47 protein-coding genes (1 of these 47 running past the window's edge) are annotated in these 57,671 nt (G+C 58.0%); 13 read left to right on the top strand and 34 right to left on the bottom strand.

Features of this window, described 5'->3' with window-relative positions:
• Window positions 1–2,916 carry the 3' portion of an efflux RND transporter permease subunit gene (locus NH398_RS00235; RefSeq protein WP_253015688.1) on the top strand. 153 nt of this gene lie to the left of the window's left edge, so 2,916 of the gene's 3,069 nt are visible here — the last part of the coding sequence; the start codon falls outside the window, past its left edge; its stop codon occupies window positions 2,914–2,916.
• A 60-nt stretch (window positions 2,917–2,976) separates the two neighbouring features.
• Here the strand turns inward: NH398_RS00235 and rsd are convergent, their stop codons facing one another.
• From rsd to yrfG, 9 genes are all read right to left on the bottom strand, one after another.
• The gene (gene rsd, locus NH398_RS00230) at window positions 2,977–3,465 is read right to left on the bottom strand and encodes a sigma D regulator (RefSeq protein WP_159342697.1); all 489 of its coding nucleotides are present in this window, start codon (window positions 3,463–3,465) and stop codon (window positions 2,977–2,979) included.
• A gap of 167 nt (window positions 3,466–3,632) precedes the next feature.
• Entirely contained in the window at window positions 3,633–4,133 is a 501-nt protein-coding gene (locus NH398_RS00225) for a disulfide bond formation protein B (RefSeq protein ID WP_253015686.1), read from the bottom strand.
• Window positions 4,130–5,770 (bottom strand): glutamate--cysteine ligase, encoded by a 1,641-nt coding sequence (gene gshA, locus NH398_RS00220; RefSeq protein ID WP_253015684.1) that lies wholly within the window; start codon window positions 5,768–5,770, stop codon window positions 4,130–4,132. The genes NH398_RS00225 and gshA overlap by 4 nt, the downstream gene beginning before the upstream one ends.
• A 142-nt stretch (window positions 5,771–5,912) precedes the next feature.
• Window positions 5,913–8,267: a Tex family protein gene (locus tag NH398_RS00215; RefSeq protein ID WP_253015682.1), complete on the bottom strand. Its 2,355-nt coding sequence runs from the start codon at window positions 8,265–8,267 to the stop codon at window positions 5,913–5,915.
• Between the two features lie 108 nt (window positions 8,268–8,375).
• Window positions 8,376–8,873: a peptide-methionine (R)-S-oxide reductase MsrB gene (msrB, locus tag NH398_RS00210; protein WP_159342701.1), complete on the bottom strand. Its 498-nt coding sequence runs from the start codon at window positions 8,871–8,873 to the stop codon at window positions 8,376–8,378.
• A gap of 138 nt (window positions 8,874–9,011) precedes the next feature.
• Window positions 9,012–10,568 carry a phosphoenolpyruvate carboxykinase gene (locus NH398_RS00205; protein WP_253015680.1) on the bottom strand — a complete coding sequence of 519 codons (1,557 nt, stop codon included), beginning with the start codon at window positions 10,566–10,568 and terminating at the stop codon, window positions 9,012–9,014.
• A 309-nt stretch (window positions 10,569–10,877) separates the two neighbouring features.
• A complete protein-coding gene (hslO, locus tag NH398_RS00200) occupies window positions 10,878–11,753 on the bottom strand; it encodes an Hsp33 family molecular chaperone HslO (protein WP_253015678.1) in 876 nt (291 codons plus the stop codon).
• Between the two features lie 53 nt (window positions 11,754–11,806).
• Window positions 11,807–12,196, bottom strand: coding sequence for a ribosome-associated heat shock protein Hsp15 (hslR, locus tag NH398_RS00195; RefSeq protein WP_159342704.1), 390 nt, complete (start codon window positions 12,194–12,196; stop codon window positions 11,807–11,809).
• A 9-nt stretch (window positions 12,197–12,205) separates the two neighbouring features.
• The gene (yrfG, locus tag NH398_RS00190; RefSeq protein WP_159342705.1) at window positions 12,206–12,883 is read right to left on the bottom strand and encodes a GMP/IMP nucleotidase; all 678 of its coding nucleotides are present in this window, start codon (window positions 12,881–12,883) and stop codon (window positions 12,206–12,208) included.
• A 70-nt stretch (window positions 12,884–12,953) separates the two neighbouring features.
• Here yrfG and nudE point away from each other — a divergent pair, with 70 nt between their 5' ends.
• Window positions 12,954–13,568 (top strand): ADP compounds hydrolase NudE, encoded by a 615-nt coding sequence (gene nudE, locus NH398_RS00185; RefSeq protein WP_159342706.1) that lies wholly within the window; start codon window positions 12,954–12,956, stop codon window positions 13,566–13,568.
• Window positions 13,569–13,631: 63 nt separating this feature from the next.
• Here nudE and NH398_RS00180 read toward each other — a convergent pair whose 3' ends face one another.
• The 13 genes from NH398_RS00180 to nrdR all read right to left on the bottom strand — a co-directional run bounded on the left by NH398_RS00180 (window position 13,632) and on the right by nrdR (window position 30,741).
• Entirely contained in the window at window positions 13,632–14,687 is a 1,056-nt protein-coding gene (locus NH398_RS00180) for an oxidoreductase (RefSeq protein WP_253015677.1), read from the bottom strand.
• A 72-nt stretch (window positions 14,688–14,759) separates the two neighbouring features.
• Window positions 14,760–16,604: a dihydroxy-acid dehydratase gene (gene ilvD / locus NH398_RS00175; protein WP_159343787.1), complete on the bottom strand. Its 1,845-nt coding sequence runs from the start codon at window positions 16,602–16,604 to the stop codon at window positions 14,760–14,762.
• A 140-nt stretch (window positions 16,605–16,744) separates the two neighbouring features.
• Entirely contained in the window at window positions 16,745–18,916 is a 2,172-nt protein-coding gene (locus NH398_RS00170; protein WP_253015675.1) for a PAS domain-containing methyl-accepting chemotaxis protein, read from the bottom strand.
• A 219-nt stretch (window positions 18,917–19,135) separates the two neighbouring features.
• On the bottom strand, window positions 19,136–21,319 hold the full coding sequence (locus NH398_RS00165) for a PAS domain-containing methyl-accepting chemotaxis protein (RefSeq protein ID WP_253015673.1): 2,184 nt from the start codon (window positions 21,317–21,319) through the stop codon (window positions 19,136–19,138).
• A 148-nt stretch (window positions 21,320–21,467) separates the two neighbouring features.
• The gene (gene lon / locus NH398_RS00160; protein WP_253015671.1) at window positions 21,468–23,942 is read right to left on the bottom strand and encodes an endopeptidase La; all 2,475 of its coding nucleotides are present in this window, start codon (window positions 23,940–23,942) and stop codon (window positions 21,468–21,470) included.
• Window positions 23,943–24,071: 129 nt separating this feature from the next.
• Entirely contained in the window at window positions 24,072–25,328 is a 1,257-nt protein-coding gene (locus tag NH398_RS00155; protein WP_253015669.1) for a DUF945 family protein, read from the bottom strand.
• A 53-nt stretch (window positions 25,329–25,381) separates the two neighbouring features.
• A complete protein-coding gene (locus NH398_RS00150; protein ID WP_159342712.1) occupies window positions 25,382–25,855 on the bottom strand; it encodes a phosphatidylglycerophosphatase A in 474 nt (157 codons plus the stop codon).
• Window positions 25,852–26,829 (bottom strand): thiamine-phosphate kinase, encoded by a 978-nt coding sequence (gene thiL, locus NH398_RS00145; RefSeq protein WP_253015667.1) that lies wholly within the window; start codon window positions 26,827–26,829, stop codon window positions 25,852–25,854. The genes NH398_RS00150 and thiL overlap by 4 nt, the downstream gene beginning before the upstream one ends.
• A 34-nt stretch (window positions 26,830–26,863) precedes the next feature.
• Window positions 26,864–27,367 carry a transcription antitermination factor NusB gene (nusB, locus tag NH398_RS00140; protein ID WP_159342714.1) on the bottom strand — a complete coding sequence of 168 codons (504 nt, stop codon included), beginning with the start codon at window positions 27,365–27,367 and terminating at the stop codon, window positions 26,864–26,866.
• Window positions 27,364–27,852 carry a 6,7-dimethyl-8-ribityllumazine synthase gene (gene ribE / locus NH398_RS00135; RefSeq protein WP_139526976.1) on the bottom strand — a complete coding sequence of 163 codons (489 nt, stop codon included), beginning with the start codon at window positions 27,850–27,852 and terminating at the stop codon, window positions 27,364–27,366. The genes nusB and ribE overlap by 4 nt, the downstream gene beginning before the upstream one ends.
• A gap of 4 nt (window positions 27,853–27,856) precedes the next feature.
• Window positions 27,857–29,023 carry a bifunctional 3,4-dihydroxy-2-butanone-4-phosphate synthase/GTP cyclohydrolase II gene (gene ribBA, locus NH398_RS00130; RefSeq protein WP_253015665.1) on the bottom strand — a complete coding sequence of 389 codons (1,167 nt, stop codon included), beginning with the start codon at window positions 29,021–29,023 and terminating at the stop codon, window positions 27,857–27,859.
• A gap of 72 nt (window positions 29,024–29,095) precedes the next feature.
• Window positions 29,096–30,244, bottom strand: a complete 1,149-nt coding sequence (ribD, locus tag NH398_RS00125; RefSeq protein WP_253016530.1) for a bifunctional diaminohydroxyphosphoribosylaminopyrimidine deaminase/5-amino-6-(5-phosphoribosylamino)uracil reductase RibD — start codon at window positions 30,242–30,244, stop codon at window positions 29,096–29,098.
• Between the two features lie 17 nt (window positions 30,245–30,261).
• Complete coding sequence (gene nrdR / locus NH398_RS00120) at window positions 30,262–30,741, bottom strand: transcriptional regulator NrdR (RefSeq protein ID WP_253015663.1); 480 nt, start codon at window positions 30,739–30,741, stop codon at window positions 30,262–30,264.
• A gap of 255 nt (window positions 30,742–30,996) precedes the next feature.
• Between nrdR and NH398_RS00115 the strand changes: the two genes are divergently transcribed.
• On the top strand, window positions 30,997–32,757 hold the full coding sequence (locus NH398_RS00115; RefSeq protein ID WP_253015661.1) for a sugar phosphorylase: 1,761 nt from the start codon (window positions 30,997–30,999) through the stop codon (window positions 32,755–32,757).
• Between the two features lie 126 nt (window positions 32,758–32,883).
• Window positions 32,884–33,666, top strand: a complete 783-nt coding sequence (dsbG, locus tag NH398_RS00110; protein WP_253015659.1) for a thiol:disulfide interchange protein DsbG — start codon at window positions 32,884–32,886, stop codon at window positions 33,664–33,666.
• Between the two features lie 187 nt (window positions 33,667–33,853).
• Here dsbG and NH398_RS00105 read toward each other — a convergent pair whose 3' ends face one another.
• Genes NH398_RS00105 through NH398_RS00095 form a run of 3 tightly spaced genes read right to left on the bottom strand, consistent with a single transcriptional unit; the run spans window position 33,854 to window position 35,645 of the window.
• Window positions 33,854–34,276: a DUF6691 family protein gene (locus NH398_RS00105; RefSeq protein ID WP_253015657.1), complete on the bottom strand. Its 423-nt coding sequence runs from the start codon at window positions 34,274–34,276 to the stop codon at window positions 33,854–33,856.
• Window positions 34,273–34,734, bottom strand: coding sequence for a YeeE/YedE family protein (locus tag NH398_RS00100; RefSeq protein WP_253016528.1), 462 nt, complete (start codon window positions 34,732–34,734; stop codon window positions 34,273–34,275). The genes NH398_RS00105 and NH398_RS00100 overlap by 4 nt, the downstream gene beginning before the upstream one ends.
• 44 nt (window positions 34,735–34,778) lie before the next feature.
• The gene (locus tag NH398_RS00095; protein ID WP_253015655.1) at window positions 34,779–35,645 is read right to left on the bottom strand and encodes an MBL fold metallo-hydrolase; all 867 of its coding nucleotides are present in this window, start codon (window positions 35,643–35,645) and stop codon (window positions 34,779–34,781) included.
• A gap of 202 nt (window positions 35,646–35,847) precedes the next feature.
• Here NH398_RS00095 and NH398_RS00090 point away from each other — a divergent pair, with 202 nt between their 5' ends.
• The gene (locus tag NH398_RS00090; protein ID WP_290441353.1) at window positions 35,848–37,449 is read left to right on the top strand and encodes a methyl-accepting chemotaxis protein; all 1,602 of its coding nucleotides are present in this window, start codon (window positions 35,848–35,850) and stop codon (window positions 37,447–37,449) included.
• A gap of 52 nt (window positions 37,450–37,501) precedes the next feature.
• Here NH398_RS00090 and NH398_RS00085 read toward each other — a convergent pair whose 3' ends face one another.
• From NH398_RS00085 to NH398_RS00075, 3 genes are all read right to left on the bottom strand, one after another.
• A complete protein-coding gene (locus NH398_RS00085; protein WP_159342722.1) occupies window positions 37,502–38,722 on the bottom strand; it encodes a glycosyl transferase in 1,221 nt (406 codons plus the stop codon).
• Between the two features lie 18 nt (window positions 38,723–38,740).
• Window positions 38,741–39,691, bottom strand: coding sequence for an HAD-IIB family hydrolase (locus NH398_RS00080; RefSeq protein WP_253015653.1), 951 nt, complete (start codon window positions 39,689–39,691; stop codon window positions 38,741–38,743).
• Window positions 39,692–40,071: 380 nt separating this feature from the next.
• Window positions 40,072–41,103 carry an OmpA family protein gene (locus tag NH398_RS00075; RefSeq protein WP_366069829.1) on the bottom strand — a complete coding sequence of 344 codons (1,032 nt, stop codon included), beginning with the start codon at window positions 41,101–41,103 and terminating at the stop codon, window positions 40,072–40,074.
• A 161-nt stretch (window positions 41,104–41,264) separates the two neighbouring features.
• Between NH398_RS00075 and NH398_RS00070 the strand changes: the two genes are divergently transcribed.
• The 3 genes from NH398_RS00070 to NH398_RS00060 all read left to right on the top strand — a co-directional run bounded on the left by NH398_RS00070 (window position 41,265) and on the right by NH398_RS00060 (window position 43,473).
• Entirely contained in the window at window positions 41,265–41,990 is a 726-nt protein-coding gene (locus NH398_RS00070; RefSeq protein WP_253015649.1) for a hypothetical protein, read from the top strand.
• Between the two features lie 5 nt (window positions 41,991–41,995).
• Window positions 41,996–42,580 carry a FlgO family outer membrane protein gene (locus NH398_RS00065; RefSeq protein WP_253015647.1) on the top strand — a complete coding sequence of 195 codons (585 nt, stop codon included), beginning with the start codon at window positions 41,996–41,998 and terminating at the stop codon, window positions 42,578–42,580.
• A gap of 80 nt (window positions 42,581–42,660) precedes the next feature.
• Window positions 42,661–43,473, top strand: a complete 813-nt coding sequence (locus NH398_RS00060) for a glycosyltransferase (protein ID WP_253015645.1) — start codon at window positions 42,661–42,663, stop codon at window positions 43,471–43,473.
• Between the two features lie 71 nt (window positions 43,474–43,544).
• Here the strand turns inward: NH398_RS00060 and glyA are convergent, their stop codons facing one another.
• Window positions 43,545–44,810, bottom strand: a complete 1,266-nt coding sequence (gene glyA / locus NH398_RS00055) for a serine hydroxymethyltransferase (RefSeq protein WP_159342727.1) — start codon at window positions 44,808–44,810, stop codon at window positions 43,545–43,547.
• A gap of 156 nt (window positions 44,811–44,966) precedes the next feature.
• Window positions 44,967–46,370, bottom strand: coding sequence for a hypothetical protein (locus NH398_RS00050; RefSeq protein ID WP_253015643.1), 1,404 nt, complete (start codon window positions 46,368–46,370; stop codon window positions 44,967–44,969).
• Window positions 46,371–46,530: 160 nt separating this feature from the next.
• Here NH398_RS00050 and NH398_RS00045 point away from each other — a divergent pair, with 160 nt between their 5' ends.
• Both NH398_RS00045 and NH398_RS00040 read left to right on the top strand, forming a co-directional pair.
• Window positions 46,531–46,791, top strand: coding sequence for a DUF4258 domain-containing protein (locus NH398_RS00045; protein ID WP_290441352.1), 261 nt, complete (start codon window positions 46,531–46,533; stop codon window positions 46,789–46,791).
• Complete coding sequence (locus NH398_RS00040) at window positions 46,788–46,979, top strand: DUF2283 domain-containing protein (RefSeq protein WP_058577243.1); 192 nt, start codon at window positions 46,788–46,790, stop codon at window positions 46,977–46,979. Before NH398_RS00045 ends, NH398_RS00040 begins: the two co-directional genes overlap by 4 nt.
• Window positions 46,980–47,046: 67 nt before the next feature.
• On the opposite strand, the gene NH398_RS00035 is transcribed toward NH398_RS00040, so the two are convergent.
• Complete coding sequence (locus tag NH398_RS00035) at window positions 47,047–49,611, bottom strand: FtsX-like permease family protein (RefSeq protein ID WP_253015641.1); 2,565 nt, start codon at window positions 49,609–49,611, stop codon at window positions 47,047–47,049.
• Window positions 49,604–50,419: an ABC transporter ATP-binding protein gene (locus NH398_RS00030; RefSeq protein ID WP_253015640.1), complete on the bottom strand. Its 816-nt coding sequence runs from the start codon at window positions 50,417–50,419 to the stop codon at window positions 49,604–49,606. The genes NH398_RS00035 and NH398_RS00030 overlap by 8 nt, the downstream gene beginning before the upstream one ends.
• A 100-nt stretch (window positions 50,420–50,519) precedes the next feature.
• Here NH398_RS00030 and NH398_RS00025 point away from each other — a divergent pair, with 100 nt between their 5' ends.
• The 3 genes from NH398_RS00025 (at window position 50,520) to NH398_RS00015 (ending at window position 53,870) form a co-directional block, all read left to right on the top strand.
• Window positions 50,520–51,140 carry an arylesterase gene (locus tag NH398_RS00025; protein WP_253016526.1) on the top strand — a complete coding sequence of 207 codons (621 nt, stop codon included), beginning with the start codon at window positions 50,520–50,522 and terminating at the stop codon, window positions 51,138–51,140.
• 104 nt (window positions 51,141–51,244) lie between these two features.
• Window positions 51,245–51,949, top strand: a complete 705-nt coding sequence (locus tag NH398_RS00020; protein WP_159342733.1) for a transglutaminase-like cysteine peptidase — start codon at window positions 51,245–51,247, stop codon at window positions 51,947–51,949.
• A gap of 13 nt (window positions 51,950–51,962) precedes the next feature.
• Complete coding sequence (locus NH398_RS00015; RefSeq protein WP_253015639.1) at window positions 51,963–53,870, top strand: EAL domain-containing protein; 1,908 nt, start codon at window positions 51,963–51,965, stop codon at window positions 53,868–53,870.
• Window positions 53,871–53,930: 60 nt separating this feature from the next.
• Here the strand turns inward: NH398_RS00015 and NH398_RS00010 are convergent, their stop codons facing one another.
• Together NH398_RS00010 and NH398_RS00005 are read right to left on the bottom strand one after the other, a co-directional pair.
• A complete protein-coding gene (locus NH398_RS00010) occupies window positions 53,931–54,254 on the bottom strand; it encodes a hypothetical protein (RefSeq protein WP_044630740.1) in 324 nt (107 codons plus the stop codon).
• Between the two features lie 103 nt (window positions 54,255–54,357).
• Window positions 54,358–57,671 (bottom strand): immunoglobulin-like domain-containing protein (locus NH398_RS00005; RefSeq protein WP_253015638.1); only part of this gene is annotated, 3,314 nt, incomplete at its 5' end.

The following is a 57,671-nucleotide window of genomic DNA, read 5'->3' as shown; positions in this document are numbered from 1 at the left end:
CTGGAAGGTGTCAGCCCCGAAGATGGCGAGCGGCTGCTGGTCCGCCCCATGGAGCAAGAACTGCGCGGCATCGAAGGGCTGCGTAAATTTACTGCGCAATCCAGCGAAGGGCATGGCTCGGTGACACTGGAGTTCGACCCCGGTTTTGACCCAGACACCGCGCTGGCCGATGTGCGCGAGCGCGTGGATATTGCCCGCAGCAGCCTGCCCGATGAAGCTGAAGAGCCTCGGGTGATGGAGGTGAATGTCTCGGAGTTCCCCGTTCTGAGTATCGGCCTCTCCGGCGACCTGGATACCCGCGAGCGTATGACCATCGCTCGGCGACTGAAAGAGGAAATCGAAGGCATCGCCGACGTGCTGGAAGTGGACATCGCGGGGGAGCGTGAGGACCTTTTAGAAATCGTCGTCGACCCACTGGTGCTAGAGAGCTACGGCGTCGATTTCGATACCCTCTTCAACCAAGTTTCCCGCAATAACCGTTTGGTGGCAGCCGGTAGCCTGGATACCGGAGCGGGGCGGCTGGCACTCAAAGTGCCCGGCATTATCGAGTCGCTGAACGATGTGATGAACATGCCAGTGAAGGTCGAGGGTGATCAAGTCGTCACCTTTGGCGATGTGGCTTGGATTCACCCTACCTACAAAGAGGCCGAAGGGTTCGCCCGCATTGATGGTCAGCCCGCCGTGGTGCTGGAAATTTCCAAACGCGCGGGGGCCAATATCATCGCCACCATCGAGGCGGTGCGCGCGACCTTTGCCCAAGCCGAGGACTTACTGCCCGAGCAGCTGCGCGTCACGACCATCTTGGACGAGTCTGTCACCGTCCAGAGCATGCTGTCTGAGCTGCTCAATAACGTGTTGACCGCCGTGGTGCTGGTGCTGATCGTGGTGGTAGCGGTAATGGGCTGGCGGATGGCGCTGCTGGTGGGGCTGACGATTCCGGGGGCATTTCTCACCGGTATTCTGCTGGTGTGGGCGTTTGGTTTTACGCTCAATATCGTGGTGCTGTTTGCGCTGATTCTCGTGGCGGGCATGCTGGTGGATGGGGCCATCGTGGTCAGCGAATTGGCGGACCGCTACCTGCACGAAGGCCAAGCGCCGCATCAAGCATGGCTCAACGCGGCCTCGCGCATGAGCTGGCCGGTGATTGCTTCCACGGCAACGACACTCGCCGTATTCATCCCGCTACTGTTCTGGCCCGGCGTGGTGGGCCAATTCATGAAGTACCTACCCGCCACGGTGATCTTGTGTTTGCTGGCCTCGCTGGCCATGGCGTTAGTGTTTCTGCCCACCCTTGGCCGCCTGTTCACCCGCACCTCCCACGCGAGTGGTACCGGGCCGATAGACGAAAGCACGGCGCTGGGGCGTGGGTATCGTCGGATCTTGAACCGCCTGCTGCAGCACCCTGCCTGGGTATTGCTGTTTGCGGTACTGCTGATTGCCCTACTCTACACCGGCTATGCGCGCTTCAATCATGGCGTGGATTTCTTCCCTAACGTCGAGCCGGACAGCGCTCAGGTACTGGTGCGCGCCCGCGGCGATTTTTCGGCGGAGGAAACCGATGCCATTTTGCAGCGCGTGGAGCAGCGGCTGGGCGGACTGAGCGAAGTGGAAGCGCTCTATGCGCGCTCTTATGCCGTGCCCGATCAACAGATGGGCAGCGATGTGATTGGCATGCTGCAGTTTCAGTTCATCGACTGGCACCAGCGCCGCCCCGCGCGCACTATTCTGGCGGATATGGCCGAACGTACGCAGGATATCCCGGGTATTACCTTGGAGTTCCAAGAGCAGGAGATGGGCCCCGGCGGTGGTAAACCCATCGTACTGGAGGTCAGTGCGACCGACCCAGAGGTTGCCGATGCGGGGGTCGACCAACTGACGGCCATGATGCGCCAACTGGGCGGTTTCACCGATATTCAGGATAACCGCAGCTTGCCGGGGGTCGAGTGGCAGGTGAACGTGGATCGTGAAGCCGCCGCCCGCATGGGAACCGACATCACCACGATTGGTAGCGCCGTGCAGCTACTCACGACCGGTCTGCAAGTAGCGTCTTACCGCCCGCCCACGGTAAACGACGAGGTGGATATTCGGGTGCGACTGCCGGAGAACTGGCGCACGCTGAACCAGCTCGAGCGTTTGACGATTAATACCCCGCGCGGTCAGGTACCGATTTCACACTTTGTAGAGATCACCCCTGCGCCGAAAGTGGGCACGCTCAACCGTATCGATGGCCGCCGTGCCATTACGGTAGAGGCTGACTTAGCGCCAGGGTTCTTAGCCGATGAGCGGCTGCGCGCTCTATTAGACGCAGGCCAAGGCCAACTGCCCGACGGCTTGATGGTCAACGTCGCCGGTGAACAGGAGGATCAGCAGGAGTCGATGCAGTTTCTGGTCGGTGCTTTCTTGATTGCAATTGGCTTGATGGCACTGATTCTGGTGACGCAGTTCAATAGCTACTACCAAGCAGCGCTGGTGCTCTCGGCGATTGTGTTTTCCACCGCCGGAGTGTTGATGGGCTTGCTCATTACCGGGCAGGCTTTTGGCATCGTCATGGTGGGTATGGGGGTCATCGCGCTGGCAGGCATCGTGGTGAACAACAATATCGTGCTGATCGATACCTATAACGAGCTACGCGCCGATGGCATGCCACCTGCGCAGGCGGCGCTGGAAGCGGGTTGCTTACGCCTGCGGCCCGTGTTGCTCACGGCCATTACCACGGTGCTAGGTTTGATGCCGATGGTATTAGGGGTGAACGTGAACCTCTTCGCCCCGGCGCTTGGGTTCAACGCCCCTTCCGCCCAGTGGTGGACACAGATGTCCAGCGCGATCGCTGGCGGCCTCACCTTTGCCACCGCCCTTACCCTGCTGCTCACTCCCTGCATGCTGGTGATTGGCGGGACGTTGAGGCGTAACAAGTAAAGGCTGGGCGGTGAACCGTTGTGATTCAGGCAGCGACGTGCGCTGCCTGAGGAGGAGGTGTCAAGCGGGAGACTTGGCCTGCTGAGGGCTGTGGGCAGCGTGTAGCCGGGCGATGAGCTGGTCTTCCAATGCAAAGCGCTCGGTCAGCCCTTTGGCGAGGCGGTCGATCCAAGCGGGAAGCCGCGCCAGGTTCTGCTGGCAACGCACCGGAGAGGCGAAATCCTCGTCGAACTCCAGCACCATGGCCGTGGACATCTCCAGCCGTTCGAGCAGTTTAGCGGCGATCTGGAGTGCGCTGTCGTCGTCGAACGCTTTGGCTTCTTCCGCTAGCTGCGGATACACCTCGAAGTGTCCGGCGCTGATGTAATCCATCAGCAGTTCGCTAAAGGTATCGATGCGGGCCTTGCTAACGGCCTCTAGCTCTACGTCGCAGGCATCTTTTAGCTCAATGAAGCTCACCAGCAGCGCACGGCGTTGGTCCAGCCAGCGGTCGATCAGGCTGTGCACGCCCCCCCAGCGCTCCAGGGCATTTTTGCAATCTTCGAGCATGGGGCTTTCTCCTTGCAGATAGCCGCCTTTAACAGGGCTAGACTCGCCTTTCCTTCTACCTCTGTCAATCGTGGCGGAGATGATTTCCTTGATACTGGATAGTGTGCCTTCGATAGTCAACGATTACGTCAGGCAGCCGCGACTAACTCGACCGCCTGACGCCTATCCTAGCGCTTAATGGCCAGCCATAGAATACGCAGTGGCACCAGCGCGAGCACTAAAAAGCCAATCAGCGTCCAGGCGGGCAACGAGAGGCCTAACAGCATGAAGTCGATCTCGGCGCACTCGCCTGACCCTGTCAGCACCATCGCCACGACCTCCTGCATGGGCAGAATGTCCATCATGTAATCGAGCCCCGGGCCGCAGCTCGGCACTTCATCGGCAGGCAGACCTTGTAGCCATACGTGGCGACCGGCAATGAACGCGCCAGTGCCCACGGCCGCAAGCACTAATACGCCGTAGATGCCTTTGCCTACACCGCCTTTGGGGTTATGAATGGCCGCTACCGCCAACACCAACCCTGCCGCAATGACCGCAACACGCTGAAAGATACACAGCGGGCAAGGTTCCAAACCGACGATGTGTTCGAGGCTCAAGGCGACGGCCATCATCAGTACGCAAAAGGCAACACCGGCGAGCGCTGCCGGACGAATGGCGGGTGTCATCATTGAGCGTCCTCGGAGGGGAGTGCAGACAGCGCCCGTGACTCACGCGCTTTGGCAAAATAGCTTTCAAGAAACGCGCTAAAGCTCTCTTGATCGGCCTCTTCGATATCCCGCTGCTGCTGATGCGAGGTATCGATCAACTGCGCCAACAGCGCTTCGCGTGAGCGCAGCATCGGCGTAGCTTTCAGCTTATCCGCCTGTGCCTGGGCCATCTCAAGCAGCGTGTCGCTAAGCGAGCCATTACCTTCCTGTAAACGCGCCAGCATCTTTCCTGACGGCGTTAGCGATGGGTCTTCGAGACGCGGTGCCAGGTCGTCGAGCGCAGCGGCATGAGGCGCCCCCTCTTCGACCGCATCGAGCAATCGCGCCACTTCCCTCATTTCAGCAAAGACTTGCTCACTCCACTCAGGCAGCGTGACCGACTCACCATCCCGCATTAGGCGCAGGTCCGGGTCGCGCCCCCGCTCCACCACCAAACGGCGGTTATCGTCTAAACGATCACACTCTTCGTCGGAGATCCAAGGGCTGTCGCTGAGCAAACACCACATCAAGAACGTATCGACAAAGCGCATCTGGGTTTCGGTCACGCCCAGCGGGTCGAACGGGTTGAGGTCCAGGCAGCGCACTTCGATGTACTCGACGCCCCGAGCTTCCAGCGCTTGGCTTGGCGTTTCGTTGTGCTTGGCGACGCGCTTGGGCCGAATGTCGCTGTAGTACTCGTTTTCGATCTGCAGGATATTGGCGTTGAGCTGCTGCCACTCATCGCCGTTTCTCACGCCCAGCGCCTCGTAATCGGGCCAGGGCGTGGAGATGGCGTGACGCAGCGTATTGACGTAATTCGACAGCGAGTTGAAGCAAATTTTGAGCTGCGACTGCACCTTGTTTTGGTAGCCGAGATCCGACATGCGTAGCGTCGTGGCATAAGGCGCGTAGTAGGTGTCGTCACTCAGCGGCTGGAGCTTATCCGGCACTTGGCCATGGGGCAGGAAGCTCTTGTCGATGGCCGGAGAGGCACCAAACAAATAGAGCAACAGCCAGCTATGGCGGCGGAAGTGACGAATCATTCCGAAATAACGAGTCGAGCGGTAGTCGTTGAAGGGAATATTGGTGGCTTTTTCCATTTCCCGCAGGGCGTGCCACATATCCTCCGGCAACGATACGTTGTAATGCACGCCGGCGATGGCCTGCATGATACGCCCGTAGCGCACATCCAGTCCCTTGCGATAGACATGCTTCATGGTGCCCACGTTGGAGCTGCCGTAATCCGCAATGGGAACGCTATCGTTACCTGACAGCCTTGAGGGCATGCTACCCGGCCAAATCCACTCGTTTTCCAAGTGGTGATAGGTAAAGGTGTGCAGGTCGGATAAAAAGGCCAGCGCCTCTTTCGGCTCGGAGTACACCGGGGTGATGTACTCTAGTAGCGCCTCGGAGTAATCGGTGGTGATATGCGGGTGAGTCAGCTTCGACCCGAGCGCATGGGGATGCGCCGTTTGCGCAATATGGCCGTTGGCATCGACACGCAGCCCCTCTTTCTCTAGCCCGCGACGCAAGCGCCCTAAACGCCCTAGCCGTGCACTCGGCAGCAGCCGCTCTACCTGGGCGGTGAGCGAAGGTGGCACAGTGAGTGGTTCAGACAAGGTGAACACTCCTTGTTAGTAAGGCCTGCATCGAGCAGGCCTTGTTGACGTCAGCTGGCATTGCCATAACCATTACCCTGCTTTCTAATCGAGAATAGACAGCAGGATATGGCGGCAATGGTTAAATATTCAAGACACGCGACTATTTGCCCCGCTTGGCCTTGAGTAACGCAGCCCCCAGCGCGCCCATGGCGGCTGGGGCTTCATTGACTTGACCTCCCTGACGCTGACCACCTTGGCGCTGGCTGCGAGCAGGTTTACGCGGCGCTGCCGAGGCCGTGGTGCCCGGCGCATCGGGCTGTTCCGGTTCGTCATCCAGGCACATGGATAGCCCTACCCGTTTCCGCGGAATGTCCACGCTCATCACTTTGACCGTGACGATATCGCCCGCTTTGACGACGCTGCGCGGGTCATCGATGAAGCGGTCGGACAGCGCCGAGATATGCACCAAGCCGTCTTGATGAACGCCAATATCCACAAACGCCCCGAAGTGGGTCACGTTGGTGACGGTGCCTTCCAGCACCATGCCCAGCTTGAGGTCTTTGAGGGTTTCGACGCCCTCACGGAATTCGGCAGCTTTGAATTCGGGCCGCGGGTCGCGACCGGGCTTGTCCAGCTCTTTGAGAATGTCGCTAACCGTAGGCACACCAAAACGCTCGTCGGCGAAGTCGGCGGGCCTGAGCGCTTTCAGAGTGGCGCTGTCGCCAATCAGGCCTTTCACATCACGACTATTCTGCTTGGCGATACGCTCCACCAGCGTATAGGCCTCGGGGTGAACGGCACTGGCATCCAGCGGGTTATCGGCATTGCTAATGCGTAGAAAGCCTGCGCACTGCTCGAAGGTTTTCGGGCCTAGACGGCTCACTTCCAGCAGCTCTTTACGGCTCTTGAATGCCCCCTGCACGTTACGCTGGGCCACGATATTTTCGGCGATGGCGGCGCTTAGCCCTGCGACACGAGACAGCAGCGCGCTGGAGGCGGTGTTGAGATCCACGCCCACGGCGTTCACACAGTCTTCGATGACCGCTTCCAAGCTACGCGAGAGCTGCACTTGGGAAACATCGTGCTGATATTGGCCAACGCCGATGGATTTGGGTTCGATCTTCACCAGCTCGGCCAAGGGGTCTTGCAAACGCCGGGCAATCGAGACGGCACCGCGAATGGTCACGTCGAGATCCGGCAGTTCGCGCGCAGCGTACTCGGATGCCGAGTACACCGATGCGCCCGCCTCGGACACCATCACCTTGCTCAGCCGGTGGGCAGGCGCCAGCGCTTTTACCAGCTCACCCGCTAGTTTGTCGGTTTCTCGGCTGGCGGTGCCGTTACCCACGGCAATCAACTCAACGCCATGCTGCTTGACCAGCTTAGCGAGCACGTTGAGCGACTCGTCCCAACGGTTTTGCGGCGCATGGGGATAAATGGTGGCTTGGTCGACGAACTGGCCGGTGGCATCGATCACCGCCACTTTACAGCCGGTACGCAGGCCGGGGTCGAGTGCCAGAGTCACTTTCTGCCCGGCAGGCGCTGCCAGGAGCAGGTCTTTGAGGTTGGCGGCAAACACGTCGATGGCAGTCTGTTCGGCCTGCTCACGCAGGCGGCCCAGCAGCTCGGTTTCCAGCGCAGTGTAAAGTTTCACACGCCAGGTCCAGCGCACCACTTCGCTCAGCCACTTATCCGCCGCGCGCCCCTCATCGCTAATGCCCACCTGCTTGGCAATCGCCACTTGCGCGGGATGAATCGGCGCGTCGTCTTCACCCGGCAAGCGGATTGCCAAGCTCAGGATACCTTCGTTGCGACCACGGAACATGGCCAGCGCCCGGTGCGAGGGCACTTTCGCCAGCTTTTCATCGTGCTCGAAGTAGTCGGAGAACTTCGCGCCGTCCTGCTGTTTGCCCTCCAGCACACGGGCACTGAGTTCGCCCTCTTGCCATAGCCGCTCGCGCAGTTGACCAATCAGCTCGGGGTCTTCTGCAAAGCGCTCCATCAGAATCTGCTTGGCACCATCCAGCGCCGCTTTGGCATCGTCGATGGCGGGGATATCCCCCTCAGCTTCCCGCAGGTAGTGGGCGGCTTCGATTTCGGGCTCAAGCGTTGGATTTGCCAACAGTGCATCCGCCAGCGGCTCCAGCCCCGCTTCACGGGCAATTTGCGCTTTAGTGCGGCGCTTTTTCTTGAAGGGGAGGTATAAATCTTCCAAACGCTGCTTGGTATCGGCGGCTTGAATGGTCGCTCTGAGGGTCGAATCCAGCTTGCCCTGTTCATCGATGGCGGCTAGCACCGCCTCACGACGCTCTTCCAGCTCGCGCAGGTAGCGCAGGCGTTCGTCCAACTGGCGAAGCTGCGTATCATCCAGCGCGCCGGTGACTTCTTTACGGTAACGGGCAATAAAAGGCACGGTAGCGCCCCCATCCAGAAGCTCTACCGTGGCGGCGACCTGTTCAGGCCGGACGCTTAGCTCTTCAGCCAAGCGTGCAGTAATGCGTTGTTTGACATCCATAACGTGCAACTAACTCATGCAGCATTCGAGGTGCCGACAAGGTACCACAAACCACCTGGGGTGGCATGGCTTGGGTCGCATGGACTGAGTGGCCGACACCCCATACCGCTAGGCGGGCACGAAACGCAGCGCTACGCCGTTGTTGCACCAGCGCAGGCCGGTAGGCTCGGGACCATCTTCGAAGACGTGGCCTTGGTGCCCACCGCAGCGTGCGCAGTGGTACTCGGTGCGCGGCCAAACCAGTTTGAAGTCCAGCTTGGTCAGCAAGTGACCTTCGACATGTTCGAAGAAACTCGGCCAACCCGTGCCCGAGTCGTACTTCATAGCACTGGTGAACAGCAGCAAATCACAGCCTGCACAACGGTACTCGCCCTCACCGTACTGTTTATCCAAAGGGCTCGAGAACGCCGCTTCGGTGCCCTCTTCACGCAGTACGTAAAAGGCGTCGTCCGAGAGGCGCTCCCGCCACGCCTCTTCACTCAGTTCCAGTTTTTCCAACCCAGGCGCGGCTTCGAGATCGAGACGAGGAAAACCGAACGAGACCCCTGGCAGCACACCGGCTAAACCGGTCAACCCTGCCAAGCCTAAAAAGTGGCGACGTTTCATTGGCGTGACTCCCATCGACAACGGTCGAATAGCAAAGAGAAACAAGCAGATATGAAAAAGGGACAGTGCCGTGGCACCGCCCCTTTCTGACTACTTAGTTGTCCGTACGTTCGACAACTTACAGCGAGGCGTAAAAAATTACGTCAACTGCGGGCCCGCTTGAATGATCGCTTCGTTAACGCCCTCAAACTTCTTGAAGTTATCGACGAATTTCGTGGCCAGCTCTTGCAAGTGGCGGTCGTAGGCGTCGCGGTCTGCCCATGTTTCACGCGGGTCGAGCAGGCTGGAATCGACACCCGGTACGGCGACCGGCACATCCAAGTTCAGGCCATCGATGTGCTTGGTGTCCACATCACGAAGAATGCCCGACTGGATGGCGCTAATGATCGCGCGGGTGGTAGGAATGGAGAAACGCGAGCCGCCTTCACCGTACGCACCGCCGGTCCAGCCAGTATTGACCAAGTAAACCTGAGCGTCTTTTTTCTCGACGCGCTTGATGAGCAGGTCCGCGTACTCACGGGCCGGGCGCGGGAAGAATGGTGCCCCGAAGCAGGTGGAGAACGTCGCCGCCAAGCCTTCGGACGAACCCATTTCGGTGGAGCCGACTTTGGCCGTGTAGCCTGACAGGAAGTGGTAAGCCGCTGCTTCTTTGGACAGCACGGAAACCGGCGGCAGCACACCGGACATATCGCAGGTCAGGAAGACGATGGCGTTCGGCTCGCCTGCCAGATTTTCCGCGACACGCTTTTCGACGTGCTCCAGTGGGTAAGCCGCGCGGGAGTTCTGAGTCAGGCTGTCGTCGGCGTAATCCGGCTCGCGGCGGTCGTCGAGTACGACGTTTTCCAGCACGGTGCCGAACTTGATCGCGTTCCAGATGACCGGCTCGTTCTTCTCAGACAGGTCGATGCACTTGGCGTAGCAGCCGCCTTCCATGTTGAAGACGATACCGTCGCCCCAGGCGTGTTCGTCATCACCAATCAAGAAGCGCGCCTGGTCGGCAGACAGCGTGGTTTTACCGGTGCCAGAGAGACCGAAGAACAGGCAGGTCTCACCATCTTCGCCCACGTTGGCCGAGCAGTGCATCGGCAGCACGTCGGAAGCGGGCAGCAGGAAGTTTTGAACGGAGAACATGGCTTTCTTCATTTCACCTGCGTAGCGCATGCCAGCGATCAGCACTTTACGCTCGGCGAAATTGATGATGACGCAGCCATCGGAATTGGTGCCGTCGCGGTTCGGGTCACACTCGAAGCCAGCGGCGTTAAGAATCGTCCACTCCTCTTTGGCCGCCTGGTTGTAGGCCTGCGGGCGGACGAACATGGTGCGACCAAACAGGTTCTGCCAGGCGGTTTCCGTGGTCACGCGTACCGGCAGGTAGTGAGTGGCATCGCTGCCGACATGCAGTTCAGAGACGAAATGCTCGACGCCGCCCAGGTGCTCTTCCACGCGCGCCCACAGGGCTGAAAACTTTTCCGCGTCGAAGGGGCGGTTGACACTACCCCAGTCGATGCTGTCGCGGGTCGTGGGTTCATCGACAATATAACGATCTTTCGGCGAACGCCCAGTGCGCAGGCCGGTGTTTACTACCAGAGCACCATTGGCGGACAGGCGGCCTTCACCACGGGCCACGGCGCGCTCGATCAGTTCGGCGCTGCTGAGATTGACGTGGGCTTGGGGAGCGGCTTGAGTCGTGGTCATGTCGATTCCTGGGTCTCTATGTTTACCGGGCGTCGCCGACGCCTTGAGAAATCATCCTAGCCGCTGGCATGGCGGTCACAGCCGGCTAGGTGCGCTGAAGTCCGGCGCATTATGGCAAAAAGAAAACCCCCGGGAAACGGGGGCTTTGACCAAATATCTTGTAGTTAAACTACTACAATGACACTACATTTTGTGTTGCAGCGCAGTATGTTTTCAAACACTCGTTTGCCATTCGGCCGCTAGGCGTGGCGACATGGGGGATGCAGCCCAGGGGCCAAACAGCCTGCGTGCTAAGGGCCGACTACACAATTAGTGAATCACCGGCGGCGGCGCGCCCGGGTCTTCCAATAAAATTTCAATATCGGCGGCGGTGTAGTGATATTTCGTGTGACAAAAGTGGCATTGCGTATCAATAGCCCCTTGTTCACGCAGAATATCGCGGAGTTCCTCTTTGCCCAGCGTGTAAAGGGCGTGGCTCATACGCTCCCGAGAGCAGGTGCAGCCAAAACGCAGTGCTTTCGGTTCGAAGACCCGCACGGTCTCTTCATGGTAGAGACGATAGAGCACCTCTCGCTGCTCCAACCCCAACAGTTCCTCGGGCTTGATGGTATCCGCCAGATGTACGCTGCGCTCCCAGGCATCGACATCCTGGTTCTGCGAGGCATCCGGCAATCGCTGAAGCAGCAAACCGCCAGCTCGCTCGCCATCGGCCGCCAGCCATAACCGAGTCGGCAACTGCTCGGATTGGCCGAAATAGGCTTCCAAACACCCGCCCAGAGTATCGTGGTCCAGCGCGACGATCCCTTGGTAGCGGTGCCCTTCGCGCGGGTCGAGGGTAATCACGATTTGGCCCTCGCCTACCAGCTCGCGGAAGCTGGCGTGCTCGCTGGGCAACGCGGCGTCTTCGGCAATACGGGCAATGGCTCGCAGCTCGCCACCGGGGTTGGATTCGGCCATGAGCAGGGCGAGCGCCCCTTGGCCGCGGACCTCGATGCTCAGCGTGCCATCGAGCTTTACGGTATCGGTCAGTAGCGCCACCGCCGCCAGCAGCTCACCTAGCAGCTGGTTGACCGCAGGTGGGTAGGCGTGACGGTCGAGCACCTCATGGTAAGCGGTGCCGAGCGTGACGATTTCGCCCCGCACGTTGGTTTGGTCGAACAGAAAACGTTGGATTTGATCGGACATAACGAGACCATAAGAAGAAGGAGTCATGGGAGAGCGTAGGGGTAAGCGACGGCTTACTCCCCTTGCTGACGCTGAAAACGCTGGATATCGCGCCGCTGCTTTTTATCGGGACGCTTGAGAGGATGCTGCATGGCTTCATTGGTCAAACGGCGCGCCTCGGCTTCTTTGGCACGGCGTTTCGCACTCTCTTCGGTTTCTGTATAGAGCTTACGCGCTTCTGGGGCGCCACGACGCTGATCCGAAAGCGCCGTGACCTCCACCTCGAAAATATCCCAGCCTTGAGGTACGCGAATCAAGGCACCCAGCTCGACGTTCTTGCTGGTTTTGACACGGGCACCGTCGTAGTGGACCTTTCCGCCCTCAATGGCTTTTTTGGCTAGGGCACGGGTTTTGAAAAACCGCGCTGCCCATAGCCACTTATCCAAGCGAACGCTGTCACTCATACGCTCTCCTCAGCTAGGTGAGTGCTGCCCCGGCAGGTCAGCGGGCAGCAGTTGGGCAAATCGGTCAAGGGCAATGAATTCCTGTAGCTCTTTTTCAGGGCGCTGGCTATCAGGCTGCTTGATACCCAGCAGATGTCGGATGCCAAACTCGCGGGCGCTCTCCAACACGCGGGGGTTATCATCGATGAAGAGCGTGCGGGCAGGGTCGAACGGCTCGCGTTCTTGAAGTGCAAACCAGAAGGCTTGCTCCTCTTTGGCCGCGCCCACGTCTTCTGATGAGATGATGGCGTCTAGGTAGTTTTCCAACCCCGTGAGCGGGAGTTTTAATGCGAGGCTTGCACGGTCGGCATTCGTAGCAAGCACCACTCTGGGGTGAGCTTGCTTGAGCCATGTGAGGAAATCCAAAGCATCGCTGCGTAGCCCAATCAAGTGCTGCACTTCGCGCTTGAGGGCAACGATATCCACGTTCAGCTCGCGGCTCCAGTAGGCGAGGCTGTACCAGTTCAGCGTGCCCTGCTCACCCATAATGCGTGCTTTGAGTGCATCCTGACTGGCTTGGTCGAGCTGATGCAGCTCTACGTAGCGACGTGGCAGATGTTCGAGCCAAAAGTGGCTGTCGAAGTGAAGGTCTAGCAGCGTGCCGTCCATGTCGAGCAGGACGGTATCGATCTCGCGCCAATCAATCATTGCCGCTCCAGTCTGAAAGAGTAAGCGTGCTATTGTAGCGTAACCCGTTTTTTGCAGCCACGGAGGCAGAATGTCACGCGACGATACAGCCAACGACCATACGCCGAGCGGCTATCCACGCAAGCCGCAAATACTGGGGCGACAGCGCGTTGCCCAAAGCCGCCTGTTCCAAATCGAGTCGTTGGATTTACGTTTCTCCAACGGCGAGGAGCGACAGTTCGAGCGACTCACGGGCGCTGACCGCGGCGCGGTGATGATTATTGCCATGCCCGACCCGGACCATGTACTGCTCATTCGGGAGTATGCTGCGGGGTTCGAAGATTATGTGCTGACGCTTCCCAAAGGTTTGGTCGACCCCGGCGAAGACATCATCACCGCCGCCAATCGCGAGCTGATGGAGGAGTGCGGCTTCGGTGCACACCGCATTGAGCCGTTGGTGGAGCTGTCACTAGCACCCAACTATATGCGCCACCGCATGCAGGTGTTAATGGCAACGGACCTCTACCCCAAGCGCTTACCGGGTGACGAGCCAGAGCCGCTGATTGTGGAGACCCATGCCATCGAAGAGCTGCCTGCACTACTCATGCGCGAGGACTTCCACGAAGCGCGCGCCATCGCGGCGCTCTATATTGCGCGAGATAAGTTGCGCGAAGAGCGGCGCAGTAGCGACATGGATTTGCTGTAATGGATTTGCTTTAACTGTTTGGCTTCACAGTCAGAACGCGCTAGGCGTTCTGACTGCGGTATATTACAGATGATGCTTGAGCGAGATCCAGCGACGCTGGCGGTGGCTATCTAGGCCAGCTTCCAGCAGGGCCATGCTACGCAGGGCGTCATCGATATCCACGGGCAGCGGCGCTTTATCACGAATCGCCGCACTCACGCCTTGGTAATACGCTAGGTAATCACCCGGTAGCGTGGGGTGCTCGTGACGGACGAGCGGTGCGTCTTCGCCGTCTCCCTCGCGCAGGGTAAGCGTTCCAGGGCTATCCTCTCCCCAGAATGGGGACGGCACCTCTCCGGCTTTCAAGCGATCTTCCTGCGGATCTAGGCCATATTTGATATAGCTACCTTTCGTGCCGTGGAGACGGTAACGCGGCGTCGGCTCGGCAACCAGCGTGCCCGCACTCAAGCTGACGCGTCGACCGTCGTACTCTAGCAGGGCGAGAAAGTCATCATCGGCTTTGGCGCCATCACGCCGTACGCCCAGCTCTAGGAATATGGCATGGGGCAGACCGAACAGTTCGCACGCTTGATCCAGCAGGTGAGGCCCCAAGTCGTACCAGATCCCGCCCCCTGGCGTGGCCTTTTCTCGCCAGCGATCCCGTACTTCTGGGCGGAAACGGTCAAAGCGCGATTCGAATCCCGTTATCCGCCCCAGCGTCCCTGCTTCCAAGAGCGCTTTCAGTGTCAGGAAATCGCTATCCCAACGGCGATTATGAAAGACCGATATCAGCCGCTCTTTATCAACCGCCAGGGCTTTAAGCTGCTTGGCCTCGGAGAGCGTAACGGTAAACGGCTTATCGACCACCACGTGTTTCCCTGCCGTGAGGGCCGCTTTGGCCAACGGGAAGTGCGTGTCGTTCGGCGTGGGAATGACGATGAGATCGATATCCGGTCGCTTACACAGCGCCAGCGCTTGGCTTTCTACCTCGACATTGGGCAGATCCGCTTTCACCTTGGCCGCATCGCTCGACGAGACGGCCACTAAATCCAGCCCTTCGGTCGCTTGAATCAAAGGGGCGTGAAACGTCTTGCTCGCAAACCCATAGCCAACGAGGCCAACGTTGATGATCGCCTTCATTACAATCCTTAGTCGATGTGACGGTTCAGGTTGGCAAAAAAACAGCCCGCACGAGACGGGCTGTGATGTCGCTTAATCCAGCTTGGAGAGGTCGCGTACCGCGCCTTTGTCAGCGGAGGTAGCGAGTAGCGCATAGGCCTTGAGCGCTGGAGTGACCTTACGCGGACGCTGCTCGACTGGTTTCCAGGCGTCTTTGCCTTTGGCGTCCATCGCTTCACGGCGTTTGGCCAGCTCGGCGTCGCTTAGCTGCACGTTGATCGAGCGGTTGGGAATGTCGATCAGGATGGTATCCCCTTGCTCGACCAAACCAATGGCGCCCCCTGCTGCCGCTTCCGGAGAGACATGACCGATCGACAGGCCCGAGGTACCGCCAGAGAAACGGCCATCGGTGAGCAGTGCACAAGCCTTGCCCAGCCCTTTCGATTTCAAATACGAGGTCGGATACAGCATCTCCTGCATACCGGGGCCACCTTTGGGGCCTTCGTAGCGGATGACGACCACATCGCCCTCTTTCACTTTGCCTTCCAACACGTTGGCCACCGCTTGGTCTTGAGACTCCACCACGTGGGCTTTGCCTTCAAACACTAGAATGGAGTCGTCGACGCCGGCGGTTTTCACCACACAGCCATCGAGCGCGATGTTGCCGTACAGCACGGCCAAACCGCCCTCGCGGGAAAACGCATGTTCCAAATCACGGATACAGCCGGTGGCGCGGTCGCCATCCAGGCTTGGCCAGCGGGCGCTTTGGGAGAAAGCGGTTTGTGTCGGGACACCGCCCGGGCCTGCTTTGAAGAACTCCACCACGTCAGGGCTTGGCGAGCGCATGATGTCCCACTCGTCCAACGCTGCTTTTAGGCTGTCGCCGTAGACGGTCGGCACCGAGGTATCGAGCACGCCTGCCCGGTCCAGCTCACCGAGAATGGCCATGATCCCACCGGCACGGTGGACGTCTTCGATGTGGTACTTCTGGGTATTGGGGGCCACCTTGCACAGCTGCGGCACTTCCCGAGATAGACGGTCGATATCCGCCATGGTGAAGTCAACTTCCGCTTCTTGGGCGGCGGCCAGCAGGTGAAGAATGGTGTTGGTCGAGCCGCCCATGGCGATATCCAGCGTCATGGCGTTCTTGAAGGCGGCTTTGCTACCAATCGCGCGGGGGAGCAGGTGCGCCTCTTCGCCCTCGTAATAGCGTTTGGCCAGCTCGACGATGCGATGACCGGCGGTCTCGAACAGACGGCGACGATCGGCGTGGGTCGCCAGGACGGTGCCGTTACCCGGCAAGGCCAACCCCAATGCTTCGGTGAGACAGTTCATGGAGTTGGCGGTGAACATACCCGAGCAGCTTCCGCAGGTAGGGCACGCACTGCGCTCGACTTCGGCCAGGGTTTCGTCATCGACACTGTCGTCGGCCGCCATGACCATGGCATCGACGAGGTCGAGGCCGTGATCCAGGAGTTTGGTCTTACCGGCTTCCATCGGGCCGCCGGAGACGAAAATGACAGGAATATTGAGGCGCATCGCGGCCATCAGCATGCCAGGGGTGATCTTGTCGCAGTTGGAGATACACACCAGCGCATCGGCACAGTGGGCGTTGCACATGTACTCGACGCTATCGGCAATGATGTCGCGACTCGGCAGCGAATAGAGCATACCGTCGTGGCCCATGGCGATCCCATCGTCCACAGCGATGGTGTTGAACTCCTTGGCCACGCCACCCGCTTTTTCGATTTCACGCGCCACCAGTTGGCCCATGTCCTTTAGGTGGACATGGCCCGGGACGAACTGGGTAAACGAGTTGGCGACCGCAATGATCGGTTTATGAAAGTCGTCGTCTTTCATACCGGTGGCACGCCAAAGGGCACGAGCGCCAGCCATATTGCGGCCAGCGGTGGTGGTACGGGAGCGGTACTCGGGCATGGTGTCCTCTACATCTTTATCGTGGCCTGCCGCATACGTGGCGGCAGGCAATTGAATCCAGCGGCCTTAGATTGTGGCATGAGCGCACCGCAGAGACTAGATGTAGAGGGCAACCAAACGCGTGTGATGCCCATGGACGGTTAAAAGGTCTCCCATTCCTCTTCGGCGGGGGCGGTTTCAGGCCGGTTGAGCGCCGGACGGGATGGCGCTTCTGCCTGCGCCTCGTCTTGGCGCTGCGACGGCAGGCTGGAAGTAGGGGCATCACGCCGAGACAGTCGCATCCGCGCGGCTTCGCTGCTCTCCTCCTCTGCGCCTTCTAAACGGAAGGCGGCAATCACGTTCGCTAGATCGAGCGCTTCGTTGGTCAACCGCTGGGCGGCGCCGGAGATCGATTGTACTTTGCTCGCGTTCTGCTGGGTGACATGATCCATCTCAGAGACCGCCGTATTGATCTGGGCGATACCGCTGCTCTGCTCGTCCGAGGCGGTGCTGATCTCTTCCATGATATCGCTGACACGCATCACTTGGTTGACGACCTGGTCGATGGCCCGTTCGGCCTCTTTGACGGCATCCGCGCCACCGGCAATCTCTTGAGAGGAGGTATCGATCAACCGACGAATCTCACCCGCCGCATCGGCACTGCGCCCGGCCAAGTTGCGTACCTCGTTGGCGACCACGGCAAAGCCGCGCCCCTGCTCCCCTGCCCTGGCGGCTTCGACCGACGCGTTCAAGGCCAGAATATTGGTCTGGAAGGCGATGCCATCGATGACGGTGATGATGTCGTTCATTTTGTCGGCACTGGCCGCGATGCGCTCCATTCGCTCCACCAGCGCCTGCATGCGCTCCCCCGTTTCACGGCTGGTGGTGGCATTTTGCATGGCCAGTTGATTGGCCTGGCGTGCGTTCTCGGTGTTCTGCTGCACCGTGGCCGTCATTTGATCCATGCTGGACGCCGTTTGTTGCAGCGAAGAGGCCTGCTGCTCGGTGCGCGACGCCAACTCCTCGTTTTGCTGCTGGATATGCTCCGAGGCAGGCGTGACGATCTCCACTTTGTTACCGACTTCGGTAATCAAGCCAGAGAGACTGGCGCGCATGGTTTCCAGGGAAGCCAGCAGCTCCCCCAACTCATCGTCGCGTTTGAGAGTGACACGGTTGGCCAAATTGCCCGCCGCAATTTGAAACGTCACACGGCGCGCCTCGTTGAGAGAGCGGATCAGTGAACGCAGCACGGCCACGCTGAGCCCCACCATCATCAAAATACCGAACAGGAGAACGCCCAACTGGCCCCACAGTAACCACTGCTGCTGACGCTCGGCATTGGCCATGAGCGTTTGCGCTGCGCTACGCTCGTTATCGACCAGTAGATTGATGGTGGCGCTGATGCTATCGGAGGTCGGCTTCACGACATCATTGAACGCCTCGAACGCGGCGAACCCATTGCCATCGCGTATCGCGGTGAACGCCGTATCAGCGCCGCTCAAGAACGTCGCCAAATGCGCCGTTAGCCCCTGCTGAACGCCGCTGGCTTCCGTGCGCTGGGCAGTGAACGCTTGCCATGTTTGGTTGATGTCCCTCTGGAGTGCACTCAACTGCTCTTCGAGCAGATCCAGGTCGGCCCGGCGCGGATTGCGCACGGCGGGTTCTAGCGCCTGCAAAAGCTGCCCGGTGCCCTGCTCGATTTGTTGGAGGTCGGCGACGCCTTCGAGGCCCGTTTGATTCAGCGTGCGTAACCGGTCAGCGGAGCTGGTGATCCCGTAGACGCCTGCCGCCCCTGCGACGGCCAGCAGCGCAATGGCGACAATGACCATTCCCATCAGCTTGGCCTGCATACTGCTGAAACTAAAGCGCTGCACCCAACCACGCACGCCGGTGCGTCGTAATGCACCATAATGGAGCTTGAACCGTCGGCTTCGCCCCTGTTGCATGGCGCTATACGCCTTGGCGGCACGAGCGATGGCTTTTTGTCCGGCTTTACGACGAATTGCCGTGTAACCTGCCACTCGGTTGCCGTCGAGCAGCGGCGCTACCGTGGTATGCACCCAATACGTATCGCCATTCTTACAGCGGTTTTTGACGACCCCTTGCCACGTTCTACCTTTTTCGATGGTGGCCCACATATTGCTGAAGACCAACGCGGGCATGTCTGGATCACGAAAGATGCTGTGGGGTTCGCCCATCAGCGCCGTCTGTGAGTAACCACTGACATCGATGAATGTCTGGTTGACGTAAGTGATCTTTCCCTGCCGGTCAGAGCGTGAAATCAACACCTGATCGTCTGACAATTCGAATGCTGCCTGGCTGGATATGCTCATCAAGAACCCCACCTGTTATTTTTGAGAAAGGCCTGTTTTGCCTATGACCCAGCGACGTCCTTTTTACCAAGCCGTGACCTGACGTCGAGCCGCTTTCCGACCAACGCCTCACACCAAAAGATGCAGCAAAAAATATGCCACCCGGCGGGTGGCATATTCAAATGATCGATCATGCGATACATCAATGGTGATTAAACGCAGCGCTGCGCCTCACCTCATTCAAAACGCATCCCAATCCTCGTTCTCATTGTGAGCCGGCGTATGCCCGCGCTGGCGAGCGCTCGATTCTTGCGTCGGCGCGTCACTCGGCAGGGCTGCTACGTTCTGCTTGACGGCTTTCTGAGCCCGCGCCAGCTTTTCACGGGCCGTGCTGGTGCTCTCGGCCTGAGCGCCTTCGAGGCGGAAGGCATCGACGACGTTGGCAAGCTCGAAGGCTTCCAGCGCCAGGTTGTCTGCCGAGGCCGCGATCGACTGCACTTTGGTGGCGTTTTGCTGGGTCACCCCATCCATTTCGGCAATGGCGGCATTGATCTGGCCAATTCCGCTGCTCTGCTCGCTCGACGCAGTACTAATCGAGGCCATGAGGTCGCTCACGCGGCTCACCTGCTCCACCACGTTTTCGATCGCGCGCTCGGCTTGCTCGACAGCGCTTCGACCGCCGCTCACCTCTTGGGTGGTGCTATCGATCATTTTGCGAATTTCTTGGGCGGCGTCGGCACTGCGGCTTGCCAACGTGCGTACCTCGCTGGCGACCACGGCAAAGCCTCGCCCATGCTCGCCCGCCCGGGCTGCTTCGACCGACGCATTGAGCGCCAGAATGTTGGTTTGGAAAGCAATGCTGTCGATGACACCGATCATCTCGGTCATCTTCTCCGCGCTTTTGGCAATGCGCTGCATGCGCTCGACGAGCTGCTCCATCTGCTGGCGGGTATCCCGCGTGCTGGCGGCATTTTGCTGAGCCAATTCCGTGGCTTGGCGGGCATTGTCGTTGTTTTGCTGAACGGTCGACGTCATCTCCTCCATGCTCGACGCCGTTTGCTGCAACGAAGACGCCTGCTGCTCCGTCCGCGAGGCAAGCTCCTCGTTCTCGGCGGCAATTTGCTGAATCGCAGGAGTTACCACGGAAACACGGTTCTCCACGTCGCCGACGATGCTCGAAAGACTGAAGCGCATCGTATCCAGGGAGTAGAGCAGCTCTCCCAACTCGTCATTGCTCTGGCGGCGCTCTCGAGCCGCCAAATTACCGGCGGCGATTTGAAACGTCATGTAGCGCGCGCCCGCCAGACTGCGAAACACCGATTTCAAAATGAATACGCTGAGCGCCACTAGGACGCAGATACCAATGAGTAGGAGTACCGACTGAGCAAGAAACATCTGTTGGCGGCCTTGACGCGCATCGTCCATCAAATCGGCGGCGCCCGCTCGCTCCTCATCCACTAGCTGACTGTTGAGCTCGCGGATACTGGCCGTGGCGGGCAGCACCTCGCTATTGAGCGCCTCGAACGCTGCGAAGCCGTTGGCTTGGTCGATCGCATCGACGGCCCCCGTCACGCCAGCGCGCCAAGCAGCGAAGGCCTCATCGAACCCCTGAAGCACCGTTTGCGACGCGCTACTGGTTTGGCGATACGTCTCCCACAGTGTTTGGGCACTTTGCGTGTTGGCCGCTAATTGCGTCGAGACGGCCTCCATATCCACACGACGCGGATTTCTGACCGCAGGTTCCAACTCCTCCACGGCCAACCCAATGTGGCGCTCGATGAGCTGCAGGTCGGCAACGGACTCTAGTCCGGCGCGATTGAGCGTTTCCAGGCGCTCGCCGGAAACGTTCAAACCGTACAGACCCAGTCCGCCCGACAGCCCTAACAGCACAACCGCCGCGATGACCATTCCCGTCAGCTTGGCTTTGAGGCTAGTAAATTGAAAGCGCGCCACAATGCCGCCCAAACCGCGACGCTTCAACGCCCCTTGGTGTAGCGCATAGCGGCGTGACTTGCCTTTTTCACGTATGTCGGCATAAACCTGTTCGGCCAGCGCGATACGCTTGGCCGACGCTTTACGGCGCAGCGAGGTATAGCCCACGATGCGGTCGCCATCTCGCAAGGGAGCAACCGTGGCGTTGACCCAATAGTAATCACCATTTTTGCGTCGATTCTTGACTGTCCCCTGCCAAGTACCGCCCGCTTGAATGGTTTTCCAAAAATCGGCGTACGCCGCTTCGGGCATATCGGGGTGGCGGATCAAATTGTGCGGTGCGCCCAGCAGCTCATCCCGCGAGTAGCCGCTGACCTCCACGAAGGCAGCGTTGGCATAGGTCACGTTACCTTTCAAATCAGAACGTGAAATGAGTACGGTCTCTTCATCGAGCACGTATTCACGTTGAGTAACGGGCTGGTTATTGCGCATAGAAGCTCCCTGACGCTTTATTTTTAATAATTGATTTTGCACCATTATCACGAATTTCCGGGGAACTTAACCAGTAAACAGATGTAAAAAAGCGCCGCTCTCTTCAGAGCGGCGCTGGGGTGAACGAAAAGGCTTAGGGCGTCACACGCTATTTGAAGACCACGTTCGCCACGTCTTTATAGCGATTGGCGAAATGAACGGTCATGCCCTCTTTGAGGTAGTCGGGCAGCTCCTCGTAATCTCGACGGTTGGCCTCGGGGAGAATCACCTCGAAGATCTCGCTGCGCCGCGCAGCGATGACTTTCTCACGAATGCCTCCCACCGGCAGAACTTGCCCTGTCAGGGTCAGCTCACCGGTCATGGCCAGCGGACGATCGATGGCTTGGTGCTTCGCCAGCGATAGCAGCGCCGTCGTCATGGTCACACCGGCAGAGGGGCCATCTTTGGGCGTAGCCCCTTCAGGCACGTGCAGGTGAACGAACGCGGAGTCGAAGAAGTCGGCATCCGCGCCATACTCGGCCAAATGGCCAAGGGTATAGCTATAGGCGATGTTGGCAGACTCCTTCATGACATCGCCCAGCTTGCCGGTCAGCTTGAAACCGCGATCCAACGAATGCACTTTTCCGGCTTCGATGGGGAGCGTGGCGCCACCCATGGAGGTCCAGGCCAGCCCGGTCACCACCCCTTCACCTTTGAGCACTTTCTCTTTACGGAAGAGCGGCGCACCGAGAAACTCTTCGAGGTTTTTCACCGAAATCTTGACGGTATCAACCTCCTCTTCGAGCAATTTCACCGCCGCTTTGCGTACGATACGGTGGAGCTGTTTTTCCAGTTGGCGAACACCGGCCTCGCGGGCATACCCATCGATGACCTGCTTTAACGCCGCGTCGCTGAGATTGATACGCTTCTTCGGCAGATTGTCGCGTTTGAGCAGCTTCGGCCAGAGGTGATGCTTGGCGATTTGCAGCTTCTCTTCAGCGATATAGCCTGAGAGACGAATCTGCTCCATGCGGTCCAAGAGCGGGCCGGGAATGCTATCCAGTGTGTTGGCGGTACATACGAAGAGCACCTTGGAGAGATCCATGCGCACGTCGAGGTAGTGATCCAGAAAATCGACGTTCTGCTCAGGATCGAGGACTTCGAGCAGTGCCGACGCAGGGTCGCCCTGGAAGGATTGCCCCAGCTTGTCGATCTCATCGAGCATGATGACCGGGTTCTCGACCTCCACCTCTTTGAAGGCCTGGACCAGCTTACCGGGCATTGCCCCCACGTAGGTGCGACGATGGCCTTTGATCTCGGCCTCGTCTCGCATGCCCCCCACGGAAAAGCGGTAGAACTCACGGCCCAGCGCCTCGGCGATGGAGCGCCCAATAGAGGTTTTACCCACCCCTGGCGGGCCTACCAACAGCACGATGGAACCGCCTACATCGCCTTTGAAGGTACCTTCGGCCAGAAACTCGATGATGCGCTCTTTGACATCCTTCAAACCGTCGTGGTCGCGGTCGAGGACTTGCCGGGCATGGGCAAGATCCAACTTATCCTGGCTGGTGACGCCCCAAGGCAGCGAGGTCAGCCAGTCGAGGTAGTTACGCGTAGTGCCGTATTCCGGGGAGCCGGTTTCCAACACGCTGAGCTTGTTCAACTCGTCATCGATGCGCGCCTTAACCCGCTCGGGCACCACCAGCGATTCCAGGCGGTTTCTAAACGTATCGACGTCGTTTTCACGATCGTCTTTGGAGATACCCAGTTCGCGCTGAATGACCTTGAGCTGTTCGCGTAGGAAAAACTCCCGCTGACGCTCCTGCATCTGCGCGTTGACCTGCTCGCTGATTTCGCTCTGGAGTTGGGCGACATCGATCTCTTTACGCAGCAGCGGCAGCACTTTGTGCATGCGCTCAGCAACAGGCAGCGTGGCCAGCACGTCCTGCAGCTCCGGGCCTTTGGCCGACGTGATGGCCGCCGCGAAATCGGTCAGTGGGCCGGGCTGATGCGGACTGAAACGGTTCAGGTAGTGCTTCAGCTCTTCCCCATACAGCGGGTTGATCGGCAGCAGTTCTTTGATGCCGTTGATGATCGCCATGGCATAGGCACGGGTCTCTTCGTCTTCGGCATTGACCGGCTCTTTGGGGTAGGTCACTTCGACCAAATACGGCGGCTCTTTGGAGAGCCAGCGCTGAATTTTGAAGCGCTGAAGCCCCTGAGCGATGAACTGAATCTGCTGATCTTCGCTCTTGAGTTTATGAACCTTGACCGCTGTACCGATCTCGGGAAAGCCCTCATGGTCCAGCGATTCGACGCCCTGCTCGCCCACGAAGGCCACGCCAATCGTGTGGTGCGGCGTATTGCCAACGCGACGCATGGTCTCTTCCCAGCGTTCGCGGTTGATCACCAGCGGCTGCACCTGGGCAGGGAAAAAGGGGCGATTATGGATCGGTAGGAGATAAATGCGCTCGGGCAGCATGTCGCTGGCGGGTACTAACGAGCTTACCCGTTCGCCGTCCGAACGGTAGTCATCGCTGTGCGCACTCTCTGCGTGAGCATCCTGTTCCTGGGAATCTGGAGACTCAGCATCGGTGAGCCAGTCGTGGTGTTCGTGATCGCGGTCGTAATCCTGGTCGCTCATGCGCCCTCCCATCAACAGTGACCCGCGGCTTTCGCCGCTTAGCATGCTTCAAGGAATGTGGGCACAGAGTGAAAACTTCAACCCTAAAGACGATTTACCTAGCCGCCCACTGACCTCTATCTAGAGCACTCACGGCTGCCATAGCGGCGGCATCGGCCGCCCGTTGACACGCCATACCCCTCGAATCACATCGAACTGTAGCTCGCGAGTGCCCAACGGTAGGCCGAGCCAGAGTGCCGCCACGGTTGGGGCGTCGTGCCAAATGAAGTCCCCATCGATGCGCTCGATCCAGCGTGCGCGTTCGACCGGTTTGTCCAGCGCGGTAATGCTCAGATCTTCGAGGCGCCGCGCATCGAAGAATAGCGCGCCCTCTGCGTCCACTTGCAACCCCAACAGCGGGCTATCCAAAGCAATGGTGGTGACATCGAGCCGTGGTGAATCGCTCAAGACTTGGCGCAGATCAGGCTCCAAACGCGCCAACAGGCCCTCCGCCATGGGCAAGCTCGCGTCGCCCCAGGCAGCCTCTTGGCGCAAACGACGAATCGTTTGCCGAACGGCGTCGCCATTCAAACGCGACAGCTCTGCCTCGATACGACCGCTGAGAAGCGGGGTGTCGGGCGCTTCACTGGGCACGCGCACCTCGCCTACGATCAGCTCGCCTTTCAGGCGTAGCTCGCTCTCGTCCAGCTCCATATGGCTATGGAGATCCAGGGGAGCGACGTGAATGTCGTAAGCCGGATAATGCAGCGCCAGCTGCTCGATATGCAGGTGATCCCGCTGGGCAAAATGGTAGGCATCGTCGATGTAGGTGTAGCGACTTTCCAAAGTGGCGGGGCCAAGCGTGAGCTGCGACAGGCCGTCGGTCAGCGTGAGTTGATCCAGCAGCCCGCGTAAGCGCCAGTCACCAAACACTCCCTCCAGACGAACCCGTGCGCCACGTACGTCCAGCTCGCGTCCATTTTGCTGAATGACGAAGGGGGCCAGTGCTAAGCGAAGTTCGGTATGACCGCTCAAGGTCTGATAGCGGCCCTGCCAGCGCGGCACGGAGGGCGCGGAGACCTCCCCCACCGCTTTTTGCAGCACGCTATCCAAACGCGGCAGCAGCGTGCCTTCGACATCGGTGCTCAATACTCCGTGTCGGGCTCGGTAGGAGAGTTCCAAACGCCAGGGACGGCCCAACAGTGGCGAGAGAATGAGCCGCCCCCGGGACGTGAGCCACCCTTGGCGGCTCTCCACTCGGCTGACTCGCCATTCGCCTCGGGCCTCTAAGTCCTCCAGCGCCTGACGAAGGCTGCGCTCGAAAAGTACGCTGGATAGCAGTTGCGCGACCATCCACACGACGGCTATTGTCGCGAGAATAGGCACGATCAAACGTTCCTTGCGCATGCTATCTCCTTGAACGGTCTCTCAACGAGACCCGACTCCATGCCACCGATCGCTCAATGTAGCCAAAACCATAGGTGCATGGTGCTCCAGGCGTAAATCCCTGCCATGACATCATCGATCATGATGCCAAATCCGCCCGCGACTCGGCGGTCGGCCCAGCGAATGGGCCAAGGTTTGAAAACATCGAAAATGCGGAACACCACGAATCCCCATAGCGCCGCTTCCCAGGAGAATGGCACGGCTGCCATGGTAATCCAATAGCCAACGAACTCATCCCACACGATCCCCGAGTGGTCATGCACGCCCAGGTCGTGGGAGGTCTTGTCACATAGCCAAACCCCGACGACAAACGCGGCCAACACGATTCCCAGGTACCAGCCCAGGCTTAAGTCGGCCATCATCCAGTAAAAGGGAATGGCGGCCAGCGTGCCGAAGGTACCCGGAGCCCACGGCACCGTGCCGCTACCCAGGCCAAACGCAAAAAAGTGAGTGGGGCGCCGCCAAACGCTCGCCGGTGCACGATTCATCGGGCACCCCCACGGAAGTGCTGCCAGCCCATCGCCCCTTCGGCAGGCACCCCCGTCACGCCGAGCGCTTGCGTGCAATAGCCGATCACGCTTAGCGCAAGGCCACTCTCGGCAAGCTGCGCGGCAGCCTCTTCGACCCGGTCAGGCGGCAGCGTCACCAGAAGTTCGTAATCATCTCCGCCGGAGAGCGCTGCAGTCAGCGCCTGCTCATGACCGAGTGTCTCGACCAGCCCCTCGACCAGCGGCAGCGCGTCGGGGATGAGGTCGACTCCCACGCCGGATGCGGCACGCAAATGAGCCAAATCCGCCAGCAGACCGTCGGAAACATCCATGGCCGCCGACGCCAACCCGCGAAGCACGATGCCCGCGCCAAGCCTCGGCTGCGGCAAAAGATAGCGCTGAAGCAACGGGTGCCCGAGGTCTCGCTCACCCTGTTGCCACAGCGCTAGCCCGCCTGCACCGCCACCTAGAGCGCCGGTCACTGCGACGACATCGCCTGGCCGTGCACCTGACCGAGTCATCGCTAACCCCGTCGGCACCTCGCCCATGACCGTCACCCCGATACTCAGCTCGCCAGAAGTCACATCGCCGCCCACCAGCGCTGTGTCGTGCTGCTGACAAAGCGTATGAAAGCCACTGGCATAGCGAGATAGCCACCGCTCAGCAGCGGCATCATCGTTGAATGCCCGCTGGTCGAGAGTCAGCGCCATGAGACACCAGCGCGGAACTGCGCCCATGGCCGCCAAATCGCTCAGCGCAACTGCCAACGCACGATGCCCCACCGCATGGGCAGGGGCATCGTGGGGGAAGTGGACGTTCACCACTGACGTATCCACGCTAACAGCCAGCTGCTGGCCAGACTGGGGAATCAATAACGTGGCGTCATCGCCGCATCCTAGGGCAACGCCATCTGTCGCTTGCGCCTCCTGCGGCGACATGAAGTAACGTCGAATCAGATCGAATTCGGCAAGCACAAAGGCCCCTTAAACGCTTGATCAGCCCTGCCGCTTACAGGCGGCGGGCGCTGACTTCGGCACTTCGTAAGCGGTTCGCCAGCTTATCGAGAATGCCATTCACGTATTTATGGCCGTCGGTGGCGCCAAATGATTTTGCCAGCTCAACGCCTTCGTTAATCACCACGCGGTAAGGCACTTCCATCCGCCGGGAAAGCTCGTACGCCCCCAGGCGAAGAATGGCCAGTTCTACCGCATCCAAATCTTCCAGACGACGATCCAGCAATGGGGCAATTTCACGGTCCAGCTCGGCTTTGAAGCGGACCGTGTTGTGCAGCAGCTCATGGAACAGCGCTTTGTCCGCGATCTCCATGACCTTCACCCAGTTCTCATGATCTTCGAGATCGTCGTCGGCCACCTGGCTGCGAAATTCCGCCTCGATGGTGGTAATGGACTTACCGGTCATCTGCCACTGGTAAAGCCCTTGTACCGCTAATTCCCTTGCGGCGTGACGCCCCTGCTGTGCGGCTGAGGGCTTGCGCTCACGACGCTCACTCATTGGGAATCTCCGACCGGCAGCGCGCGCAGCAGTGAGACCATTTCCATCGCCGCCATGGCAGCTTCGGTGCCTTTGTTGCCGGCTTTGGTGCCTGCACGCTCGATGGCCTGCTCGATGGACTCAACGGTCAGTACGCCGTTGGCAACTGGCGTATCGAACTCCAACTGGAGATGATTGATGGCCGTGTTACAGCCACCGGCCACGTACTCGAAGTGCGGCGTGCCGCCACGAATGACCGCGCCAAGGGCGATCACTGCATCGGGCTTCATCACGTTGAGCACTCGCTTGACGGCCAGGGGCAATTCCCAGGCGCCAGGAACGTGAACGATATGGATATTCTCCATGTCCACACCGTGACGCGTCAGGCTGTCGACAGCGCCTTCTACCAAGCTATCCACAACGTGGTGATTAAAGCGGCCCACCACGATGACGTAGCGCCCATCGACGTCTACAAAAGTGCCTTCGATTTGCGAAAGGGATTGCATCAATTTATACCTGCTGAAAAGTTGGCTCGTCGGCCGTGTCATTCGGACCCAAGCGCTCGACGACTTCCAGGTCGAACCCAGAGAGCGCGGAGAACTTCCACGGTGAGCTGAGTAACCGCATCTTACCCACGCCAAGATGGCGCAGAATCTGCGAACCCGTACCAATCGTTAAATAATTGCCAGAGCCATCGGAATCGCTGGTGCGCGGCTGACGCACGCGATCCAGATAGATATCTAGCTGGTCTTTCAAATCTTGATTCGGCCGTCCGTCGTCGATCAAAACGAACACGCCTGCAGACGCTTGGGCAATTTGATCAATGGCACGATGCGCGTCCCAACGGCACTGCTCGCCTTTCATCAACCCCATTACATCGCGCAGCGTATCGGCCAAATGTACGCGAACGGTGGTCGCCTGCTCGGGCGTTGGCTGCCCCTTCACGAGGGCCAGATGGTGAGCGCCCTGGATACGATCACGGAAGACGTGAAGCGCCAGTTCGCCATGCACGGTGGAGACCTGGGTCGTTTCGACGTGATCCACCGTCTGCTCATTCACGATACGATAGTGGATCAAATCGGCAATGGTGCCCATCTTGATACCGTGCGCCTTGGCAAAGGCCTCCAGCTCCGGGCGGCGGGCCATACTGCCATCATCGTTCATGATCTCGCAAATGACGCCGCTGGGGTCCAAACCCGCCAGCGCTGCCAGATCGCAGGCGGCTTCGGTATGCCCTGCGCGGCGCAGTACGCCGCCTGGCTCGGCCATCAGCGGGAAAATGTGGCCCGGCTGAACGATATCCGAGGGCTTGGCATTCGGAGCAACGGCGGCCTGCACCGTCCGAGCACGATCGGCAGCGGAAATACCGGTGGTGACCCCTTCCGTCGCCTCGATGGAGAGCGTGAACTTGGTACCAAAACCGGAGCCATTGTCCCGCACCATCAGCGGCAGGTTGAGCTGCTCGCAGCGCTCGCGGGTCATCGGCATACAAATTAGACCGCAGGCATACCGCGCCATGAAGTTGATATGCTCAGGCTTCACCATTTCGGCGGCCATGATGATATCACCTTCGTTCTCGCGATCCTCATCGTCCATGAGAATCACCATTTTGCCCTGGCGAATGTCATCTACCAGCTCAGCGATGGGGGATAAACCCTCTGAAGAGGAGTGCGCCATGGAATCTCCAAAAAATAGGCTCGCATCGTATGCGAATTCGGGCGTCAGGGTACCTTGCAATGACGGCTTGCGCTAGTCAGCCTGCGGGGTGGCAATGATCCACCAGTCGCTCCCAACGGTTCGCGATGCCGTCACCGTCAAACGTTTCTGATCGGCCATCTGGGTAATCCCCGGCAGAGCAAATAGCGGCCTGGCCTCGCCGCCCAACAGCGTGGGCGCGACAAAAAGCTGCAGCTCATCGATCAAATCCGCCTCTAGCAGTGCGCCCGCCAGCGTGGCACCCGTTTCCACCAACAGTTCGTTAACCTGCTCATTATCCGCTAGCCAGCGCAGCATGTCAGCCAGCGCAATACGCCCGTTTTCGGCAGGTACTACCTGAATCTCGGCCCCGGCTTCTGCCAGTTTACGCCGTTTCTCTTCGCTGTGTTGATCCGTCGTGATGATGAGCGTGCGCCCCGGCTCGCGCAGGCAGGCAGCCGCTAGTGGAAGACGAAGGCGCGAATCGAGGATCACCCGTAGCGGTTGGCGCTGGACGATGTCATCGGCGTTGTCCAGCGCTAACTGGTCGGCCCTTAGGGTGAGGCGGGAGTCATCCATGATCAGAGACTCTACGCCGCTCAGTATGGCGCTTGACCGGGCACGCAGACGCTGCACCTGCGTGCGCGCCTGGGGCCCGGTGATCCACTGCGACTCACCTGACCCCATCGCGGTACGACCATCCAGACTCATGGCCATTTTCAACCGCACGTAGGGGCGGCCGCGCTCCATCCGGGAGATGAACCCTGGGTTGAGCGCCTTGGCGTCGGTCTCGAGCAGCCCCACCTGCACCTGGATGCCCGCCGCCTCTAAATGGGCGATGCCACCCCCACTAACCCGAGGGTTCGGGTCCTGCATCGCCACGACGACACGGGCAACACCGGCATCGGCCAGTGCCACGGCGCAGGGGCCGGTCCGTCCGGTATGAGAGCAGGGCTCGAGCGTGACATAGGCGGTAGCGCCTCGAGCCTCGCTGCCCGCTGCCTGCAGCGCATGGATTTCTGCGTGGGGTTCTCCGGCACGCACATGGTACCCCTCCCCCACGATATGGCCCTCTTCGCTGTCCGCGAAGGACACGATCACGCACCCCACTCTCGGATTGGGGTCGGTGGTATACACCCCCCGCTTGGCCAATTGAATCGCGCGGGCCATATAGCGATGGTCGGCGGTGGAGAACTCACCCATCATGATGCTCCGTTCGATTAACCCTGTCCGGCCGACTCATCGGAGGGCTCCTGGGAGAGCCGATCGATTTCAGCGCGGAATTCGTCGAGATCCTGAAACTTGCGGTATACCGAGGCAAAGCGAATGTAGGCAACTTGATCGAGACTACGAAGCGCTTTCATCACGGCCTCACCGATCTCGCGGGCGTTCACTTCACGGTCGCCGCGGGCGCGCAGCGTTTGCCGTATACGCTCGACCGAGGCCTCGATGGCTTCGGCGCTGACCGGACGCTTTTCCAGCGCGCGCAGCATGCCGTCGCGTAACTTCGCTTCATTGAAGCTTTCACGAGAGCCGTCGGATTTCACCACCCGCGGCATAATCAGCTCGGCGGTTTCGTAAGTCGTAAAGCGTTCATGGCAGTTGGCGCACTGGCGACGACGGCGCACCTGGTCACCCTCTGCCACCAGCCTGGAATCTGTCACTCTCGTATCGTTTGCACCACAAAAAGGGCAATGCATGGCAGTCAACCTATTATCAGTACACACTAGAACCAGTGCGTGCAGCGTGTCAGCCTGGGCGAACGAGCAGCGTCAAGGCGTCGGCCCTAGCGCGCTTCGCCATTTTATAAACTGTTTTATCGCCAACGGGTCGGCGGCAGCGGCAGCCACGACCTGATGGCATAGCGGTGTTATACGACGCGTATCTCACCGTATTGTAACGATTTGGCACACAAGCTGCAGCGTTTGTCGAAGTTGATTGATAGGACGCCCGCTATGACCGCTTTCGAACAGACCGTTCACCGCTACCTCACCCATCTATATGGCCCGCGCGCCGGGGAGGTTCAGCGGCGAATAGGACAGCACCTTGCGCATTTTCGCGCGATGTCGACGACCGCCCCAACGACGAGCGAGACGCCTCATGATGCACCAACATGGAGCGAACAAGATCAGTGGGTCATCTGTTACGGCGACTCCATTGTGGAGGAGGGAACGCCGCCGTTAGCGGTGCTGGATACCTTTCTGCAGCGCTACCTGGGGGATGCCATCAGCGGGGTCCACGTGCTGCCCTTTTTCCCCTGGAGCAGTGACGATGGTTTTTCGGTGATTCACTACCGCGAGGTCAATAGCGAGCTGGGCGAGTGGGCGCATATTCAAAACTTGGCCAGCCACTATGATTTGATGGCCGATTTAGTGCTCAATCATGTCTCGCGGGAGTCGCTCTGGTTCGTCGATTACCTGACCGGCAGCCTGCCCGGTCGCGACTACTTTATTGAAGTCGATCCGGATACCGATGTTTCCCAGGTCACCCGACCACGCAGTAGCCCACTCCTAGTGCCGATCTCTACGCGCCGGGGGACGCGCCACGTGTGGGCGACTTTCTCGGAAGACCAAATAGATCTCAACTTCGAAAACCCGGATGTGTTGCTCGAGTTCGTGGGTATTTTGCTGTTCTACCTACAGCAAGGAGTGCGCATTATTCGCTTGGACGCGGTGGCATTTTTGTGGAAGCGCCTGGGCACCTCCTGCATTCACCTGCCCGAAACCCATACGGTGGTGCGCTTACTTCGCGCCATCGTGGATGAAATAGCCCCCGGTACGCTGCTGATCACCGAAACCAACGTGCCCCATGCCGAAAACATCAGCTACTTTGGCTTGGAGCGATTAGCGGAAGGCGCGCCCGATGAAGCCCACATGGTGTACCAGTTCGCCCTGCCCCCGCTGCTACTGCACACCTTGACTCGCGGCGAAGCGACGACGCTGCAAACGTGGCTGAACAGCCTGCCAGTACTACCGAAGCAGTGCACCTACCTAAATTTCACCGCCAGCCACGACGGTATCGGCGTACGACCGCTAGAAGGCCTGCTGCCCGACCATGAGCGCGACGCGCTGCTGGAGCTGATGCACCGCTTTGGTGGGTTTGTCAGTATGCGCAGCAACCCTGACGGTAGCGACACGCCCTACGAGATCAACATTACCTGGTTTGAGGCCATGCGCGGCACCCGCCGCGGGCCAGACCCGTGGCAAATTGCGCGCTTTCTATGTAGCCAAGCGATCATGCTCAGCCTGCAAGGAATACCCGCGCTCTATATCCATACGCTTACCGGCACGCTGAACGATGTCGAAGGCGTGGAACGCAGCGGCCGCTTACGCTCGATCAACCGTCGTCGCTGGCAGCTCGATGAGCTAGCTCTGCTATTAGAGAGCCCTTCCACCCCGACCCACGACGTGTTCCACGCCCTGCATCGGCTGCTAACACGGCGCCGTCAAGAGCCCTGCTTTCACCCCAACGCACCGCAGCGCGTGATAGAAACGCCCCCTGAACTGCTGGCGATCGAGCGCGGCCCGCTCGCTAGCGGCCGGCGCTTGCTCGCCCTGTACAACGTCACCGATGGCAAGGTTGATCTCGCCCACGCAGGCGATGCTCTGAACCAAGCGCTCACTCAGCACCACTGGCAGCCGCTAGACACGCTGACCGCTCACCACGAGGAAACACTGCCGCCCTATGCCGTCCGCTGGCTGGTAGCCGATGCGTAAGACTTGCGACAAAACGCCTCAGCCGTGCACGAACGTCGTTCTGACCTCGTCATCACCTGCGATACTGGTAGTCGATCACCTGACGGGGCATAGTGCCCCGTTTCGTTTTGCAAAAAGGATGATGCAATGTCATGCGTTTCGTTAAAGCGTTTCTGTCGTTTCAGCCTACTGGCCGCCGTAACCTGTGTCACCGTCACCAGCCACGCCGATGAGCTACCCGCCCCCGTGCAGGCGCTCGCCAACCAAGGATTGACGGTTCATGGCGAATTTGAAGCGCCGGGTGGAATGCGCGGCTTTGGGGCCAGCGTACAAGGCCAGGATATGGCGATTTATCTCACACCTGATGGAGAACACGCGATCATTGGTACGCTGGTCGACAGCGGAGGCAGCGACCTGACTGAGGCTCAGCTCGATGAGCACGTACGTGCGCCACTGGAAGCCGATACCTGGGCACTGCTCGAAGAGAGCCATTGGATTCAAGATGGCGACCCAGACGCCCCACGCGTCATCTATACCTTCACCGACGCCAACTGCCCTTACTGCCGTCAGCTGTGGCAACAAACGCGCCCCTGGGTAGAGGCGGGTGAGGTCCAGTTTCGCCATATCATGGTCGGTATTCTCGCCCCCAATAGCCCTGCGTTAGCCGCTACGCTACTCGGTGCAGACGACCCTTCCGCCGCCTTGCACCGCCACAGTGAAGGCGATGAGTTCGCCCCCAGCGCGCAGCCACGGGATATCGAAGAGCAGGTCTACGCCAACAATCAACTTTTTGAAGAGCTGGGTCTCTATGCCACGCCCACCAGCGCTTTCCAGCGTGAGACGGAAGGCGGCACGGTGCGTATCGACCGTATCCAAGGCTTACCCAGCCAAGAGCGCCTTATCGAGATGATGGGTAGCGAAGCACCTTAATGCTCGATCAGCTCTTAGCGTTCAACGAAAGGGCGGCCTCATAGCCGCCCTTTCGTGTTATTTGCTACTCCTGAGGCATCAGCGCCTTGTTCGATTCGTGGCATGCCGACACCCCTGCACTGACTTTAGTCGCTGAATGACGATGCTCCACTGAGCCCGGCCGAGTGCTATCCGCAACGCTGATCAACTATCGGGAGAGTCGCTGAGCGATCCACCAACCCACTACCATCGCCGCCAGTAGCGCCAGCAGTGGCAACGTTAGCCCACCAATAGAGGCAATCGCAGGCCCAGGGCAGTAACCTGAGAGGCCCCACCCCACTCCAAACAGCGCCGCGCCGCCTAACAGTTTGGCATCTAGCTCTTGCTTGGTCGGCAGTTGGAATTGGGTGCTAAAAAGGGGCGTACCGCGGGCAAAGACTAACCGATAGCCCACAAAGGTGGTGCCCACTGCGGCCCCGAGTACAAATATCAGCGTTGGGTCCCAGGCACCGGCAATATCCAAAAAGCCGAGTACCCGCGCAGGGTCGGTCATCCCAGAAATCGCGAGTCCCAAACCAAACAACAGGCCAGCGAGGTATCCCGCTGCGGTTTTGACGGCCGGTGTGCTCATACCCCACCTCCGATGACATGCCGTACCACATAGACCGTCGCGATGGCCGCGACCAGGAAGGTTCCAGTAGCCGCCATAGACCGGGGCGCTAACCGCGCCAAGCCACACACACCATGGCCGCTGGTGCAGCCACTGCCAAGCCCCGTGCCTACCCCCACCAGCAGGCCTGCTAACAACATAAGTGGCACGCCGCCTGCAGGTTCACCAATCACCGCACCGGGCACGCCTGCCACGTTACCCAGCCCACCCCCAACGGCCATGACCAGCAGTGGGCCACTAATTAGCCCCGCTAAAAACGCCACCCGCCAAGCACTGTCTCCTTTAGGCCGCTGAGTAATTAAGCCGCCAATAATGCCGCTAATACCGGCAATACGCCCTAGCGCGCCCATCAGCCACACCGCTGAAAGCCCAATCAGCACGCCACCTACCAGCCCTTGCAGGCTTGCTATCCAACGGATCGTTTCACTCATTACTGTGTATCTCGCCTCATAGTGCTCAAACATCAAAACCGATTGAGCGGTACTTTTAAGTAAACCTGGCCGTCATCTTCGGCAGGCGGTAGCTCACCAGCCCGCATATTGACCTGCACAGAAGGAATAATCAGGCGTGGCATGCCTAACGTGGCATCTCGCTCGGTGCGCATCTTGACGAACTCTTCCTCACTAATGCCGTCGTGCACATGGACATTGGCCTGGCGCTGTTCGGCAACGGTGGTTTCATGCTGATAGGCGTCTCGCCCCGGCGCTTTGTAGTCGTGGCATAAGAACAGCCGCGTTTGCTCGGGTAGTGCCAGTACTTTCTGAATGGAGTGGTAAAGCGTGCGGGCGTCGCCGCCTGGGAAATCACAGCGCGCCGTGCCGTAGTCCGGCATGAATAAGGTATCACCCACAAAGGCGGCATCGCCCACCACATAGGTCAAGCAGGCTGGCATATGACCCGGCGTATGCAGCACCCGCCCTTCAAGCCCTCCGATGTTGAAGGTGTCGCCTTCTTTAAAGAGCGCATCGAACTGGCTGCCGTCCCGCGCAAACTCAGTGCCTGCATTGAAGGCTTTACCAAAAATTTCCTGCACGTCGACGATGTGGGCGCCAATGCCGGTGCTGCCGCCCAGCTTGGTATGTAGGTACGGTGCGGCGGATAGATGATCCGCGTGGACATGGGTCTCTAGTATCCACTCCACTTTCAGCCCTTTGCCGCACACATACGCAATGATCTGCTCCGCCGAGCGAACGTCGGTGCGACCGGCGGCGTAATCGAAGTCGAGTACCGAGTCGATGATGGCGCATGCATCGCTGTTGGGGTCTTCCACCACATAGCTGAACGTATTGGTCGGTTCGTCGAAAAAGTGGGTGACGATGGGTCGTTGCATCAAGGGCCTCCCATTGATAGCTGACGGGCATTAAGTCCGTGCACTGAGCATAGCGCAATTTTAAGTTATATATATATATATCTTTTTAGAATTACAGATAAGTCTCTATCGTCAACTTTTTCTTAATTCGACTAAGGTATGAGCAATGTTGGCCGATAACAGTAAGGGCTTACTTACTGATTGGATTTTTCACAGGGACACCATGAACCGTTTGACAACGACACAGAAACTTTGGAGCACCCTCGGCATCATCTGGGTGGCGATGCTACTCCTCGTGGGCTGGCTGGCGTGGGAGAACCGCCAAACCATCGAAAGTGAACGTCGCGATAGCATTCAGCATATTGTGAGCAGCATCCATGGACAGTTGGAAGCGCTACAGGCGCGCGCCGAGAGCGGCGAATTGACGGAAGACGAAGCGCAGCAGCGAGCCATCGATAACATTGCCAGCGTGCGCTTTGGCGAAGGCGAGTATGTGTTTGCCTTCGATAACGACTTGGCGATCGTGTCGCACCCTAATCGCCCACGAGGCGAGGATATGAGCGCTTATCAAGATGCCAGCGGCATGCGACTGTACGCTGCCTTCTTGGACGTTGCCCAAGCCGGTGGCGGTCATGTGGACTATTACTCGCGCCGCATCAGCGGGGATGACCAAGTGCCTAAGGTGAGCTATGTCGCGCACCTGCCAGAGTGGGGTTGGTCATTGGCCGCCGGCGTCTATGTCGACGACATCAATGCCGCCTTCATTACCGGCCTGATTCGCTCAGCGATCATTTTATTAGTGATTGGCGTGCCGGTGACGCTGCTAATGGGCTGGGTCATTCGTGACGTTGCCCGTCGTCTAGGCGGCGACCCGCGCTATGCAGCCACGGTGGTACGCCATATTGCCGATGGTGACCTTACCCAAGCCGCCACGCTCTCCGCCAAGGATCAGCACAGCTTGCTGTATGACATTAATCGCATGCGCGAGACGTTGGCAGGCACCATCAGCGACATTCACCACGGTGCCGATCAGGTGAATCATGGCGTGGAGCAGATCGTCGGTGTCAACGAAGAGCTCTCCACCCGAACTGAAGAGCAGGCGGCCTCCTTGGCAGAAACCGCCTCCAGCATGGAGCAATTAACGGCCACGGTGAAACAGAACGCCGACCACGCTGACCATGCCCGCACCCTGGCCACCAAAACCGCTGAAAGCGCCCAACGCGGTAGCGACGCTATGGCGTCAGTGATTCACACAATGGAGAACATCAACAACAGCGCGACGCAAATGAGCAGCATCGTGAATACCATTGATGCCATCGCTTTTCAGACCAATATTCTGGCGCTGAACGCCTCGGTGGAAGCGGCCCGCGCAGGCGAGCAAGGCCGTGGTTTTGCCGTCGTCGCCAATGAAGTGCGCCAGCTGGCCAGCCGCTCGGCGTCCGCCGCCCAAGAGATCAAAGGATTGATCGAAAACGCGGATGCGCAGGTGGTCGAAGGCAGCCGCCAAGTCAAAAACACGGGTGAGATGATTACCGGTGTGGTCGCCGATATTCAGCAGCTCAGTACGCTGGTACAGGAAATCTCGGCAGCTACCATCGAGCAGAGCAGCGGTATCGAGCAGGTCAATCAGGCCGTGACGCAGATGGATCAAATGACCCAGCAAAACGCGGGACTGGTACAGCAGAGTAACCACGCGACCCAGCAGCTAGCGCAGCTAAGCACCCAGCTTCGCCACTTGGTGACTAACTTCAAGTTGAACAAAGAAATCCACCAGCCTGTCATTGCCGCGCCCGCAGCCCAACCCTCTTCCTTCAGCGACTTCTAATAGTCATAGCCCCCGCCCAACCAGGCGGGGGCTTGCTCACCTTATTTCCCAGCTACACCTTGCCCTGGTTATCCAACTCTACTGCTTCGTGCATTCGCGCCAGTATATCGGGTACGGCGGCCTGTACCCGGTTCCAGCTAGGAATGAACGGCCGTTCGCGGGGGTTATCCAAGAACAGATTGCCTGCTTCCAGCAGATTGCTGGCAAACAGCTCCACCGCCTGCTCTTCACAGTGGCGATCCAAACTCAGGCCATTCATGGTGGCGTCGTGGTCGTAGGCTTCGATCAAATCGAGTGCTAGACGGTAGTACGTCGCTTTTAGCGTGCGGAAATCTTCACTGCTGAAGCTCACGCCTTGGGTGGCTAGTTTGCGGTACAGCGCTTTGGCGATATCCAGACTCATGCGATTCAGGCCGCCGTTGGCATCATCCTCGCTAACGGGCTGGTGTTTGTGGTCGTAGGCATCGGCAATATCGACCTGACACAGCTGGCGGTGGGAGTAGTTACGCTGCAGTTCAGACAACACCCCGATCTCCAGGCCCCAGTCGGCGGGGATACGAATGCCTTCCAGCACATCGCTGCGCATCGCAAACTCACCAGAGAGCGGATAACGGAAGCTATCTAAATAGTCCAAATAGGGTAGCGGCCCGCACACGGTTTTGAGCGCTCTCAGCAGCGGCGTCACCATCAGCCGAGACACCCGGCCGTTGAGCTTTCCTTCGGCAATGCGGGGGTAATAGCCTTTGCAGAAACTGTAATTGAACCGTGGGTGAGCCACGGGATACATGAGCCGCGCCAGCAGGCTACGGTCATAGGTCAGAATATCGCAGTCATGCAGGCCAACCACCGACGAGCGGCCAGAGGCCAGCACGTATCCTGCGCAATACCACACGTTGCGCCCTTTGCCGGGCTCTAAGGCCCCTAAACCGTGGCTTTCCAGCTCGGCGTCTAGCTCACGCAGGCGTGGACCGTCGTTCCATAGAATGCGGGTGTGCTGGGGAAGACGAGAGAAGAATTCGCGGGCATATAGGAATTGCTCGCGGTCTGCCCGGTCCAGGCCGATCACAATCTCATTGAGATAAGGCACTTTCACCAGCTCATCGACAATGGCCGAAAGCGCTGGGCCTTCCAACTCGGAAAATAGCGACGGGAGTATCAACCCCATCGGACGACGCTTGGCAAACTGGCCTAGCTCCTGCTCTAGCGCCTCCACCGGACGGCGAGTGAGGTTGTGGAAATCGGTAATGACGCCATTCTGATGAAAATCACTCATACGCTGATCCCTCGTTGATTAGGCCGTAACGGACGCTTGGGTAGGTGCCGCCGCTAATCGGCGGTCGTCTCGCCCCCACCAGTGGGCCACCCCCTCGGCCCAGCCTGTTGGCCCGGTTTCCTGAGTGCGATATAGCGCTGTATTCGTCGGCGTGACGGTCAAGTCGTGGCACCCTTTGATCACGACGGCCTGATCGACGGCATCGAGCATGGATATATCGTTCGGGCCGTCACCTAGTCCTAATGAGAGCGGCTCACGGCCACGCAACGCGGTAAATCGCTTGATGAGCCAGTCAACGGCACTGCCTTTATCAGAGGCTTTGCCCATCACATGCCAAAAGCGTCCGCCTTGGGTGAGCATCAAGCCATCGCCTTCCAGCGCTAACCGGAAATTGGCCAGCGCAACCTCGTCGTCTTCCCAGATAAGCGGCTCGCTGCCTTCACGCTGCCGGGCCGCTTTGGCGCGGGCTTCATCTAAACCGGTGAGCGACATCACAGCCGCCATATCCAGTTCGCTCATCCGGGTAAAGCGCACACCCAAACGCTTGCGCCAGACGTTCAGCCGTGCACGGATAAACCCCACGTCCACACCGGTGTGTTTCACGACCACGCCGTCCAGCCCGCTGCCAGGGCGATCTAACCGGGCGTGACACCAGCCCGGGGGCAGGCCGATCACGGCACCGTTTTCCGCCACGAACGGCGTCGCCGTCAGGCCTAGCGCTTCACGCAGGGAGATCAGTTCGGCACGGGTTTTACTGGTGACTGGGATCACGGGCACGCCCAGCTGTTTTAGGCGAGCCAACCAAGGCGCGGCAGGAGAGAAGTCGTAACTGTGGTGATCGAGCAGCGACCCATCTAAGTCGGTGACCACCAAGCGCGGCTGAAGGGCCGGGTCGGGGCTTCCTGGCGGCTGCTGGGTAAGGCTCGCCCCCTCAGAGTGGGCGACTGTCGTGTGGGTGTGTTCGGTCATGACACCACCTTATTGCGTTCTTGAAAGCCGTTACGCGGACGTCGTTCTTAGATAAGCAATAAAGCAGAATGCATGCCAATAGCATTTAGACAATAAAAATCAAACGCTTGAAAAAAATCACGGTGCCATAACGACGGCAAGCACCAAAACAGGGCACCTAAAGTGCACCAGTACAGTGCGGGAAGAGGCCCGTAATAAAACGGCGCCGGAAGACATCTGCAAAAAAATTGCACAAAGCCTTGGCAAACGCTCACAAATAGCTATACTCGAATTGTACCCACTGACAACCTTGTACACCCCCTCACCTGATGTCAGTGGGCTGCAGTGAGCCAAGCCCTTTCATGCCCGCCTCCCCCGGCGGGCTTTTTTTGACCACACTGCTACTCCACGTGAATCACTACCTCGACGCGGCGATTGCGTGCCCGCCCTTCTGCCGTGCTGTTATCTTCCAACGGCTGCGTCGCCGCTAGCCCCACGGCCCGCAGCCGCTCTGGCGCAACACCGGCCGCTTCCAAGGCTTCGACAATGGCAATCGCACGGGCGCTAGAGAGCGCCCAGTTCGAGGAGAACTCTGGGGTATTAATGGTCTGGCTATCGGAGTGGCCCTCAACCCACACTTCACCGTCATAGCGCTGAATCGTCTCCAGCAGGCTACCTACCAGCGATGAGCCGCCTTGTGTCAGCTCTGCCGTCGCCGAGGGGAAAAGCAGCCTGTCCTGCACGCGTAGGCTGATCCCTTCGGCCACCCGGGAGACTTCGACACCCTCCAAGTTGGGCAAGTAGGGGGACGCCTCTACCCGCTCGGCCAAGTTTTCCGTGAGTGCTAGAGCGCTACTGATGGCCCCGTCGCTGATCTCTTGTACATTCACGGGGGGGCGATCCGTGAGAAGTACCATGTAATCCGCCAAGGGAAGCGGCGCTGGCGGATCCTCTTCCTGCACCAGAGGCGTGGGCAGCCTCGGCGTTGACGACGAAGGTGCAGACGCCAACGCGGCTTGCAGGGTGTCGGTGACCGACACTACCCGCGCAGGCTCTGATGGTGATGCAGAGTTCACCGCCTCTTCCGGCAACGCCAGTAACGGCGGCACGCTGGGCACCACCTCGGCCTGCGGGGGCAGCCCTGCCACGCCCAAGGCGGCGCTGATCGCCATGGGGCTGAGCTCACCTGGCACCACCACTGGCATTGGGGAGCGCGGTGGACGACGCTCATCCAGTAAGGCAGGCAGCGGCACTTCCAGCGGTGTCGCCAAGCCTGTGCTCGTGTCCACTTCCGCGTCATCGGGGGTCCAGTCGGGGCTTGTGACTCCGGCAGCCGCAATAATGATGACGAATAGGGCGACCAGCAGCGTCATAATGTCGATATAGCTGATCATCCAGCCGCTGTTGCTATCGTCCTCAGGATACGTCGACATTAGGGAGTCATGACGTGGGCCGCTGCGGTGGTCCTCAAGCATGGGAGTGATTACTCATTCAAGTTTCTAACCTCGTGGCCGATCTATGCTAAGCATGGCAAACTAGTCTATCAAAAAGCCGATTAGTAGCGATAAGGAACTACCAGGTGCGCACTCGTCCTATGTCACACCCCATTGTCGATTTTTTACGCCCCGTTGGCCTGGGACTTGCGAGCCTGATGCTCAGCGGCTGTTTTTACGCCAGCACTTCTCAGGCCCCCATTGCCACAACATACCCCTATACGGAACAGCAAAAAATGCAGGCCGCCCAGCACTGGGAAGTGCTTGCTCAGCATGAAGCCGCCGGCATCCTATCCAGCGAGCGGGTGCGCTTTCGTGACCTACACATTGCGGCGCCGGAACATGAGCAGTACGGCTCATATTACAGCGGCGGGGAATTCGAGCGTGGTTTTAGAACACTGTTGACCAGCGAGCTAGTATCCGGTGGTGGCAGCGTGACGACTCAGCCTCGCGCTAACGGCGCCACCATCCAAATCGACGTGGAAGTGGTCGAACACCGGGATCGCGGCTATACGCGCCCCCCCTTCGGCGCTTACACCGCCTTGGCGAGTGGCATCGCGGTGGCCAGTATCCCGTTGGGCAACTGGAGCGAGCCAGCATTGGCACTCATTCCGGCGGCCATGGTGGCCGACACTACCAACGGTAGCTGGACAGCCAAGGGTAATGAAGAAATCATCATCACCACTCAGATAGTGGAACAGGATCAAATCCTCTACTCTTCCTCCAATATCTATTACATTAATTCGGGTGATCGTCGCCAATATGCCCCGCACCGGGTCCCTAGAACTCCCACGACCCCGACCGTCTCTATCACTGATACTTGGTAATGTTTATGTCTTTACGTTCGATTTTTGCATTAACGTCGGTGCGCCTGTTTCGCACTGACGTTTTGGCTGCACTTTGCATGACGTTACTGCTGACGGGCTGCGCTAACTTGGGCAACAACGCTCAGCCTCAAGAACCAGAACCTGACCTGTCAGAGCTAGCCCATGAAGCGGCAGAGAAGATGGTGATGAACAACCCCGACTTGACCCGCTACAGCCCGATGATTGCGGCCACCTTTGTCAGTATCGACAACCTCAGCCAATCCTCGACCTTTGGTCGGATCAGTTCTGAGATCATGGCCTCGGCCCTGGCCCAACAGGGGATGCAGGTTCGCGAAGTCAAAATGCGCGATAGCATGTTTATCGAAGAGAGCGTGGGGGAGTTGATTCTATCCCGCCAAGTTCAGCGGCTAAGCTCTCAGCACAATGCACGTTCTATCCTAATGGGTACCTATGCCCAAGGTCAGGACTATTTATACGTGAGCGCTCGTGTCGTTCGCGCTGGCGATGCCATGGTACTGGGAAGTGCAGACTTCCAATTGCCATTGGATAATAATATGCGCAGCCTGTTAGAGGCTCAGGGCGGCTGGTAATACCCCGCTCTCACACTACTGACGTACTGAAAGCCTAGCCAACACGCTAGGCTTTTCATTTGCTCATCGAAAGGACGACCATGTCTTCACGTCGCCGTACCCGCCAGCCCCATATCGTGGCCGTCAGCCGGGTGATCAAACTGTTGGCCAACATTACGAAAGTATTGAGCTATGGATTTCACGCCCTCTTTCCCAACAAGCGTTTTACGCTGCCAGAACGCGCAGCCCCCTGGCTGCCCGCCAAGCAAAAGACCGTCATCCCTCGTATTATTTGGCAAACCAACTTTACCAATAAGGTGACGCTGCCGGTTTATCTCAATTATCTTTTCAATCGTCTGATGGCGCCGCGCTTTGAGTATCGTTTCATGATCACCCAAGCGCGCCAGGACTTCATTAAACAAAACTTCGATCCTGCGTGGCTCGAGAGCTACGATAAATTGCAGATTGGTGCCGCTCAGGCCGATTTTTGGCGACTATTGGCGCTTTATCAACATGGTGGCGTTTACCTGGACATCGACGCCCATGCCATATGGCCATTAGGCCGGGTAGTACCCGCAGATATCGACGAGTTGTATGTGACGACCCGCAAAGGAGAACTAAGCAACTACTTTATTGCCAGTCGTCCCGGTAACCCCAACCTGCTTAAATTGATTGAGCAGGTGCATCACAACATCGTAGAGAATCAGCTTACTAACGTGTTTGAGCTGACGGGGCCGGGCGTTTTCATCAAGCTATTGGATCAAGCTCACGTGCCCACGGTCTCCTACCGTCATGCTTGTAACCAAGGCAGCTTTACCAATGAACACTTCCAATATATTGATAAGAAAGCGGGCAAGTGGACCAAGGAACAGCAAAAGGTGAGCATCATTCGCCAAGACTCGCCCAAGCCCTAGTTAACTCCCCTCAAATAAAAAGCGCTAGCCCAAAGGGCTAGCGCTTTTTTCACACGCGGGTAACGCCGTGTTTATTTATACACCGGGAAACGCCCACAGACGTCAGCGACTTTATCGAGCACTTGGGCTTCGACGCTGCTGGTGTCTTCGCCTTTGGCCAGTACATCGAGGATATCGCAAATCCAGCCTGCCAGCTGCGCGCACTCCTCTTCACCAAAGCCGCGCGTGGTGACGGCCGGGGTGCCGATACGCAGGCCTGAGGTAACAAACGGGCTTTGCGGGTCGTTCGGTACAGCGTTTTTGTTGACGGTGATGTGGGCGCGGCCAAGGGCAGCATCCGCATCTTTACCGGTCACGCCCTGCTTGATCAGTGATAGCAGGAACAGGTGGTCTTCCGTACCACCGGATACGATGTCGTAACCGCGGTCGATAAAGACTTTCGCCATGGCTTGGGCGTTCTTAACCACCTGTTGCTGGTAAGTTTTGAACTCGGGCTCCATCGCTTCTTTGAAGCAGATCGCTTTGGCAGCAATGACGTGCATCAGCGGGCCGCCCTGGCCACCGGGGAAGACCGCCGACTGCAGCTTCTTCTCGATATCCGGGTTGTTCTCTGCCGAGAGAATCACGCCGCTACGCGGGCCGCGCAGGGTTTTGTGCGTCGTGGACGTGACCACATGGGCGTGGGGCAGCGGGCTGGGGTAAACGCCAGCAGCGACCAAGCCAGAAACGTGCGCCATATCCACCAGCAAGTAAGCGCCTACTTCGTCAGCGATTTCACGGAATTTCGCCCAGTCCACAATTTGTGAGTAGGCAGAGAAACCGGCGATGATCATCTTCGGCTTGTGCTCACGGGCCAGTTCAGCGACTTGGTCGTAATCGATCAGGCCTTGCTCATTCAGGCCGTACTGAATGGCGTTGTAGTGCTTGCCAGAGAAGTTGGGCTTGGCCCCGTGAGTCAGGTGGCCGCCCGCGTCCAGGCTCATACCGAGGATGGTGTCGCCCGGCGTGACCAGCGCTTGGAAAACGGCGCTGTTGGCTTGCGAGCCAGAGTGCGGCTGCACGTTGACGTAGGTCGCACCGAACAGCTGCTTGGCGTAGTCGATGGCCAGGTTTTCAGCGATATCGACAAACTCACAGCCGCCGTAGTAGCGCTTGCCTGGGTAGCCTTCGGCGTATTTGTTGGTCAGCTGGCTGCCTTGCGCTTCGAGTACGCGGGGGCTGGCGTAGTTTTCGGAAGCAATCAGTTCGATGTGGGCTTCTTGGCGTGCCACTTCTTTTTGCATGGCATCAAACAGCGCATCATCGAATCCGGCAATTGTCATATCGCGGCTGAACATCGGCGGGAACCTCGTTACGAAAGGATCATCATGGAGAAGCGAGGCGGCTATCATACCGCAGGCGGACGCGACTTTCATCGCATCCGCGTCAGGTCTTACATGAGCATGTTTCATGTTGCCAGCCGCCCCTCAAACCTGACCGACCGGACAACCACGCTACTTCAACTCAAAAGTGAAGGTGAGCCGCTCGCTGCTTCCCATGGGGTTGAGTATGAATTGATTGAGCATAAACGGATTGGGTAGCTCGACATCGACGGTGAGGGATTGGGCGTGGCCTGCCATGATATCCACCATACCGACCATCAGCTTCGTGATTTGCGGGCCAAGTAATGGCCCTAACTGCTGCGCCTGCGCCCAGGCTTGAGAGATCGCCTGCTCTTCGCTGATCCCCTCTTGAGCAGCCAGTTCAGTGGCCATGCGCGGTAGCATACCTTCATCGCGATATGCCACGGACACATGACCGCCGTACAGCGTCGCCGCTTCAAACAGGGCGGGGTTTTGTGTGGCCTGTTCTAAGGTGGCCCCTTTGGGCAGGCTGATGGGCACATCCATGGAGAACTCCAGGCCACCGGCTCCGTCCAGCTGCAAATACCCTTCCGAGGTGAGGCGGTTGCGGTGGCTCGGTTCATTAGAGGGTGACTCCTGCCACTGGGAGGCACTTTGACCCTCGGCACTTAAACGCCCGGTACCGCCCGTCAACACACGGTTCAAGGCTTGTAGCTCTTCACGCTCGGTGGGGGGCACTAGATGGATTAACTCGCCCAGATCAAATTCCGCGCCGCTAAAGCCCGCTTCGCCCACGTAGCTGTTGCCTTTTACCCAAGCGTTATCCAGTAATACGCTCCACTGCTCGCCGGTTAAACTGAAACCGTGCAATTCGGCATGCTTAAGGCTCTCTTCTCCGGGGCGGTCGAGCCCTTCCAACGCTTCAATGCGCATATCCCCTAATGCCAACGTCCCGGAGATGCCGTTAGCGAGGTCGTTGAGTTCGCCGCTAACCCCTTGCAGCGCAATGAGACCAACGGCACTGCTGCTCGCGTCTTCTAGCTCTAGGGAATCGATGGAGAGAACACCGGCTAGTGCTTGGCTCTCAAGCTCAGCGGCTAGCTCATCTGCCAGGCTGCCCTCTAGCCGGAAGGTAATATCGCTCAGGCTGAGTGCGTTGATGATGCTACCTTCCGCTTCGAAGGCTTCTAACATGGGAACGGCAGCGCCAGGCTCTCGTAGTACCAGCTCACCCACGGTCAACACCGGCGAGTCAAACCCCAATTCAGTCATACTGATGCCATCTAGAGTAATCGATGCTGGTTGTGCGTAACGACCATCCACGCGGTAACGATCAATCGAGAGCAAATCACCGTTGGCGTAGGTAATCGCCACATCTTCCGCCACGTAGCTGTTGTCTTCTTCCACAAGCTGCCCGATAACCATACTAGCGCCATCGCTTGCCAGCTCTGCTTGTAAATCGGCCTCTAGCTGTTGCAGCGACGCCTGCGCGGCTCCCGCCACTAGCCAAAGCGATACCCCTGCAGCGCCCCACTTCATCACCTTCACCTGCATGACACGACCTCCCTGTTGAAGGGTTTTAGCATATCACCAAGCTGCAGCACCGCCATCTCGATTTGAGGTGTAGATGGGCGAGGGTTCGGACATACGAGTTATGCTATTCTCACCAAATTAGTGATGTGCGGACAATGAATCTTAACTTGAGCATCTAGGTATGTTTTGCAGACGTTTTGAACGCCAAGTACATATCACTCGCCACGCGCGAGAACGAATGCTTGAGCGCAACATTAGCGAAGGACAATTGATCGAGTTACTCGAAACGGGCGATACCCGCTTTAAAGATGACACTCGACTCTGGATTGCGAAAGCATTTCCTAAGCGCACCGATAATCTCGTGTGTGCGGCGGTCGTGTTAGAAGATTTGTTAGTGGTAAAGACGGTAATGCATCATTTTGACTGGGAGGCCATGCCATGAGAACCACTTACGATGAGGCTGATGATATCCTGGTGCTCCACCTTTCTGAGAAACCGATTGCTAGAGAGGTCTCTCAAGATTGGAACACCCACATTAGCTACGCTGATGACAATACCATCGTCGAAATTGTAGTTCTTGAAGCTTCAAAACAAGGCGCTTGGCCGCTATTGAAAAGCTATGCTGCATGATAATAAAGGGTGGCTCTTGCATAGGAAAGGCGGCTAGAGATAGCCGCCTTTTTTATTGCTGGTAGGTTTATGCTTCGCCTAATAACCCCAAACTTGCCGCTGGGGCTTGCCTACGTAGGCTGTAGGAGAGCGCGTGACCGATGAGACCTATCAGCAGCGCGCCGCCAATGGGGAGCGTTAGCCAAAGGCCGATATGCAGGCGCGGGGTTAAGTCGAGCCAGTAGAGGTAGAGCGCGGCGGTGGCGAGCTCTGCAAGCACCGCCCCTAGCAGGCCGCTGGCGAACCCAAGCAAGGCATATTCAGCCCCCTGTACGCGGGAGATCATCCGGTTGCCTGCACCAAACACCCGCAGCAGGCCACTCTCGTGGGCGCGTACCGGGCGGCTGGCGGTGAGCGCGGCGTAGAGCACACTCACGCCCGCCAACAGCACCAGGATTAGCACAAGCTCCACCGCGCGAGTCACTTGGGTCAATACATCGCGCACCTGCCCTAGGATGGCATCCACGTTGAGCAGCGAAACGCCGGGGAAGTCGCTAACCAGCTCGCGCACCAAGGCCTGCTCTTCGTCTGGCAGATGGAAAGCGGTGATGAAGCTATGGCCGAACGATTCCAGCACGCCGGGCGGGAAGATTACGAAGAAGTTCGGGTTGAAGCTGTCCCAATTCAGGCTGCGCAGGCTTTCGATGCGTGTCGTGATGCTGTCGCTGCCCACGGCGAACGTGATTTCGTCTCCCAATCCCAAACCAAGACGCTCAGCCAAACCATCCTCTACCGAAATGGGAACAGTTTCTGAGTCGCTCGAAGGCGTCGCGTCCACTTCGCTCATCCAGCCTTCTGGCTCACTGGCGGGTGTGAACCACTGCCCTGCCACCACTTGATTGCCTTCGGGCAGTTCGGATTGCCACGTCAGGTTAAGTTCACGGCGCAGCGAGTTATCGCCTCGGGCATCGGCGGGAACCGCATCTCTGGGCGCTTGTCCGTTAATTTCGGTAATACGCCCACGCACCATGGGGTAAAGGGTGCTTTGGGTATCGACCCGAGGTGCCACCGCTTGCTCGAACGCGTCCCGCTCGCCGGGCTGAATGTTGATGGCAAAGTAGTTGGGGGTGTCTTCTGGGAGCTGATCTTGCCAAGTAGTGAGCAGATCCCCACGCACCAGGACGATCATCGCCATGGCAAAAAACGTGACCGAGAAAGCTAATAGCTGGCCAAGCCCCGCCTGCTTGCGGCGGGCCAACTGACGCCCGCCCAAGCGAAATGCCTGAACCCACTCGCCGCCGCCCTTAAGGCGCTGCACAGCGCGAAGCAAACCATTCAGCAATAAAGAACTCACGCCCCACAGCAGCGCCAGTAACGCCGAGCCCCCCACCAGAAGCGCCAAGGCCAGAGGGAAGCTGCCTGAATAGAGCCACAGCAGGCCGCCAAACACGATACTGGCAACGCCAACCACCAGCCAAGCGGCGGGCGGTAGCGGGTCCAGCTCTCGCCGCAGGACTTTAAGCGCGCTTACCTGCTTGATACGCAGCAGCGTTGGCCCTGCAAACCCCACCAGCACCGCCAGCGCGGTGAAGATACCGAGCCACAGCGGCATAATACCAGGGGGTGGCAGCGTCATGGGCAGAAAGCTGGTCAATAGCCACAACAGCACCGCTTGGCCGACCAAGCCCAGCAGCGCACCAATGAGGGAGGCCATTAATGCCAGCCCAATGAGTTGCAGGCTGAAAACTGTCACAAGCTGATACTGGCTGGCCCCAAAGCAGCGCAGCAGCGCAGCGGTATCCAGGTGACGCTCTACGTAGCGGCGGGTCGACATAGCAACCGCCACCCCAGCCAACAGCACCGCTGCTAACCCGGCAAGGCCTAAGTAGCTTTCCGCACGTTGCAGGGCGTTACCCAACTGCGGGCGGTCTACCCGCACATCACGCACCTCTACCCCATCACGCCGTAGCTGTGCCAATAAGCTCTGCACTTGCTCTAACGCGGCGGGCGGCCCGGCAGCCAGCAGTTCAAACTCAATGCGTGACCCTGGCTGTACCAACCCAGTAGCTTCAAGGTCAGCGGTATTGAGCATCAAGCGCGGGTTGAAGTTACCAAAACCGGCAGACTGGTCCGCTTCGCGCTCGATAATCCCGCTAATGGTCAGCTCCGTTTGCCCCACCTGCACGCGGTCGCCAATCTCGATATCGATCAGCTCGGCTAACCGTGGGTCTACCCAGGCTTCTCCCGCAGGTGGGCCAGAGGCGATTTGCTCGACGCCGCTGCCCCTGTCTACATGAGAAACACCATAGTGCGGATAAACGTCATCTACCGCTTTGAGACTGGCGGGCTGGAAGCGCTCGCCCTGGCTGATCATAGAGACCAGATCCACTTGGTCGCTCAGCGTAAAACCCGCCTGCTCTAGGGTATTGCGCAGCTCTTCTGGGAAAGGGTCGCGCTGTTCGAGCACTAAATCGCCACCCAGCATCTGCCCGGCTTGGCGCTCAAGGCCTCGCTCTAACCGGTCAAGAAAGAAGGCAATCATGGTGGACGCGGCCACCGCCAGTACCAGCGCGACGAACAGCGCCCGCACATCCGCCGCGCGCAGGTCGCGCTTGAGACTTCGCGCTGCTAATCGCCAGTTGATATCACTCATCGCCTTCCTCGCTGTTGGCTGGAATGGGCTCGAACGGGACGAGCTGGCCGTTGGTCAGGCGCAGGCAGCGGTCGCAGCGGCGCGCTAAGGCGTGGTCGTGGGTAACGAGAATCAGCGTTGTGCCCGCTTCTTTATTCAGCGTGAAAAGCAGGTCGATGATCTGCGCCCCGGTATCCGGGTCCAGGTTGCCAGTCGGCTCGTCGGCAAACACCAGCTCAGGGTCGGTCACGAAGGCACGCGCAATGGCGACTCGCTGCTGTTCGCCGCCAGAGAGCTGTTTGGGCTGGTGGGAAATACGCTCGCCAAGCCCTACACGCTCCAACCACTGCTGGGCGGTACGTGTTTCTCCGGCGCGGGGCGAAAGCTCCAACGGCAGCAGCACGTTTTCCAGCGCATTGAGCGTCGGCAGCAGTTGAAAGTTCTGGAACACAAACCCTACTCGCCCTGCCCGCAATGCCGCGCGGCCATCCTCATCCAAGCGGCTCAGCGCATGGCCAAAGAGTGTCAACTCACCGTCGCTGGGCGTATCCAACCCGGCCAACAGGCCCAGCAGCGTGGATTTACCCGCGCCGCTTTTGCCTAAAATGGCAACGCTCTCTCCCGACGCTACGCTTAACGACAGGTCGTGTAAGATGGTTAGCGTGCGTTCACCGCTGGTCACTCGTTTGGCCAGCTTTTCCGCATGTAGCACGGGCTGACGAACGGCTTCTTCGGGAACCTTCGGGATAGCGGAGGGGTCGGTGTTGGGCGAGCGCGATGGTGCATCTTCGGTCGAGGTATAGGATGTTGGGTCAGAGGAGTAAGACATGAAACGTGGATTCCCTTTAGCAATTCAAAAACTGTTTATCCAGACACTGGCCCTTCAGCGGGGGCAATCGGCCGCCCGCCGTGGTGTATTTAGCGCCGCCATGCTGATCATGTGCTTGGGTGCTGCCCCTTTATACGCCAATACTTCTGAAGAGCACCTACCAACGCTCCTTGTGATGGGTGACAGCTTGAGCGCGGCATATGGTATTGAGCAAGAGCAGGGTTGGGTCGCGTTGCTAGCAGAGCGCCTTGAGGGTGAGGCGCAAGTGGTGAATGCCAGCATCAGCGGCGAGACCACCTCAGGCGGTGCTCAGCGATTTTCCGATATTATCGGACAGCGTGAGCCGGATATCGTTCTGTTAGAACTGGGCGGCAACGATGGCCTGCGCGGTTTACCACCCGCCCAAATGCGCGCCAATCTCGCCACCATGATCGAGCAAAGCCAGCAAGCAGGCGCAGAGGTGCTGCTGTTGGGTATCGATATTCCGCCTAATTACGGTCAAGCCTACCGCGATGCCTTCACCGGGGTCTATCACTCTCTGGCGGAGGAGTACGACCTCTCGCTCGTGCCCTTCTTGCTGGAAGATATCGCCCTCAATCAACAACTGATGCAAAGCGATGGCATTCACCCCACGGCAGACGCTCAGCCGATCATTCTCGACAACGTTTGGCCAGCGCTTGAACCGCTGTTGGAAGAGTCTCAACAAGTAGCGGCTGAATAAGAGGCTCACCCCATCACCGTTGATACTTTCTTCTGAGGAGATATAGCGCTTTTTTGCCTTAGCTTGTAGTCTTAAGCGATATTTGACCAACGCTAATGGCGTCCATGTCTACTTCCTCCTCCCGCCCGCCTTCCACCTTGTCGCGTCGGCAGTTTTTAGCCACTGCTGGCGCGTTGCTGTTGGGGGCCAAGCTGGGTATTTCGCCCTCCTCTGCCGTAGCCTTCAATCCCCAACAGCTGCGGCAAAGCATGCAGCAACTTTATGGACAAGGCGGTCTCAACGTCTTAGAAGAGTGGTTTGCATTGCTGGAGCGCTTACGTGGCCAGGACGTGCAAGCTCAGCTTCGCGATGTGAACGACTTTTTCAATCGCCGTGTGCGCTGGGTAGAAGATATCCGCGTGTGGGGAGAAGAGGACTTTTGGGCAACGCCCTTAGAAGCATTGGGTAAAGGGCAAGGCGACTGTGAGGATTACTCCATCGCTAAATACATCACCCTGAAGCAGTTGGGTGTGCCGGGGGAACGTTTGCGTATGATCTACGTTCGCGCCCGCATTGGGCGTAGCCAAATCACCCAGGCTCACATGGTGCTAGGCTACTACTCGACTCCCAATGCCGAACCGCTGGTACTGGACAACATTGCACCCTCCATTTCACCGGCTTCTCAGCGCAATGATTTAGACCCCGTCTTCAGCTTTAACAGCGACGGCCTTTGGGCAGGCGGTGGCTCGGAATCTCGTGCCGACCCGCTGGCACGGCTGTCGCGCTGGCGTAGCGTGATCGGGCGGATGCAATCACAAGGATTCATTTAAGAGGACTGGCGCTATGTCGCTGATTAAACAGCTTTGGCTGGCCATTATTGCGCTCTTGCTGTTGTCGTTTGTCGGCAGCTTGGCGATCAGTATTACCAGCAGCCGTGACTATATCGAGCAGGAAGTGCGCATCAAAAACGAAGACAATGCCACGACTCTGGCGCTCTCCATGAGCCAGCTCGACAAAGATTTAGTGATTTTAGAGCTGCTGATCTCGGCGCAGTTCGATACCGGTTACTACCGCTCAATCATTCTGCGCGATGCCGAAGGCGAAGTGTTGGTTGAGCGCCGCGCCGGTGAGTACAGCGGCGACGTTCCGGCTTGGTTCCGCAGCCTAGTGCAGTTCGATGTACCCACCGGCACCGCGACGATTCAAGATGGCTGGCGGCAGTTTGGCACGCTAGAGCTGGAGAGCCAGCACAGCTACGCCTATGCCTCTTTGTGGCGCAGTATGTTGGAACTCGCCGGCTGGTTTGTATTAGCTGGGGCGATTAGCTTAGCGATTGCCACCGTGATGGTGCGAGGCATCAAACATCCGCTGGTACGTGTCGTCGCTCAGGCAAAGGATATCAGCGCGCGACGTTTTACTACCATTCAGGAGCCCCGCACCTTAGAGCTGCGTGAAGTCGCTCAAGCGATGAACGTGCTGTCCGCTAACGTACGCCAAATGCTCAGCCAAGAGAGCCAAAAGCTCGATGAACTGCGCCGCCATTTGCAGCATGACCGCGTCACAGGGGCTTTGAACCGTGAGGTGCTCATGGGCAGGCTGGCCTCGCTATTAGGTAGCGACGATGCCCGCGCCACAGGCCTGATGGTGATGGTACGCGTGCAAGCCCTAGAGAGTTTGAACGACCAGCTAGGCCACCAAGCGACCGACCAGTTGCTCAGCACACTGGTCATGGAGCTGTCCGCCTTGGAAACCAGCGCCGATGAAGCCCTGATTGGGCGCTTAAACGGCAGCGATTTCCTGCTCATGCTGCCATTAGAGGAGGCGCCCGATTCACTGCTTCCGCGTTTGCAACAAGCGCTGGACAACACGACGACGAGCGCTCCAGACGCCGACGTACGCTTAGCCACCGCTATCGTGGCGTATCATCCGGACGACGAGCGCGGCCCGCTACTGGCCACTTTGGACGATGCCTTGGCCGAGGCAGAAAGCGACAGCAGTGCGACCAATATCGCCCTACGCCAACGGGAACAAGGCTCCCTATTTGGTAACCATAACGAATGGCGGACGGCACTCACCGTGGCCATTGCCCAAGGCCCGCAGCTTGCCTACTTCCCCGTGGTCGACGCACAGAACCGTGTTCTACACTACGAATGCCCGGCACGCCTTGAGCTAGCTAACGCATGGCAAACGGCAGGCCTGTTCATTCCTTGGGTGACCCGTTTTGCCCTCGAGCCCGCGCTGGATATTGCCGTCGTCAAACAGGCCCTGGTTCAGTTAGAAGCCAATCCAGAGCAAAGTATCGGTGTCAACCTCTCGATTGCGTCGATCAACAATGCGCAATTCGTCAACGAGCTGCGTTTGCTGCTAGAGAAGCAGCCGTCTCTCGCCAGCAAGCTCTGCTTCGAGGTGCCTGCTACACTGACAGCGCATTCCATTGGAAGTCTGCGCGGGCTGTGCAGCGCACTGCGGCCTCTGGGCTGCCAGTTTGGTATTGAGCATGTGGGCGCTGAATTCACTAAGTTGGCCGACTTACACGATGTAGGACTTGCCTACCTCAAGGTAGATAGCAGCTTGATTCGCGATATTCATGTCTCGAATGAGCAGCAAACCATCGTGCGCGGCATGGCCACGCTGTGCCACTCGCTAGGGATTCAGGTGATTGCCGAAGGAGTCTCAACCTCTGAAGAGCTAGAAAGCCTGTTCCGCACAGGTGTGGATGGGGCGACGGGACCAGGCGTGCGCTTGAGCTAATCGCTCAAGCCTACCTTTAGTACGGTGATTCAGGTAAACCATGACGCGGCATTGGCCGCGTCAGATAATCCCGCCATCATCACTAATCAAATTCACATCGTTCTTAGCACGAAGCGACTTACGCTCCATCACCTTGCTCTGAGCGGCAGCGGGCAAATCGGTAAAGCTGAGCACGCCCTTCTCTAGCAGCACTTCCAGCATATCTTCTACGACCCGCACAAACGCTAGATCCGACGCGATCATTTGCGCCGACTGCCCCGTTTGCTGTGCCAGAAAGGCAAATACCTCTGGCGAATCCGCCGCGATGGTGTCATTACACTCAGGCGAGGGCTCTTTGCTGAGCATCACAATCTCTCCACGGGCATTACGTTTGATGTAGAGCATAGTGGCTTCCCTTGTAAGTAAACGCGCTCATTGGTTGCGAAATGTAAATCTTAATGAGAGACAACAAGGCCGCCCGGAGGCGGCCTTTAGGCTGGGTTAGAGATTACTGGTCGATTTTGAGCTGATCGTTATTCAACATATGCTGAATAACATCTTGGGCGCTTCCACCACCGAAGTCAGAGAAACTCTTTCCTTCCAAGCGAACCACTTGGTCTGCGTTCTCTTTATCACCAGCCAAATTACCATCCGAGCTAATGTACAGAACTGTGTCAGCTCCTTCCTCTTCCGCAACGATGTACGTGCTCAAATCAGCAGCATTCTCTTCGTTTTGGAGCAACTCAGAGATATCCAACACGTCCCCCGCGCTCGCATTAAAATCCATGACGGTGTCGTTGGCAGGCTGATCAGTAGAGCCTTGATCATTAAGCTCCCACTTAAAGGTATCTGCGCCAAGCCCGCCTATTAAGATATCGTCACCCTGACCTCCAATCAGAGTGTCATTGCCACCTTTAACAGGGTCCGGATCTACCAAGCTCTCATAGTTATCCTTGATGTAGTTGTAGATATCATCCGATGTGGGTGCACGACCTAAATCGTCTTCTAGGAAGGCTTTCAAAGCCTTCAAGCCAGACCCCTCGGGAAGCTCTGATGGATCGCGCCCCTCCCATGTCAAATTATCAGTGAAGATAGCATCCCCAAAGATAATATCATCACCATCACCACCACGAAGTATGTCATCTCCGACGTCTGCCTGCTCAAGCTCAGTAGACCCTTGATTCAGCGCAACAGAGAGTTCATCCGCTGTATTAACGATTTGTGGCTGGCCTATGGCTGCTGTTACTAACACTGGTGAAACTAAACTGATTTCATCCACATACATTGTTGCATTGGAATTATTATTACTCCTATCATCTACTGAGTAGACCAGCCTATAGTCACCCGCACTAAGATCATCAATGACGATTGTAGAACCGCTAGTTCTACTCAGACTACTATTAACAAGCGAGCTCCAAGAGCCCCCATCCAATTTTTGAAGCTGATAGCCAAACACATCACTTGAGTTACTAGCAGTGAAGTAAGCAAACCGTATCTGGCTACCATCAGCTGCTACGTTAAACTGATCGCTCGTGACAGAAAAGCCACCCTGATTTCTAGAATCTGAAATTTGTAGATAGCCTTGATCAACCACAAAGCGGCCATTGCTACCTGCACCAGACCAGTTCGATGCCTTATCAAGCACATCGTTACTGCCGCTAAAATCTGCCAAACTAGCAGACTCAGTAAAACTAACAGCTCCCTGGCCCAAGCTATTAGTATTATCAAAGAAGTTAAGATACTCCTCATTCACTCCGTTGCCGATGCCTACTCCGAACACCTTAGTACCACTTGTTTGTACTAGTGATTCATAGGCTTCGATAGAGGCACGCAACACATCTGCTGTGGTGGAATTACCAGTTCCTTGATCATTTGACCCGAAGTAGGTGGGATCCCCGTCTGTCAAAAAGAAGGTTAAATTCTCATATCCTGGCTTCGCATCACTTCCGCCAAACCACTGTTTAGCATTATCGAATGCTGCAGAATAATTTGTACCACCATTGGCACTTAACGCATCAATTGCATCTGTCAAACTCTTAAGAAGATCGCCATTTTGCAGATCTTTAACAGATGCTTTAATGGACGTTTGACTGCTACCGGCAAAGGGTATCAATGCAATATTGATTACACCGGAATGCCCTGCAAGCTCAGTAACAAGCTGTGAAAGTGCCTGTTTAGCTAGTTCCATCCGAGTTAAACCTGCCGTTCCAGAAGCATTCCCCATACTTCCAGAGACGTCTACGATGAGTGCGATATTATAATTACCACCCGGTTCAACCGTCACTTTCGCTCCACCCACATCACCAATGATGACGTCGTTACCAGAGCCACCTTGGATTACACCACTATTTGGCTCTTGTGGGTTAGGCGTATTATGAGCAGGCGGTGTGTCTTGGCTACCATCATCATCTAGGTTACTGCCGACAACCAGCAGGCCTTTGTAAAGGGTGATACTTGCTGGCACAGCCACTGATTCAAAATTACCATTCACCTCGAGCACTGTTGCTGTCAGATCGCCACTACCATCCGCATTCACAGATAGCGTTCCCTTTCCATTACGATCAAGGTTAACTAAATATTGTGTGCCACCCACTTCTACCAATGCTGTGGGGAAGGTGTATTCAAAATCATACTGACTAACATCAGGCGGATTGGATGTCTGTATATCAAAGACGACATCAGAAGGACCATCAATCGTAGCCGCATCTTCAGACAGCACTTCTTTATACTTGATAGCATGTATCAAATAGTCATCATCATGACCAACGGCCGTAAACTCTGCACGGGTGAAGAGCAAGCCACTTCCCGGCTCGAATGTGTAAGCGTTATCCACTCTATCCGAGCCACCAGGTGCATGTTCTGTTTTAGTGACATTCCCCTGGGCATCATAATAAGTCACCAGGGCATCTGTTGAACTTCCACCACCTGACACAATGGCCCAACCAAGGGAATTCTCCTCGTCGTCAAAGAAGTCTACGCGCGCCTTTTCAGCATTGTTTCGCCATGCAAACTGAACGTCAAAAGATTTTACTTGGTTGTTAAAATCAACCGTAATCTTCTCACTCTGGCCATTTCCAACATAGCCAAGCTCGCTGCTAGCACCACCACCCGAGGAAGAACCCACAACACCAAAACCATCATGGTCGGTTCCCGTGACCTTGGATATCTGTCCAACGTCACCGTTACCCTTATAGGCAGTCACAGTAAAGCTACTGGTCGTATCAACATTACCTACGTTAATTTCCGATGTTTTGGTGACAATCGCACTGATACTGACAGTCGTCGTATCGATTGTATCGTTCACTGTAACGGTAGCTTTATCACTGATATCTAAGCTCTCAAAGTCATGATTGCCTGAATCAATCACCGAGACTTCATAGCTTTCGCTATCTAGATATACATCATCACCCTGAACAGCAAATGCACTTGAGGTGCTTTCTGTTGCTCCCGAAGCAAAGGTAATGGTCGCTCCATTACTTAATGTAACTGTGAACTCCTTACCTGCTGGATGGCTTAATGTGGCACTAATCGTAGCCGTGCCGGTGCCTTCGTTCACAACCACGTCAGATAAAGTGAGCTTAGTAATATCAATGCTATCGGTGATGGTGCCGGTGGCGCTGTCACCGTCGGTGCCGTTGGTGACCAGCGCGTTGGCGCTGGTGGCGGTCAGGGTGACGATCTCGTCGCCTTCGGTGACGGCGTCGTCCAGGACGCTAACGCGCACTTGGACGGGGCTGCCGTCGGCGGGCACGGTGATTTCACCGTTGGCGCCCACGGCCACCCACTCACCGGCGGCGTTTTGGTATTCCAGGTTGCTGTAGT

This window comes from Halomonas sp. CnH100-B (assembly GCF_024124605.1).
Taxonomy (GTDB): domain Bacteria; phylum Pseudomonadota; class Gammaproteobacteria; order Pseudomonadales; family Halomonadaceae; genus Vreelandella.
This window is presented reverse-complemented; position numbering and strand designations above follow the sequence as displayed.

Coding starts and splice junctions, on each gene's coding strand:
- rsd (WP_159342697.1), bottom strand. CDS start 3,465: ATGCTCGAAGATTGCAAAAATGCCCTGGAGCGCTGGGGGGGCGTGCAC.
- NH398_RS00225 (WP_253015686.1), bottom strand. CDS start 4,133: ATGATGACACCCGCCATTCGTCCGGCAGCGCTCGCCGGTGTTGCCTTT.
- NH398_RS00215 (WP_253015682.1), bottom strand. CDS start 8,267: ATGGATGTCAAACAACGCATTACTGCACGCTTGGCTGAAGAGCTAAGC.
- msrB (WP_159342701.1), bottom strand. CDS start 8,873: ATGAAACGTCGCCACTTTTTAGGCTTGGCAGGGTTGACCGGTTTAGCC.
- NH398_RS00205 (WP_253015680.1), bottom strand. CDS start 10,568: ATGACCACGACTCAAGCCGCTCCCCAAGCCCACGTCAATCTCAGCAGC.
- hslO (WP_253015678.1), bottom strand. CDS start 11,753: ATGTCCGATCAAATCCAACGTTTTCTGTTCGACCAAACCAACGTGCGG.
- hslR (WP_159342704.1), bottom strand. CDS start 12,196: ATGAGTGACAGCGTTCGCTTGGATAAGTGGCTATGGGCAGCGCGGTTT.
- yrfG (WP_159342705.1), bottom strand. CDS start 12,883: ATGATTGATTGGCGCGAGATCGATACCGTCCTGCTCGACATGGACGGC.
- nudE (WP_159342706.1), top strand. CDS start 12,954: ATGTCACGCGACGATACAGCCAACGACCATACGCCGAGCGGCTATCCA.
- NH398_RS00180 (WP_253015677.1), bottom strand. CDS start 14,687: ATGAAGGCGATCATCAACGTTGGCCTCGTTGGCTATGGGTTTGCGAGC.
- ilvD (WP_159343787.1), bottom strand. CDS start 16,604: ATGCCCGAGTACCGCTCCCGTACCACCACCGCTGGCCGCAATATGGCT.
- NH398_RS00170 (WP_253015675.1), bottom strand. CDS start 18,916: ATGAGCATATCCAGCCAGGCAGCATTCGAATTGTCAGACGATCAGGTG.
- NH398_RS00165 (WP_253015673.1), bottom strand. CDS start 21,319: ATGCGCAATAACCAGCCCGTTACTCAACGTGAATACGTGCTCGATGAA.
- lon (WP_253015671.1), bottom strand. CDS start 23,942: ATGAGCGACCAGGATTACGACCGCGATCACGAACACCACGACTGGCTC.
- NH398_RS00155 (WP_253015669.1), bottom strand. CDS start 25,328: ATGCGCAAGGAACGTTTGATCGTGCCTATTCTCGCGACAATAGCCGTC.
- NH398_RS00150 (WP_159342712.1), bottom strand. CDS start 25,855: ATGAATCGTGCACCGGCGAGCGTTTGGCGGCGCCCCACTCACTTTTTT.
- nusB (WP_159342714.1), bottom strand. CDS start 27,367: ATGAGTGAGCGTCGTGAGCGCAAGCCCTCAGCCGCACAGCAGGGGCGT.
- ribE (WP_139526976.1), bottom strand. CDS start 27,852: ATGCAATCCCTTTCGCAAATCGAAGGCACTTTTGTAGACGTCGATGGG.
- ribBA (WP_253015665.1), bottom strand. CDS start 29,023: ATGGCGCACTCCTCTTCAGAGGGTTTATCCCCCATCGCTGAGCTGGTA.
- ribD (WP_253016530.1), bottom strand. CDS start 30,244: ATGGGTGAGTTCTCCACCGCCGACCATCGCTATATGGCCCGCGCGATT.
- nrdR (WP_253015663.1), bottom strand. CDS start 30,741: ATGCATTGCCCTTTTTGTGGTGCAAACGATACGAGAGTGACAGATTCC.
- NH398_RS00115 (WP_253015661.1), top strand. CDS start 30,997: ATGACCGCTTTCGAACAGACCGTTCACCGCTACCTCACCCATCTATAT.
- dsbG (WP_253015659.1), top strand. CDS start 32,884: ATGTCATGCGTTTCGTTAAAGCGTTTCTGTCGTTTCAGCCTACTGGCC.
- NH398_RS00105 (WP_253015657.1), bottom strand. CDS start 34,276: ATGAGCACACCGGCCGTCAAAACCGCAGCGGGATACCTCGCTGGCCTG.
- NH398_RS00095 (WP_253015655.1), bottom strand. CDS start 35,645: ATGCAACGACCCATCGTCACCCACTTTTTCGACGAACCGACCAATACG.
- NH398_RS00090 (WP_290441353.1), top strand. CDS start 35,848: ATGAACCGTTTGACAACGACACAGAAACTTTGGAGCACCCTCGGCATC.
- NH398_RS00085 (WP_159342722.1), bottom strand. CDS start 38,722: ATGAGTGATTTTCATCAGAATGGCGTCATTACCGATTTCCACAACCTC.
- NH398_RS00080 (WP_253015653.1), bottom strand. CDS start 39,691: ATGACCGAACACACCCACACGACAGTCGCCCACTCTGAGGGGGCGAGC.
- NH398_RS00075 (WP_366069829.1), bottom strand. CDS start 41,103: ATGTCGACGTATCCTGAGGACGATAGCAACAGCGGCTGGATGATCAGC.
- NH398_RS00070 (WP_253015649.1), top strand. CDS start 41,265: ATGTCACACCCCATTGTCGATTTTTTACGCCCCGTTGGCCTGGGACTT.
- NH398_RS00065 (WP_253015647.1), top strand. CDS start 41,996: ATGTCTTTACGTTCGATTTTTGCATTAACGTCGGTGCGCCTGTTTCGC.
- NH398_RS00060 (WP_253015645.1), top strand. CDS start 42,661: ATGTCTTCACGTCGCCGTACCCGCCAGCCCCATATCGTGGCCGTCAGC.
- glyA (WP_159342727.1), bottom strand. CDS start 44,810: ATGTTCAGCCGCGATATGACAATTGCCGGATTCGATGATGCGCTGTTT.
- NH398_RS00050 (WP_253015643.1), bottom strand. CDS start 46,370: ATGCAGGTGAAGGTGATGAAGTGGGGCGCTGCAGGGGTATCGCTTTGG.
- NH398_RS00045 (WP_290441352.1), top strand. CDS start 46,531: ATGTTTTGCAGACGTTTTGAACGCCAAGTACATATCACTCGCCACGCG.
- NH398_RS00040 (WP_058577243.1), top strand. CDS start 46,788: ATGAGAACCACTTACGATGAGGCTGATGATATCCTGGTGCTCCACCTT.
- NH398_RS00035 (WP_253015641.1), bottom strand. CDS start 49,611: ATGAGTGATATCAACTGGCGATTAGCAGCGCGAAGTCTCAAGCGCGAC.
- NH398_RS00030 (WP_253015640.1), bottom strand. CDS start 50,419: ATGTCTTACTCCTCTGACCCAACATCCTATACCTCGACCGAAGATGCA.
- NH398_RS00025 (WP_253016526.1), top strand. CDS start 50,520: ATGCTGATCATGTGCTTGGGTGCTGCCCCTTTATACGCCAATACTTCT.
- NH398_RS00020 (WP_159342733.1), top strand. CDS start 51,245: ATGTCTACTTCCTCCTCCCGCCCGCCTTCCACCTTGTCGCGTCGGCAG.
- NH398_RS00015 (WP_253015639.1), top strand. CDS start 51,963: ATGTCGCTGATTAAACAGCTTTGGCTGGCCATTATTGCGCTCTTGCTG.
- NH398_RS00010 (WP_044630740.1), bottom strand. CDS start 54,254: ATGCTCTACATCAAACGTAATGCCCGTGGAGAGATTGTGATGCTCAGC.